The 44493-nt window shown below is 67.3% G+C and carries 38 protein-coding genes, 1 tRNA gene and 1 pseudogene; 17 read left to right on the top strand and 23 right to left on the bottom strand.

Annotated features, from left to right (window positions below):
* Positions 1 to 370 precede the first annotated feature (370 nt).
* A complete protein-coding gene (locus AB0M65_RS20335) occupies positions 371 to 1189 on the top strand; it encodes a transposase family protein (RefSeq protein WP_364029428.1) in 819 nt (272 codons plus the stop codon).
* A gap of 270 nt (positions 1190 to 1459) precedes the next feature.
* Here the strand turns inward: AB0M65_RS20335 and AB0M65_RS20330 are convergent, their stop codons facing one another.
* The gene (locus AB0M65_RS20330; RefSeq protein WP_364029430.1) at positions 1460 to 1615 is read right to left on the bottom strand and encodes an AbiV family abortive infection protein; all 156 of its coding nucleotides are present in this window, start codon (positions 1613 to 1615) and stop codon (positions 1460 to 1462) included.
* A 1362-nt stretch (positions 1616 to 2977) separates the two neighbouring features.
* Between AB0M65_RS20330 and AB0M65_RS20325 the strand changes: the two genes are divergently transcribed.
* The 5 genes from AB0M65_RS20325 to AB0M65_RS20305 all read left to right on the top strand — a co-directional run bounded on the left by AB0M65_RS20325 (position 2978) and on the right by AB0M65_RS20305 (position 8765).
* Complete coding sequence (locus AB0M65_RS20325; RefSeq protein ID WP_364029426.1) at positions 2978 to 3133, top strand: anacyclamide/piricyclamide family prenylated cyclic peptide; 156 nt, start codon at positions 2978 to 2980, stop codon at positions 3131 to 3133.
* Between the two features lie 36 nt (positions 3134 to 3169).
* Positions 3170 to 5509, top strand: a complete 2340-nt coding sequence (locus AB0M65_RS20320) for a S8 family serine peptidase (RefSeq protein ID WP_364029424.1) — start codon at positions 3170 to 3172, stop codon at positions 5507 to 5509.
* A 20-nt stretch (positions 5510 to 5529) separates the two neighbouring features.
* On the top strand, positions 5530 to 5757 hold the full coding sequence (locus AB0M65_RS20315; protein ID WP_364029422.1) for a hypothetical protein: 228 nt from the start codon (positions 5530 to 5532) through the stop codon (positions 5755 to 5757).
* Positions 5754 to 7436: a S8 family serine peptidase gene (locus AB0M65_RS20310; protein WP_364029420.1), complete on the top strand. Its 1683-nt coding sequence runs from the start codon at positions 5754 to 5756 to the stop codon at positions 7434 to 7436. Before AB0M65_RS20315 ends, AB0M65_RS20310 begins: the two co-directional genes overlap by 4 nt.
* Before the next feature lie 456 nt (positions 7437 to 7892).
* Positions 7893 to 8765 carry a hypothetical protein gene (locus AB0M65_RS20305; RefSeq protein ID WP_364029418.1) on the top strand — a complete coding sequence of 291 codons (873 nt, stop codon included), beginning with the start codon at positions 7893 to 7895 and terminating at the stop codon, positions 8763 to 8765.
* Positions 8766 to 9008: 243 nt separating this feature from the next.
* On the opposite strand, the gene AB0M65_RS20300 is transcribed toward AB0M65_RS20305, so the two are convergent.
* Positions 9009 to 10241 carry an amidohydrolase family protein gene (locus AB0M65_RS20300; protein ID WP_364029416.1) on the bottom strand — a complete coding sequence of 411 codons (1233 nt, stop codon included), beginning with the start codon at positions 10239 to 10241 and terminating at the stop codon, positions 9009 to 9011.
* A gap of 26 nt (positions 10242 to 10267) precedes the next feature.
* On the opposite strand from AB0M65_RS20300, the gene AB0M65_RS20295 reads away from it, so the two are divergent.
* A complete protein-coding gene (locus tag AB0M65_RS20295) occupies positions 10268 to 10879 on the top strand; it encodes a TetR/AcrR family transcriptional regulator (RefSeq protein WP_364029414.1) in 612 nt (203 codons plus the stop codon).
* A 423-nt stretch (positions 10880 to 11302) separates the two neighbouring features.
* Here the strand turns inward: AB0M65_RS20295 and AB0M65_RS20290 are convergent, their stop codons facing one another.
* From AB0M65_RS20290 to AB0M65_RS20280, 3 genes are all read right to left on the bottom strand, one after another.
* A complete protein-coding gene (locus tag AB0M65_RS20290; protein ID WP_364029412.1) occupies positions 11303 to 11854 on the bottom strand; it encodes a dihydrofolate reductase family protein in 552 nt (183 codons plus the stop codon).
* Positions 11855 to 12262: 408 nt separating this feature from the next.
* Positions 12263 to 12550 (bottom strand): RHS repeat-associated core domain-containing protein, encoded by a 288-nt coding sequence (locus tag AB0M65_RS20285; RefSeq protein WP_364029410.1) that lies wholly within the window; start codon positions 12548 to 12550, stop codon positions 12263 to 12265.
* 78 nt (positions 12551 to 12628) lie between these two features.
* Positions 12629 to 13084, bottom strand: a complete 456-nt coding sequence (locus AB0M65_RS20280) for a hypothetical protein (protein WP_364029408.1) — start codon at positions 13082 to 13084, stop codon at positions 12629 to 12631.
* Between the two features lie 416 nt (positions 13085 to 13500).
* On the opposite strand from AB0M65_RS20280, the gene AB0M65_RS20275 reads away from it, so the two are divergent.
* From AB0M65_RS20275 to AB0M65_RS20260, 4 genes are all read left to right on the top strand, one after another.
* Positions 13501 to 14028 carry a PadR family transcriptional regulator gene (locus tag AB0M65_RS20275; protein WP_364029406.1) on the top strand — a complete coding sequence of 176 codons (528 nt, stop codon included), beginning with the start codon at positions 13501 to 13503 and terminating at the stop codon, positions 14026 to 14028.
* Positions 14025 to 14771, top strand: a complete 747-nt coding sequence (locus AB0M65_RS20270; RefSeq protein ID WP_364029404.1) for an ABC transporter ATP-binding protein — start codon at positions 14025 to 14027, stop codon at positions 14769 to 14771. Before AB0M65_RS20275 ends, AB0M65_RS20270 begins: the two co-directional genes overlap by 4 nt.
* A 5-nt stretch (positions 14772 to 14776) precedes the next feature.
* Positions 14777 to 16606, top strand: coding sequence for an FtsX-like permease family protein (locus tag AB0M65_RS20265; RefSeq protein WP_364029402.1), 1830 nt, complete (start codon positions 14777 to 14779; stop codon positions 16604 to 16606).
* A 503-nt stretch (positions 16607 to 17109) separates the two neighbouring features.
* Positions 17110 to 18675, top strand: a complete 1566-nt coding sequence (locus AB0M65_RS20260) for an FAD-binding protein (protein WP_364029400.1) — start codon at positions 17110 to 17112, stop codon at positions 18673 to 18675.
* Positions 18676 to 18769: 94 nt separating this feature from the next.
* On the opposite strand, the gene AB0M65_RS20255 is transcribed toward AB0M65_RS20260, so the two are convergent.
* Both AB0M65_RS20255 and AB0M65_RS20250 read right to left on the bottom strand, forming a co-directional pair.
* Entirely contained in the window at positions 18770 to 19447 is a 678-nt protein-coding gene (locus tag AB0M65_RS20255; protein WP_364029398.1) for a response regulator transcription factor, read from the bottom strand.
* On the bottom strand, positions 19444 to 20664 hold the full coding sequence (locus AB0M65_RS20250; protein WP_364029396.1) for a histidine kinase: 1221 nt from the start codon (positions 20662 to 20664) through the stop codon (positions 19444 to 19446). Before AB0M65_RS20250 ends, AB0M65_RS20255 begins: the two co-directional genes overlap by 4 nt.
* A gap of 165 nt (positions 20665 to 20829) precedes the next feature.
* Between AB0M65_RS20250 and AB0M65_RS20245 the strand changes: the two genes are divergently transcribed.
* Positions 20830 to 21957 carry a UDP-N-acetylglucosamine 2-epimerase gene (locus tag AB0M65_RS20245; RefSeq protein WP_364029394.1) on the top strand — a complete coding sequence of 376 codons (1128 nt, stop codon included), beginning with the start codon at positions 20830 to 20832 and terminating at the stop codon, positions 21955 to 21957.
* Positions 21958 to 22450: 493 nt separating this feature from the next.
* Here the strand turns inward: AB0M65_RS20245 and AB0M65_RS20240 are convergent, their stop codons facing one another.
* The 4 genes from AB0M65_RS20240 to AB0M65_RS20225 are packed head-to-tail and all read right to left on the bottom strand — an operon-like array spanning position 22451 to position 24789.
* Positions 22451 to 22726 carry a PRC-barrel domain containing protein gene (locus AB0M65_RS20240; protein ID WP_364029392.1) on the bottom strand — a complete coding sequence of 92 codons (276 nt, stop codon included), beginning with the start codon at positions 22724 to 22726 and terminating at the stop codon, positions 22451 to 22453.
* Positions 22713 to 23117, bottom strand: coding sequence for a hypothetical protein (locus AB0M65_RS20235; RefSeq protein ID WP_364029390.1), 405 nt, complete (start codon positions 23115 to 23117; stop codon positions 22713 to 22715). The genes AB0M65_RS20240 and AB0M65_RS20235 overlap by 14 nt, the downstream gene beginning before the upstream one ends.
* Positions 23114 to 24340, bottom strand: a complete 1227-nt coding sequence (locus AB0M65_RS20230) for a divalent metal cation transporter (RefSeq protein ID WP_364029388.1) — start codon at positions 24338 to 24340, stop codon at positions 23114 to 23116. Before AB0M65_RS20230 ends, AB0M65_RS20235 begins: the two co-directional genes overlap by 4 nt.
* Entirely contained in the window at positions 24337 to 24789 is a 453-nt protein-coding gene (locus AB0M65_RS20225) for a hypothetical protein (RefSeq protein ID WP_364029386.1), read from the bottom strand. The genes AB0M65_RS20230 and AB0M65_RS20225 overlap by 4 nt, the downstream gene beginning before the upstream one ends.
* 570 nt (positions 24790 to 25359) lie before the next feature.
* On the opposite strand from AB0M65_RS20225, the gene AB0M65_RS20220 reads away from it, so the two are divergent.
* Complete coding sequence (locus AB0M65_RS20220; protein WP_364029385.1) at positions 25360 to 25548, top strand: DUF2795 domain-containing protein; 189 nt, start codon at positions 25360 to 25362, stop codon at positions 25546 to 25548.
* Positions 25549 to 25776: 228 nt separating this feature from the next.
* Positions 25777 to 25907: pseudogene (locus AB0M65_RS20215) on the top strand (fasciclin domain-containing protein); the annotation flags it as partial.
* Between the two features lie 300 nt (positions 25908 to 26207).
* On the opposite strand, the gene AB0M65_RS20210 reads toward AB0M65_RS20215, so the two are convergent.
* The 10 genes from AB0M65_RS20210 to AB0M65_RS20165 all read right to left on the bottom strand — a co-directional run bounded on the left by AB0M65_RS20210 (position 26208) and on the right by AB0M65_RS20165 (position 37887).
* Positions 26208 to 26336, bottom strand: a complete 129-nt coding sequence (locus AB0M65_RS20210) for a DUF6480 family protein (RefSeq protein WP_364029383.1) — start codon at positions 26334 to 26336, stop codon at positions 26208 to 26210.
* Positions 26333 to 26692, bottom strand: a complete 360-nt coding sequence (locus AB0M65_RS20205; RefSeq protein ID WP_364029381.1) for a hypothetical protein — start codon at positions 26690 to 26692, stop codon at positions 26333 to 26335. Before AB0M65_RS20205 ends, AB0M65_RS20210 begins: the two co-directional genes overlap by 4 nt.
* A gap of 228 nt (positions 26693 to 26920) precedes the next feature.
* Entirely contained in the window at positions 26921 to 27328 is a 408-nt protein-coding gene (locus tag AB0M65_RS20200; protein ID WP_364029379.1) for an SRPBCC family protein, read from the bottom strand.
* A 303-nt stretch (positions 27329 to 27631) separates the two neighbouring features.
* Positions 27632 to 28102 carry a hypothetical protein gene (locus tag AB0M65_RS20195; RefSeq protein ID WP_364029377.1) on the bottom strand — a complete coding sequence of 157 codons (471 nt, stop codon included), beginning with the start codon at positions 28100 to 28102 and terminating at the stop codon, positions 27632 to 27634.
* Positions 28103 to 28242: 140 nt separating this feature from the next.
* Positions 28243 to 28326, bottom strand: a tRNA-Leu gene (locus tag AB0M65_RS20190).
* Positions 28327 to 28545: 219 nt separating this feature from the next.
* Positions 28546 to 31863, bottom strand: coding sequence for a hypothetical protein (locus tag AB0M65_RS20185; protein WP_364029375.1), 3318 nt, complete (start codon positions 31861 to 31863; stop codon positions 28546 to 28548).
* A gap of 53 nt (positions 31864 to 31916) precedes the next feature.
* Positions 31917 to 35009 (bottom strand): DUF87 domain-containing protein, encoded by a 3093-nt coding sequence (locus tag AB0M65_RS20180; RefSeq protein WP_364029373.1) that lies wholly within the window; start codon positions 35007 to 35009, stop codon positions 31917 to 31919.
* Positions 35009 to 35635, bottom strand: a complete 627-nt coding sequence (locus AB0M65_RS20175) for a hypothetical protein (RefSeq protein WP_364029371.1) — start codon at positions 35633 to 35635, stop codon at positions 35009 to 35011. Before AB0M65_RS20175 ends, AB0M65_RS20180 begins: the two co-directional genes overlap by 1 nt.
* Positions 35636 to 35667: 32 nt before the next feature.
* Positions 35668 to 37299, bottom strand: coding sequence for a hypothetical protein (locus AB0M65_RS20170; protein WP_364029369.1), 1632 nt, complete (start codon positions 37297 to 37299; stop codon positions 35668 to 35670).
* Positions 37300 to 37302: 3 nt separating this feature from the next.
* Complete coding sequence (locus AB0M65_RS20165; RefSeq protein ID WP_364029367.1) at positions 37303 to 37887, bottom strand: TIR domain-containing protein; 585 nt, start codon at positions 37885 to 37887, stop codon at positions 37303 to 37305.
* 252 nt (positions 37888 to 38139) lie between these two features.
* On the opposite strand from AB0M65_RS20165, the gene AB0M65_RS20160 reads away from it, so the two are divergent.
* Entirely contained in the window at positions 38140 to 39075 is a 936-nt protein-coding gene (locus tag AB0M65_RS20160) for an SEFIR domain-containing protein (protein ID WP_364029365.1), read from the top strand.
* Between the two features lie 114 nt (positions 39076 to 39189).
* On the opposite strand, the gene shbA is transcribed toward AB0M65_RS20160, so the two are convergent.
* A complete protein-coding gene (gene shbA / locus AB0M65_RS20155) occupies positions 39190 to 39864 on the bottom strand; it encodes an RNA polymerase sigma factor ShbA (RefSeq protein WP_364029363.1) in 675 nt (224 codons plus the stop codon).
* Between the two features lie 290 nt (positions 39865 to 40154).
* On the opposite strand from shbA, the gene AB0M65_RS20150 reads away from it, so the two are divergent.
* Entirely contained in the window at positions 40155 to 42977 is a 2823-nt protein-coding gene (locus AB0M65_RS20150) for a toll/interleukin-1 receptor domain-containing protein (protein WP_364029361.1), read from the top strand.
* On the opposite strand, the gene AB0M65_RS20145 is transcribed toward AB0M65_RS20150, so the two are convergent.
* Entirely contained in the window at positions 42876 to 43865 is a 990-nt protein-coding gene (locus AB0M65_RS20145) for a hypothetical protein (protein ID WP_364029359.1), read from the bottom strand. The two genes, AB0M65_RS20150 and AB0M65_RS20145, sit on opposite strands and share 102 nt — an antisense overlap.
* A 263-nt stretch (positions 43866 to 44128) precedes the next feature.
* Between AB0M65_RS20145 and AB0M65_RS20140 the strand changes: the two genes are divergently transcribed.
* Positions 44129 to 44287 carry a hypothetical protein gene (locus tag AB0M65_RS20140; protein WP_364029357.1) on the top strand — a complete coding sequence of 53 codons (159 nt, stop codon included), beginning with the start codon at positions 44129 to 44131 and terminating at the stop codon, positions 44285 to 44287.
* Positions 44288 to 44493: the final 206 nt, after the last annotated feature.

The following is a 44493-nucleotide window of genomic DNA, read 5'->3' as shown; positions in this document are numbered from 1 at the left end:
GTTGCCGATCCACTCCACCAGCGCGGCGACCAGCAGCCGTGGCAGATAGCCGGCTGGACACTTTTCGTCCTATGGGGACCCCTCATGACGTTTCCCTGGTGCTTGGGCTCGCTCGGCCTGGGCGCTGTGCCGCGGTGGAGTGCCGCTGCCCCCAATGGGGACTTTTCATCCTGTTGTTGCTGGTGGGGAGGGGTTGCGGGTGCCGGGAGTGGTTGTGGTGGCGGGGAAACTGTGGCGCGGTGTGCCCGTAACCCCCGAATGCGAGGTGTGGCGTGAGCGGGCATAAGCGAAGCCCTCGGCAGGATTTGCAGATGTGAGTCAACAAACAACCGAGGGCTCCGAGGCCCTTGTCTACCAGAGCACCCTTCCCGTGTCGAAACAGACCGTCGTGATGGCCGGTGACCTCATCCGTAAACACCGCGAACAGGTCGGGTCCCGATGGCGCAAAGCGTCACCGGGCAAGCAAGCCCTGCTGGTACTGGTGGTACTGCGCCACGATCAGCGCTTGGAGGATCTGGCCGCCGGCAACGGGATATCCGCCTCAACACTGCGCCGGTGGGTACTGGAACTCATCGCGTTGCTTGCAGCCCGCGCACCCAGACTCAACCGGGTCCTTACCCAGGTACGTGCCATCGGCGCCACTCTGCTCCTCGTCGACGGCACCTTGATCCGCACCCGCCGGCGCACCGGGAAAGCCAACCGCCGCCACTACAGCGGCAAACACAAACGCCACGGCCTCAACGTCCAAGCCATCACCGACACCGGCGGCAACCTGCTCTGGCTCTCCTGCGCACTGCCCGGCAAAACCGCCGACATCACCGCCGCCCGCCGACACAAACTTCTCGACCACCTCCACACGGCAGACCTCGCCCTCGGCGGCGACAAGGGCTACCACGGACTACACAAAGACCTCCGCGAACTCGCCAAAAAACCTGCCACCGCAAACCGGGACCACACTGTCATCACCCCCATCAAAGCCGAGGTCAACCGCCCTCTCACCGACGCCGAAAAGGCCTCCAACTCCATCTTCAACGGACTACGCTGCGCCGTCGAACGAGCCTTCGCCGCCCTCAAAACCTGGCGGATCCTCGACAAACTCCGCCTCAACCCCCGCCATGCCACCACCCTGCTCCGAGCACTACTCGTCCTCGTTCAACACCAACAAAAAACACACCACCCAACACCCTGACCAGCACAAACCAAGATGAAAAGTCCTCAATGTGGCATTGGGGACGATCAGCGTCCCCAATGCCACATTGGGGGCAGCGCACGCGACCGGACAGGGCCGCAGGACCCGAAGCTTTTTTGCGATGCTGGCCTCAGAGGCGGCTTGTTCGGCTTCTTTCTGCCGTTGCTCGTATGCCTCCTCAAACGAGTCGAGGTTCGCCACCTGTTCTCGGATGCGGCTGTAATCCCCCCAGAACTCGGCAAGCTCGTCGCCGAACACGACGGCTTCAAGCTACTTCGCGGTGTGACTGCGTCCATGCTGAGCAAGCTTGCCGAGTTCTTCCTGTGCCAGGACGCGCAACGAGCGAGCACGCCCATACGAGCCCGCGGCCAGCAAAGTATGGGCATCAGCGACCAGAGCGGATGCGTTGTCCATCAACGCCTTCAGAACTCGCGCGCAGCGGACGGGCTCATCTCGACCATGACCTCAGCCTGCCGCATCGACCAACCAGCCTCAACTTGGAGCAACGCGAGGCTCGCTGGGGTCTTTCCTGCCGATCACTGCTGGTCAGGGAGCAATTCGTTGACTGTCGCGACCGGCCGACGCGGCAGCGGCCGAGCAAGGTGAGCTTGCGACGCACGACAGGTGAAGAAACGATCCACAGGCCACGGTGGTCGTCGGAGCAGAGACTGGTTAGTGCTAACAGAGATGCCACGCCCTCCAGCTCCAGGAAGTTCACCCGGTCAGATCAACCACGATCGTCGACGGCACCGTGTACGTCACCTTGCCGAACGCCGTGGTCAGCGCGGCTGCCGCGGCCTCGTCGAGTTTACCGATCATGCGCCCGGTGATACTTCCTCGGCCGGGCCGGGCCGGACACCGTCACCGACCCGGACAACCGACTCCGATGCCGAGACGACGTCCGCAGAGTCGAATGGATCGGCGGACCCGGTCATCGCAGAATTCCGGTACCGGAGGCCACTACCCTGCCTTAGTGGTCGGTTTCGGAAGTCCTTCGGGGTCTCGACCGCCCAGCTTCCCGCTGGACGTACGACCGAAAGGCCCGAGTACAACCCCACTGAGTAACTACACGGCTTTGATACCGGTATCTCCGACGCTGGTGCAGCATCGTGTCGGCGGCGGTTTCTGCCTCATGAGAATGAGAGTTTCTTGCTGGCCTCATATGGTGAGATGCTGTCAGCCATTCGCCACACATGCCTCAGCGTTCTTGACAATTGGTGTCCAATACCAGGTCGATATAGCCGCGAGGGTGACGCGGGTCGTTCGATCGGCGACTGCCGGCGGTTGCCGCGTGTGGTTTGAGCTTATGCCTCGGATACGCTGCGTCCACTAGCGGGTGTGGCGGGAGCCAGGACCATGCCTGCTCTCTCGGGTTGTCGCCGAGTCGCACTCGCTAATTTGACAAACATTGAGAAACAAACGCTCTCGACCAGCGCGTCAGGCCGGCCGTCAGTTGACAGATATCGATTTACTCATGAAACGCGGAGTGAACGCTGCACCCGGTCTGAATTCTCGATCGAAGGACACTCCAGAAGGCGACTGACTCCAGGAAGTCGCTGCCCACAAGTCCGGGCCATCTGTCAAATGAAATCTAGTCTCGCTCTTCATCTCAGCTTCTTGACTATGGCTAGGTCGGTGAACTCGCAACTGTTCCAGAGGGTGGTACATGAAGGGATTTTGGGTAGCTGGCACCGCCCGGTCGTGTAATTGACTCCTTTTTCAGAGATTAATAGCGTGGTCTCTCGTCCGGTTTCCGCCGGAATTTCCGTCGAATATAAGGAGAGTCGCATGTTCGAGCACGAGAACGCTCTCGCGCCGCAGATCGTCGAGCCGGTCAGCCGTCCGGCAGCGGGCACGGCGGCCACCGAGGAGGGTGTCGACCAGTCCATCTGGGGCGGCATCCAGTTCAAGAACATCCCGTTCGCGGGTGACGACGCCCGATGATCCGGTGCCCACGTCGCGGTACCGAGCGGGGGAACCGTGGCTGAGCTTTCCGCGATCCCCGGCCTGGCCGCGTTGTGGGCACGCACCACCGGAGACGACCGGATCCGGGTGGCTGTTGTCGACGGAGCGGTCGACAACAGCCACCCGGCGCTGGCCGGTGTCGCCCTGACGACAGCAAGATCGCTTTGGCCCGCCGACGCGACGCCCGGTGCGCGGGGTGCGCACGGGACGGCCGTCGCCGGCGTGCTCGCCGGGCGGCACGGCGGTCCGGCACCCGGCGTCGCACCTGGTTGCCGGATCATCTCGGTGCCGGTGTTTTCCGACCGGCGGCCGCGTACCACGCAACTCGATCTCGCCCGGGGTATCGAGGCCGCGGTGGAAGCGGGCGCCCATGTGGTCAACGTCAGCGCGGGCCGGTTGTCCGCCGCCGGCGGTGCCGACGACCTGCTGGCACGGGCGGTGCGCCGGTGCGCCGAGCGCGGCGTGCTCGTCGTCGCGGCGGCGGGCAACGACGGGTGCTTCTGCGCGCACGTGCCCGCCGCGTTGCCGTCCGTGCTCGCGGTCGGCGCGCTCGCGGACTCCGGAAAGCCGCTGGCCGTGAGCAATTGGGGCGCGGAGTACCAGCGGCGCGGCCTGCTCGCACCGGGCGAGAACCTGCTGTGCCCGCTGCCCGGCGGCGGAGTCGCCCGCCGCACCGGGACGAGCCTCGCGACCCCGCTCGTCGCCGGGGTCGCGGCCCTGTTGCTCAGCCTGCAAGTCGCCGCGGGCCGCAGGCCGGATCCGCGGAGGATCGCCGACGCTTTGCTCACCACCGCGACACCGTGCGGCTCGGACGATCCGGTCGCCTGCCTACGCCTCCTCACCGGAACACTCGACATCGAAAGGGCGGTAAACCTAGTGACAACCCAGATCGAAGAAGAGCAAGTGCCTGCCGAGCCCGAGGTCGCCCAGTCGTGCGCATGCTCGGACGTCACCCCGGCGCCCGAACCCGTGGTGACGCAACAGGTCGTGCACCGCTACGAGCCGGCACCCGACCGAGAGGAGGTCGTCCCGTCGGCCGTCGAGCCGGAGCCCGAACCGAGTTCCCTGGTGTATGCGATCGGCGCGCTGGGCTACGACTTCGGCACGGAGGCGCGGCGCGACTCGTTCAAGCAGGCCCTCGCCGCGTACCAGAACTCGCAGCCGATGCCCGCGGACGCGCAGCCGAAGCCACCGCCGAACCCGTACGACGCCAAACAGCTCGTCACCTACCTCCGGAAGAAGCCGTCCGAGTCGAACCGGCTGATCTGGACGCTCAACCTGGAGCTGACCCCGGTCTACGCGATCGAGGGTGTCGGTGGCTTCGGTCCCGAGGTCTACCAGCGTCTGGTCGATCTGCTGGATGGCCAGGTGGCCGCGACGACGACCACCGAGTCGGAAGTCGACGACGCGGCCGAGGCCGACCGGCGCCTGAAGCGGGTGCGGAAGTTCCAGAAAGACCCGCGCGATCTGGCGAACCTGAAGAAACTCATCCAGGACGCTGGGGAATCTGAGTTCAAGAACATCGCCGAAGACGCGTTCCACCAGGCGGACAACGCGCTGCACCACGCGAAATGGATGTGTATTACGGCACGCAAGTACGCCAAGCCGGACGATCCACGGCTCAAGACAGCGTTGGACGCGAAGAAGGCCGCGGACGAGGCGTGGAAGAAGGCGCCGGAGTTCGGCAAGCCCACCAAGGACAAGAACAAGCTGATCGAGCAGGCGGAGTCGCTGGCGGAGTCGGCGAAGAAAGCCCTGGAATGCGCCGAGGCGGCCCACCCGATCATCAGTGGTGAGCGCACCAAGCGGTTCATCGAGCGCGTCGCGCTTCCAGGCCGGGTCACCGGCCGCACCGTCCGGCTGTTCTCCGGACAGGTCGTCCCGGTGATCGAGCTGGAGCAGACAGAGGGCCTGGTCGGCTGGGACGTCAAGCAACTCGCGGCTGCTGCCGTGGACGCTGATGACGACGTCGATCTCCGCCATGAGCAAGACGACAACCGGCCCCAGTCAGAAGAGGTCCGCGAAGCCTTGCGGGACTTCCTCAACCGCATCTACTTCGAGCTGCGCAATCTGGGCAAAGCCGCGGCGGACCGGGCGCTCAACTACGCGGCGACCAACGCGTTCCAAGCAGGCCAGACGTTCGCCCAGGCAACGAAACAGAAGCTCGTGCTCGACGAGTTCGGCGTCGAGAAGAGCCCCTACGCGCGACCGGACAGCGACTCCTGGGACATCAAGCTGAGCTTCTTCAACCCGCTCGACACCCGGCGGGCCCGGCTCGTGTTCCGCTACACCGTTGACGTGAGCGATGTCTTCCCGGTCACGGTCGGCGCCGTCCGCAGCTGGCGCGAGTCCTGAGCCCGGAACGGAGACCAGTCATGTCGTACTTCCCGGAACAGACGCCCCCGGTGCGACGCCCGGAACTCGTGCGAACCGAGGACCTCTACGTGGTCCGCGAAGCACAGCGGCGGTACTCACCGACGTCGGCGGAGCGGTGGAACCACCTCTACGTTCAGCTCGTGCACGGCTACAACCTCAACGACCCGCAGTCGTTCGACCTGCCCGCGTTCCACCGGCTCGCCCAGTCGGGATCGTCGGACGGATGACCGCACTGCGCGACATCCCCGGCGTTTCGGAGCTGTGGCGGGAGTCGCCCGGGCACCCGGACGTCGTGGTCGGCGTCCTCGACGGCAGGCCCGACCTCGGGCACCCGGCTCTGCGGGGCGCGGACATCGAGGTGCTCGAACCGCGCTGGCTCGGATCGGCAAGGGACGCCGGACCTCCGGTCGAGCACGGCACGTTCATCACGGCCGTGCTGTTCGGGCGACATGACAGCGCGACACCGGGGTTCGTGCCCCGGTGCCGCGGTGTCGTGGTCCCCGCCGTGCGGGTCGAATCCGACGGCCTCGACCCGCTCAACCTGGCCCGCTCGATCGAGGCACTCGTCGCGGCGGGCGTGCACCTGATCCACTGCTCGGTCGCGCTGCCGACACTGTCGGGCGATGCGGACCCGCTGTTCAAGCGGGCGGTCGCGGCGGCCGTCGAGGCGGGCGTACTGATCGTCACGCCGACCGGCAACGAGGGCGGCCGGTCGCTGGCCGCGCCGGGCATCCTGCCCGGCGTGCTGGCCGTGGGCGCGTACGCCGACGACGGCACGATGTTCCGCTACAGCAACTGGGGCAGCGCCTACCTGCCGCACGCCGTGGTCGCGCCGGGCGAGTTCGAGCACGCCGTCCCCGGCGGTACCCGGCGCCGCAAGGGCACCAGCGTCGCCGCGCCGGTCGTGACGGGCATGGCGGCGCTGCTGGCGAGCGCGCGGGTCGGCAGAGGACTGCCGGCCGACCCGCTCGGCGTGCGCGACGCCCTCGTGACGACGGCGAACCCCTGCGGCCTCACCGACAGCGTCGGGGAACCAGGACGGTGCCTCGCCGGCAGGGTGGACCTGCGGGCCGCGGCCAGGGTCGCCGTGGCCGACGACGTGCTGCCCAGCCTGCTACCGCTACCGGTGACACCGGTGTTCGCGCTGGGGCGCCTGGGTTTCGGGTTCACATCGCGCCAGATCCGCGACCGCTTCACCCATCCGGAAGACCCGTGCTGGATGGCGGAGTACCTGGCCGCACACCCAGACACCGCCGTCGATCTCGTGTGGACGGTGGAAGTCGACGGCTCTCCACAGCACGCCGTCACGCCGGCCGGCCCATATCGCAGCGAGATCTTCGCGAAGCTCATCGCAGTGCTGGCCGCGCAAGAACGCCCCGGGCCCACCGTCGACCTCGTGTCCGTGGCCGGCACCGCCGGCGGGACGCACGTGCGCCTCATCGACGGCGGGGTCGTGCCGGTGGCCTCGCTGTCCGCGCCGGTCCGCCTATCGGCGTGGTCGGTCACCGACCGGGTCCGCATGACGATCTCGGCCATCGCGCCACCACCGCACCTCGTGCGCCGGATCGAGGCGGCCCTGCGCGACTTCGTGGACGCGGTGACCGGTGCTCTGCGCAACCCCGGCCGCCACGCGCCCCAGCGTGCGCTCAACCACGCGGCCGTCGACCTGATCCCACCCGCCCGCGCTCTGGCCGCCGCCTCCGCGCGCGATCTCGTGCTGCGCGACCTCGCCGTCGCCCGCAGCCCGTACGGCCGCCCCGACAGCGACAGCTGGGACATCTGCCTGGAGTTCACCAACCCCGACGACGAGTACAGCGCCACCACCGAGTGGCGATTCACCGTAGACGTGGCCGACGTGGACCCGGTGTCCTTCGGCGAACCCCGCACGTGGACAAGACGCACCTAACCTTTGTCCGACGACGCTCAGATCGCCGAAGGAACGGCTGGGCCACGATGTATTCGACAGACTTATCGAAATCTGCAAACAAATGGCGGGCCAGTTTCGAGCCGTGACCGGCCCGCGGCATAAGGCGAGCGTGGCGGCCCGGCAACGCTGAACCCACGCCACACGGGCTCTGCCCGTGGCAGTTCTCCCCTGTTCCGGCGGCCCCTTCAAGGCTGGTTGCCGGTGGCGTGGCCGACGAATCGGACGGCCAGGTCGCGGAGCTTTCTGTTTTCTCGCGGTCCGGGCATGGCGCGGACGGTTCTGCGGCACGACCCGGCCTCTCGCCGAGGCGAACCCGGCGATTGCCTCGCCTGGCCCCGCGACACGTTCCGCTCGCGAGGCCATTCGGGTATTCTCCAGGCAGGAGCGCCGGGAAGTCTGGTCGGCACGTCATTCGTCGACCCAGAGGGAGTTCTCGTGGCCACGCAGCCTTCAGTTCCGATGCTTCTGGACCGGCGACGGATGTTCTACCTGGCAACCATGGTCGTGGTCGTGCTTTTCCTTGCCTCCGCCGTCATGCTTTGCCTCGGTCTGACTGGGGACGGCGGCACCGCCTTCGTGGGAAGCGTCGAATTCGTGACCAACGTCGTGATCATCTCGGTCGCGCTCCTCGCTGCCGGGATCTCATGCGTCGTCGCTCTCCACTACGGTCGTAAGGTACGCGGGGCTCCGGTCGTCACCTGGCTTCCCACGGAAACAGGCGTCGCGCAGGAGCCCGGGCTCGAGGCTCAGCCCCAGCGCTTTCACACCATGGGCCACCTCGCTATCTTGCCCTCCGGTTTCTGCGTCACGGCATTCGGTCTTATGGTGTGGCTCTCGTTGGCGATGCGTTCACCCGGACTCGCGATTCTCTTCGGCATTCCACTGGCCCTCGGGAGCATGGTCAGCTTGACCGCCTGGGCCGGATGGCACAGAAGAGCCAAGTCGGTGCGGAGGACAGGCTGGCACACCGCGACAGTCGTCGACATCGAAGTCTTCACAGGGCGTCTGGCCCCACGACCGGTGATCACGATCGGCTTCGAAGACGGCAGCACGATCCGGCTCCGTTCGATCATGTCGACATACGGAGCTACTTATCAAGCAGGACGCCGCGCTTTCGAGGCATGGGTCGGCGGCGAAGACACCGCCATGGTCGTCTTGTTCGAACACGGCAGCTTCCGAAAAGGCCTCTATCCGGTACCTGTGAAGGCCATCGGTCCACGTACACCTTCGCAGAGTTCGACGCCCCTTCGAGATCAAACCGGCGGTCCGAGCTGGGCCAAGCGGGTCGCGACTGGCAGAGACGGTTAAGGCGCCTTCGTTCCCGGTCTTCGAACTGAATCCGCACCACCGTAGCCAGCTACCTCGCTGCTGCCTCAGCCGTCATTGTCATTGAGAAAGTGTCATCGATCCTGAGACCCTACAACGCGGTCGCCAATTGTAGGTTCTCAACCTACGGAACAGTCTTGGCCTTTCTTCAGCTCTTCACCTTGCCTGGGATATTGATGCCTTCGCGGCGACTCGAGTCAATCGTTGTCGCGTTCACCGTTGTGGTCACGACCGTGCCTTCTGAAGGTGGGTGGCGCGTGGGATGCGTTGACCGTTTCGCCAGATGGCGGTGATGTCGCGGGTGTTGGTGATGTTGCTGGTGGGGTCGCCGTCGACGAGGAGGAGGTCCGCGCGGAGTCCGGGTGCGATGCGGCCGCGGTCGGTGAGTGTGAATCGGTCGGCTGGTGCGCTGGTGGCGGCGGTGAGGGCTTCGATGGGGGTGAGGCCGGCGTGGACGAGGAGTTCGAGTTCCAGATGGAGGGTGGCGCCGTGGGCGGTGTCGGGGTTGGAGGCGTCGCTGCCGGCGAGGATCGTGACACCGGCGTCGCGGAGTTGGCTGAGGGTGTGGCGGGGAACATCGAGGTTGTAGCGTGCTTCGGGGTTCAGGGGGATCGGGCCGAAGCCGAGCATCTGGCGGGATGTGGTGTCGAGGTAGGGCTCGATGCGGTGGTCGGCGAGCAGTTCGGCTCCGTGTGGTCGGCCGAACAGTCCGTCGAGGACGGCAAGGGTCGGGATCACCGCGGTGCCCTGTTCGGCGAGTAGGTGCGGCAGGTCCGGGTCGACGCGGTCGAGGAACAGGTGGCCGAGAACGTCGATGCCGGCGCGGGTGGCCGTGGCGGCATCGACGGCGTTGAGAGTGTGGGCGATGGTGAGCCGGTTGCTGGCGTGGGCGTGGTCGATGAGCGCGGTGATCGTGTCCTCGCCCAGCTTGGGCAGGGGTGTTCCGGTGGTTGATCCATCGTCGATGAGGATCTTGATGTAGTCGGAGCCTTCCGTCAGCCGGGCGTCGATGAACGCTTCGGCGTGGGCGGGTCCGGTCAGGGTGGGGAACGGCGGTAGGTACCCCATCTCGACCAGGTACCAGCCGTAGCCGCCTGGCACGGTGGCCGCTGTGCCGGCGGTTCTGACGTCGGCCATGGTCGGCGTGGTGCCGGCTTGCCGACGAAGGGCGGTGATCGCCGCCGGGTCAGCCATCAGGTCCAGCACGGTGGTGACCCCGAAGGCCAGGGCCTGTTCCAGGTTTCCCGGGAAGACGTGCGCATGGGCGTCAATGAGGCCGGGCAGCAGGGTCTGGCCCCGGCCGTCAACGATCTCGGTGCCGTTCGCGATTGGCGCCGGCTGGGTCGTGATCGTGGTGATCAGCCCGTTGTCGACGGTCACGTGGGCGCGGGTCAGAACGGTGTCGCCGGTGAACACCCTCACATCGCGGATCGACACGCTCGTTTTCGAATCATACATGCGTGTATGTATACCACAATGGTGAGATGCGACGATCACCTGAAGAAGCGGCCCAGACGCGCCGGGCTCTGCTCACGGCCGCGTTGGAGGTGTTCGCCGAACGGGGCTATGCCTCGGCGACGCTGGCCGGCATCGCGGAACGAGCCGGGTTGACCCGTGGCGCGGTGTATCACCACTTCACCGACAAGGCCGCGCTGTACCTCGCCACGATCGCCGAGAACTGGGGTGAGGCCGCCGGCCCGGTCTGGGCGCATCTCGAGCACCCTCACCTCGAGCCTTGGGAGCGGATTCGCCGGTTCCTCGTGGCGTTCTTCACCGCCTTTGAGCACAACGCCACCCTGCGCACCACGTTCGCGATGTCGATGCAGGGAGGTGAGTTCCCTGAGCTTCACGTCGGTCTTGAGGACAAGCGGCGGGTCATGGATGCCTGGGCCAACCAGCTCACGGAATTGCTGACGGCGGCCGGCGAGAGCGGCCAGGGCGCCGCGGTGGCGCCGGAGTCCGGCGCGATCGCGATCATCGCCGCGGTCAACGGTGTCGCCGCCACCTGGCTGGCATGCCCCGATCTGTTCTCACCCGCCGCCCAGGCAGACGCCCTCGCCCACGCGATCCTGCACGGAGTCCTCTCCGCGCGATAACTCACGTCGACAGCTTGGGTGCGGGTGGTGACGAGGAGAGTGCCCCGCTTGAACCGGTCAGCGTGGGAATGGGGTCTCCCGTACCAGATCCAGTACAACGGCAGGGACTACCGCAACACCCTGACGTGCGATGGCGCGCAATGTTTCCGATGGATCCTGAAGCGGGTCGCCAAGGTCGCCGCGGGCGAGAAAAAAGGGTTCGAGGAACATCGGAACGATGGACGGCAATAAGCCCCTGACGGTGCTGGTCAGTGCGGTGCACGAGCCAACGCCCAGGTCGATCTTGAGTCCTTCCGCAGAAAGTCGATGATTATCTGCGATAGACCTCGGAGGGCTCCTTAAGCACCGTCCACCGTCTCGACACTGGCCGCCGCCTGGGCGAATCGTGTCGGCCGTTCCGATAGTGCAGGTGGGTCACGCCGGTCAGCGGCGGACGCGGTAGCGGATGTGGGTGGCTTGCGGGGTGTCGATGACGCGAATGATGTCCAGGGTGACGAGCGAGGGCAGCAGGTCGAAGAGTCGGCGGCCGGCACCGAGTAGCACCGGGATGTGATGGATCTGCACCTCGTCGAGCACCCCTGCCTCGATTGCACGCTGCGCGACGTATCCGCCGCGCACCTGGACGTCCCGGTCCCCGGCGGCGGCCTTCGCCTGTGCCATGGCGCTTTCGATTCCGTCGGTCACGTAGGTCACCAACGGGTAGTTCCACCGGGCGGCCGGGCCGGGTGGCCGGTGACTGGGTACGAAGATCGGGGCGCCGTTGTGGTCACCGCCCCAGTGATCCATGAGCTCGGCGGTCCGCCGCCCTGCGAGGACGGCACCGGCGGCGTTCCACTCGGCTTCGAATTGTCCGGCAGGCCCGCCGGCAGCAAACCAGTCGTGGAGCAACTCGCCGTTCTCCCCGCCGAGGAAGTCGTTGGGATCGGCGATGTACCCGTCGAGTGACATCGACATGTCGAGGATGGATGTAGACACTTCGACCTCCTGCGGTCTTAAGTCAACTGGGCCCCTGTGGGCGCCATCTGTCTAGGCGTCGAACGGCCGATGCCGGATTCGACACGGGATCCAAGGAATCTCGGACCGGAGCCAACACGGGATCCAAGCCGACTGGTTGAGCATTCGCACCGGACTATTGGCCGCTTCTATGATCGGGCGCGCCACGGGTCCACCTCACGAAGAACAGGCCACAACAGTTCTCGAAGCACGACCAACCACCGATCTGCAGACTTCGGGGTCAGTTCATCGGCGCCGAGCAACCCGGCCGGTTCGGCGGTGAGCCCGCCACACGGGTGAACAGGGCGATCGCGTCGGCGCGGCGCAGGGAATCCAGCATGACCGGCTTGACCTATTCCAACCGGTGAGATGGCGACGGACGGCTGGTGATCAGTGCCAGGCAGCCAAGGATGGCAGGCTGACCGGCGAGTTGTTGGCATAGTTGTAGCCGTTGGTCTGCTGTGAGTCGGCCGGGCGCGTGATCGGGTCCAGCGATACGAACCGGCCCAGATCCGCGTCATAGTCACGAGCACCGAGGTGCAGCAGCCCAGTTGAGGCGTCGTTGATGCCGCCGACGAAACCATGCAGGACACCGCCCGTGCGCATCGCGACGGCCAGTCCACCGTGGGTGTAATACCGGGTCGTGGTCGCGTCGCCGCTTGCCTTGTCGAGCCGCACCTCTGCTGCCCGAGATCGTCGCCGAGCTACCGGCCAACGGCATGACGGACGTCCGTTGGCCAGGTGGTCCGGTCGAACCTACCGGCCGGAGCGAATCTCGCGTCGAAGGCGCTTGTTGAAAGTATGAAGGGCCTTAACGACATCCTCCTGGTCCGACACCTTCGTGGTGCCTTCTTTCCGCCACACCAAGCCAGCGAACTTGTCGGCGGATTCGCGTGTCTCATCGCGACACAGCAGATGTATCTGCGACCTACCGGTCTGTAGCTTGTCCTGCCACGCAACGCGATCCTCTGTCTTGAGTCGGCGCTGGTCACTGCCATCGAGCTGGGACTCATAGAGATGCAGGCCAGCTGTGATGAAGTCCGCGGCGCTCTTCAGCTTCTGTTCCCGCAGCCAACGCCGATCTTGATTGCGGCTTGTTACCCACGCACCAAGCAAAACCCCAGCTAACCCGATGAGGGCCCCAACCGCGCCTGGCAAGGAATTCCCCACGCAAACCACCACCTTCGAGACTCGAATGGCCTCGATCTTCATACCTCACCCTGGGTGCCGCTCACACGGTGATCGGCATATGCGGACTTCGACAAGCGCAAGAGTGAACTCGGCAACTGTGGCTGGCCGTACGGGACGAGTTGTCAGCATGAGCACACTTGGCTGCGGTGCGCACAATCGCATGTGAACCCGAAACGCTGCCCCGCCTCGACGAATCGGGGTCCGATTTAGAGGACCGAGCGCGGCGACGCACTGCGGCTCCCCGGCTGAGTCGTGCCGGGACCGACCCGCTTGAGAGCGGGCGAAGCGCCCTCAAGGGCACAAGCGGGGATTCCACCGTGTCAACTGTTTGCGTCGGCTTCGCTGGTCGCGGTCCCTGCACGTGGTACTGCGCGGACTTGACGGCGAGGGGGGATAACCGTTAGATACTGTGGCTAACGGTTATATAGGGAGGGTCGGTGCAACAAGAAGTGGTGCTGGCGATGCTGGCGAAGGAGCCGTCGCACGGCTACGAGCTGCGCGCGCGGCTGCGTGACGCGCTCGGCCCGCTCGGCGAGGCGATGAACGCTGGGCACGTCTACGTCACGTTGACCCGATTGGAGAAGGCCGGCCTGGTCGCGGTCGACCGGGCCGCGGATGACGCCGCCCGGTCGGATCGCAAGGTGTACGTGCTCACCCCCGACGGCCAACAGCGGGTCGCCGAGTGGATCGCCGAGGTGAGCTGGCCGAAACCCGACCTCGCGGAGTTCCATCTCAAGCTGATCGCGGCCGCGTCGGCCCGGTTGGCCGACCCGCTCACCATCGTCGACACCCAGCGCCGCGAGCTGTTGCGCCGGTTGCGGGACGTCCAGCGCGCCGTCATGGCCGAGCCGGAGCACTCGGACTCGGCGTTGCTGTTGGAGGGCATCGTGCTCCGGCTTCAGGCGGATCTGCGCTGGCTCGAGGCATGTGAGCAGAACTGGACTTACCGAAGGAGTGGTTCGTGAGCAACGTCGTCGAGACTCCCGTACTGTGCGCCCGCGGGTTGCGCAAGGAGTACGGCAAGGGGGAAGGGCTGGTGCGTGCCGTCGACGGAGTCGATCTCGACGTCCACGCGGGAGAGACGGTGGCGCTGATGGGGCCCAGCGGCTGTGGGAAGTCCACGCTGCTGCACCTGCTCGGGGGGCTGGACCGGCCCTCGGGTGGAGAGGTAGTGCTGAACGGCCGGCGCATCGACAACATCGGCGAGAAGTCCCTGGCCCGGATGCGACGGACTGACGTCGGCTATGTCTTCCAGTCCTTCCACCTGATGGAGGAGCTCACCGCCGTGGAGAACGTCGAGCTGTCGGCACTGATGGCTGGACACTCGCTGCGGGCCGCCCGGCGGCGTGCGGAGGAGCTGCTGGATCAGCTCGGGCTCGCCGGCAGGTCCCGCTTCCTGCCTTCCGCGCTGTCCGGCGGTCAGCGGCAGCGGGTCGCGGTGGCCCGGGCGTTGAGCAACGACCCGCTGGTGGTTCTCGCCGACGAGCCGACCGGAAACCTGGACAGCGCCGCCACCCTGGACGTCCTGCAGCTCTTCAAGCAACTGCACGAGTCCGGGCAGACGTTGGTCATCGTCACCCACGACGCGCGGATCGCGGCCACCGCGGACCGGATGTTCTCCATGCGCGACGGCGCGCTCGTGGACCAGACCCGGCTGACCGGTGGCAGCACCGGGAATCTCGGCGTGCTACTCGGATTGGAGGGCTGACCGGAATGGGTCGCATCCTCCTCGTGGTCCGCCTGGCCCTGCGGGACCTCCGACGGCGTCGCACCGAGGCCGTGCTTCTGCTGCTCGCCATCCTGGCAGCCACCACCACGCTGACGCTCGGACTGGTTCTGCGTGACGCGGCCAGCGACCCGTACGAGAGCACCCGAGCGGCGACCAAGGGATCCGACGTGGTCGCCAGTGTTCTCAAGTCCGCTGACCTAGCGGCCCTTGAGAAACTGGCCACCGCTTCCGGGGTCACCGAGCACAGTGGACCGTATCCCGTCATCGCGGGGAAGCTCGAGGCGTCCGATCGCACGTCGGATGTGCAGATCGAGGGGCGCGACGCCACCAGCGCGGCGGTCGATCAGCCCGAGGTGACACGGGGCAGTTGGGTCAGCGACGACGGCGTGGTGCTCGAAGCCGCCTTCGCCAACTCGCTCGATGTGAGCGTTGGTGATTCGGTCACCCTGGGCGGCAAGTCGTTCAAGGTCGTCGGTGTCGCCGTCACGGCAGCCATGCCGCCCTATCCGGGGGCGTCCTGCATCACAGCCTCCGGTTGCATTAACGGCGCCATTCCGGCGGACCAGAAGCTGCCCGAAGGGTTGCTGCACAATCCCGGGTTGGTGTGGCTCACCCGGGCGGACGTGCGGGGCCTCGCCCCGTCGGAGGACTCGATGTCCTATGTGATGAACCTGAAGCTGGCCGACCCGGACGAGGCCCAGGCCTTCGTCGACTCGAACGGCGCCGAGCATGGCGGCGCCATGATGCCCATGCAGACCTGGCAGAGCATCCTCGCCGACGCCACCGGCCTGGCCAAAGACTCCCAGATCCTGCTGCTGATCGGAGCCTGGCTCCTCGGTCTGCTCGCGGTGGCGAGTCTTTCGGTGCTGGTCGGCGGCCGGATGGCCGATCAGACCCGACGCGTCGGGCTCCTCAAGGCAGTCGGCGGCACACCGGGTCTGGTCGCTGCCGTGCTGCTCGCGGAGTATCTCCTGATGGCCATCGTCGCGGCGGCGGCCGGGCTGACGATCGGGGCGCTGACCGCTCCGTTGCTCACTGAGTCGAGCGCCGGCCTTGTCGGCAGCGCAGGGACCGCGTCGGTGACCATGTCCACAGTCGTTGTGGTAACCATGGTGGCCCTCGGGGTCGCGGTGGCGGCGACCGCCGTCCCGGCCGTGCGCGGCGCCCGCACCAGCACCGTCAGCGCGCTGGTCGACGCAGCACGCCCACCGCGGCGCACCGGTTGGCTGATCGCACTCTCCGCGCGACTGCCCGTCCCGCTGCTGCTCGCCCTGCGGATCGCGGCCCGCCGGCCGCGACGGGCCATCCTGGGTGTGGTCAGCATCGCGGTCACGGTCAGCGGGATCTTCGTTCTCCTGGCGCTCAACACCTACCTCGGCGACCAGCCAGGCACCGGCGCGTACAGCGAAGCTCAGGTGACGGTGCTGCAGCGCGTGCTCGGAGTCTGGACGGTCATCCTGCTGTCCCTGGCGGCGGTCAACGCCATCGTGATCACTTGGGCGACGGTGCTCGACAACCGACATGCCTCAGCGCTGGCACGTGCTCTCGGCGCCACCCCGCGGGACGTAACCGTCGCCCTGGCGACCGCGCAAGTGCTGCCCGCACTCCTCGGCGCCGTCCTGGGTGTCTTCCCAGGAGGCTTCCTGCTGTTCGCCGCCATTACCACCATCACCGGCGGCGACAGTGAGAAGACCACGCTTCCCATGCCCTGGCAGCTGATCGCCCTCGTGCTGGCCACGGTGCTGGCAGTGGCGGCGCTCACCGCTGTTCCCGCCCGCCTCGGCGGCCGCCGACCCGTGACCGACACCCTCTGAGCCGGGGTCGCATGATGCCCTTGTCAGCGTCGCGGCGGCGGTGTTCATGATGGTCTGGTCGTCGGCTGAAGGACCTGGTGGACCTGACTTAAACAGGATGGACGCACCGCCGGCGACAATGAAACCCCCGCGCACAGTAGGGCCAGAAACCACTTCCTGCCCGACGACCTACTGACGGATATAACCGGCAGGAGCCTTGCCGACGACCGGGCTCCTGATCGGTTGTCAGATCCGTTGGCCTGCCGCGACTTTCACAGAACCGGGGGTTTCTGACCTCAGGTCACGAGAGCCCGGGTTTTCGTCGACCGATCGCTGATCGCCGACTGCTATCGCATCCTTCGGCGTCGTGTCGCAGGAAAGGTTGCGGTGATACCCGTCGGCGCGCCGAACTTCGACGACTGCGGCGTTGATCGCCGTTCCGGCAGCGGAGGGTGAGCGTGGATCGCCCGTCCTCGCCGCGGTTTCACCCTCGTGTGCGGGCCGTCCCGATGTTGGATGGGAACATGTCCGTACCGAAGATCGACAGAGACGATGTGCGCTACCCGGACTTGGTGCAGGGCAACAACTTGCGCTGGGTCGGCACGCCCGACAAGGTGTACCTGCCCCGCGACGCCGCCGAGGTCGCCGCCTGTGTGCGGAAGCTGACCGGCAAAGGACAGCACTTCACCGTGCGCAGCGGCGGGCACTGCTACGAGGACCACGTGTTCAACTCCTCGGTCCGCGCCGTGGTCGACCTGGGCCTGCTGCGCGTGGTCGAGCACGACCAGGAGACCGGCTGTGTCGCCGTCGGCCCCGGCCAGAGCCTGTGGGAGGTCTATCTCAGGCTGCACCGACGCTGGGGCACCACCATCCCCGGCGGAGAGTGCGCCACCGTCGGGGCGGGCGGGCACATCGTCGGCGGCGGTTACGGCCTGCTGTCGCGCCGCGACGGGCTGACCGTCGACTACCTGCACGGCGTGGAGGTAGTCACCGCCGACGGTGAGATTCGCCTGGTCACCCGCGACAGCACCGGCGCCGACCACGACCTGTGGTGGGCCCACACCGGCGGCGGAGGCGGCAACTTCGGCGTGATCACCCGCTATCTGCTGCGCGACCCGGCCGCCGGCGACCGCACTCCCCCGCACGAGTTGCTGCCCCGCGCCCCGCGGCAGGTGCTGCTGCACGAGCTCACCATCGGCTGGGACCAGGTCGGCTCCGACGGCGCGGAACTGGCCACGATGCTGCGCCGCTTCAGCCGATGGTGCGAGCACCACTGCGCGCACGACGCGGACGCGGACAACCAGCTGTTCGCCCTGTTCGAGGTCCTCCCGCAGTTGACCTCGAAAGCGCCTGCGATCACCCTGACCACCCAGGTCGCCATCGACGACAACACCCCCGACAGCCTGACCCGTGCCCGCGCCACGCTCAAGGACTTCCTCGGCGCGGTTCTCACCGTCGGCTCCGCCGCCACCCATCCCCGCAACCTTGACCGCTGGGCACCCCGCCCATGGCTCAACGCCACCCAGAGACTTGGCCAGGGCAGCTGGAAATGGCGCGCCGACTACAAGTCCGCCTACCACCGCCGCCTCACCGACCACCAGATCGACACCCTGGCCGCGACGTTCGCCGCCGCAGGACAGGGTGCCGAAGGCGCCCGAGTCTCACTCGACACCTACGGCGGCAAGGTCAACGCCGTCGACAAAGGCGCCACCGCCACCCCGCACCGCGACTCGGCGATCAAACTCCAGTACATGACCTTCTGGACCGAACCCGCCCAGGACGACGACCACGTCCAATGGCTGCGCGACACCTACACCGCGATTTACGCCGAGACCGGTGGCGTCCCCGCCGCCGCGAACGACGACCCCGACGGCACCGCCACCGACGGCTGCTTCGTCAACTACCTCGACGCCGACCTGCCCGCACAACCCACCACCGACGTGGCCAGCTGGTGGCAGCTTTATTACGGCGACACCACCTTCACCAAACTGGTACGCACCAAACACGCCATCGACCCCGACAACGTGTTCCACCACGCCCAATCCATCCCACCGACCCCGCCACGGCCCAAGGAACGTGGCTTGATTTAGCGGCACTGTCGGTGGCACAAAAGGTATCTGTCCAGTTCGTCGACGACATCGACGGCGAAGCCACCCAGACCGTGCCCTGCGCCCTCGTCCCGCGTCACCGTGGGGGCTGATCGCCGGGCGTTAACCGCAGCTGGCTGGCGAGCAGCGCGGCTTGCACCCGGTTGCTCAACTGGAGCTTGGTCAGGGTGCGGGACACGTAGGTCTTGACCGTGGACACGCTCATGTACAGATGTTCGGCGATCTCGGCGTTGTTCAGGCCGAGGCCGACCTGGCCCAGCACTTCGCGCTCCCGCTCGCTGAGCAGGTCGAGCCGTTCGGCGGCGTCCGGAAACGCGGTCGGCGCGGCAGGGGCGGGGCCCGAGAGGCGCCGCAGGATCCGGCGGCCGATCTCGGCGTTGAGCACCGACGCGCCGCCGTGCACCGCGCGGATCGCGTTGATCAGGTCCTTCGGCGTGAGCTGCTTGAGCAGGAATCCGTCCGCGCCGCCGGTGAGCGCGTCGATCATCAGCTGGTCGTCGTTAAAAGTGGTCAGCGCCAGAACGAGGGGCGGATCCGGGTCTTTCTTCAACTGGGCGGTGGCGATCACGCCGTCCACCTTGGGCATCCGCAAATCCATCAGCACCACGTCGGGTCGTTGCTCGCGGCAGACCGCGACCGCCTCGGCGCCGTCGCCAGCCTCGCCGACCACCTCGATGTCCGGCGCGGATTCCAGAATCGCCATCGTCCCGGCGCGGATCAGGGCCTGGTCGTCGACGACGAGCACCTTGATCATGACGCCGATCGTCGCACAGGGTTGTCGCCATCGCGCGGCGGCAGGTGGGCGCATAACACGAAGCGGTTCTCGTCCACCGCCGGCTCGGCGGTGAGGCTGCCGCTCACCAGCGCCGCTTCCTCGGCGAGCAGGCGCAGGCCGCGGCCCGTGCCGGGCAGGGAGGGCCGGTTCCGCGGAGCGAGCGGGCTCGTCACGGTAAGTCGCGCACCCCCGTTCGCGCAGGTGAGCCGGACGTCGGCGCGCGGCTCACCGGCGTGGCGCAGCACATTGCTCAACGCTTCGCGGACAATGCGGTAACACAGATCCCCGGTGGCCGGGTCGCACTCGTCGGCGGACTCGTCGACCTCGCAGGACACATCCACGCCGAGCGACCGGTAGTCCCGCACCAGGCTGTCGACGTCGGCGGTGCCGAACCTCGCCTCGTCGCCGACCACGTCCGGGGTGGACAGCACATCGAGCACCTCGCCGAGCTGCACAATGGCTTCCCTGCCGACCTCGACGATCAGCTCGCAGCGCTGTCTGATCGACTCGGTGGCGGCGGCGTCGACGCTGATCGCGCCCGCCGTGGTCGCCATCACGCTGACGTGGTGACCGACGCCGTCGTGCATCAACGACGCCAGCCGCGCCCGCTCGATCAGACCGCGTTCCCGCAGCGTGCTCTCCCGCAGCCGCTGCTGCCGCTCCGCGGACTGCACGGCGTGCCGCTCGCGCTCGGCCAACGCCTCCTCCAGGCTGTTCTTGGCCAGTCCCATGACGAACGGCGCGACCGCGGCGAGCGCCCAGTAGACCAGGCCGTTGAGGCCGTTCGCGGGCAGGCTGGGCTCGAACCCGAACTGGCTTCCGGCGCCGAGAGCCTGTTCGAACAGCGCTTGATGGGCGGACCAGACCAACAGCAGTGCCATACCCGCGGCGGCGAGCGGCCACCTGCGTCGTCTGGTGAGCGAGTAGGTCATCACGTAGATCGCGTAAGGCAGGTCGGTCAAGGCGAACGTGGCGCACGCGGCTGCCGTGGCCACCCAGTCGAACTCCCGTCGCCACACTGCCACCACGACCGCGCACAGCGCCGAGATGGCTGCGAAGGCGGCCGGTGTCGGCGTGGGTGCCACGCGGTGCAGGCCAGTGGACAACCCGACCGCAGCCGGACCGGCGATCACCAGCGCCACCATCACGTCACGTGACCGGCGTGAGCGGAACAACTGCTGCCAACGTTGCACCACTCACACAATGCAAGCAACACGGCCGTTGCCCGGCGACTCGCGCGGCCACGATCGGATGACGCGTCAACCTCGGTCCACAAAACGGCGCGGACCGTCACCGCGAGACGACGCGCCCGGCCCGTCGGAGGAAGTTACCTGCAGAGGACCGATTCTTTGGAGGCAACGATGACCACAATCCTGCAACACACGGAGCGCCCCGCCCGCCGGACCGCCACCCCTCACCGGCGGGCTCCGATCCCGGCGCCGCGTCCCGGCGGCGTCGCCGTGGTCCTTGGCGACCGGGCGGAGGTCTTTGAACTCGCCCCGGTGCTCGCCGGGCTGGACCAAGCGGCCCGGGTGATGCGCGCGGACCGGCGGCCACCATCAGCACCACACGACCGCAACTGCTCGATCGCGGTGGCAATGGAGCACTTGGCCCGGATGTTCGCCGCCGACTGCCCGGACGCCGTGGTCGTGCACGGCGCGTCCGACGCCGCGCTCGCCGGCGCACTGGCCGCCAACGCCAACGGCATTCCTCTGGTGCGGCTGGGCGCCGGAGTGCGCAGCCACGAGTTCGACTCGACCGACGAGCAGAACCGGGTGCTGCTCGACCACGCTTCCCAGGTGCTGTGCGCGCCGACCGCGGCCAACGTCGACAACCTGCGGGCCGAAAAGCTCGGCGGGCGAGACGTCCGGCTGACCGGCAGCACCGCGGTCGAGGCCGTGCACCACCGGCTCATGACGGAGGCGGACCGGCTCGCCGTCGTGCGCCGGTGGGGCTTGGAGCCAGACCGGTACGTACTGGCCACGATCGGCCACCCGGAGAACGTCGACGACGAGGAGGCGTTGTTCGAGATCATGAACCAGCTGGCCGGCCTGGTCGACGCCGGTCACCCGGTCGTGGTGCCTGCGGACCCGCGGACGGCGGTAACGATCGAGCGCGTCGGCGTGCTGTCGTCAGACATGGGCCTGCGGGTGGTGGACCGGCTGTGGCACTCGGACTTCCTGGCACTGGCCGCCCACGCCGGGCTGCTGGTCACCGACTCAGGCGCGGTGCAAGAGGAGGCGACGGTCCTGAAGCGGCCGGCTCTGGTCGTGCGACGGTCGACGGAGCAGCCGGAGGCGTTGAAGGATTTCGGCCGAGCGGTCGCCCGGCACGACATCACCGCGATCGGCCTGGACTGGGTGGCCGACAACGACCGCCGCGCCCGCCTGGCCGACCTGCCCTCGCCGTTCGGTGATGGGAAAGCCGGTGCACGCATCGCGGACGTGATCCGCGCCCTGGTCCGGCCCGCGGTTCGCCTCGCCGGGTGACAACAGGGAGCCGCGCACTTGTGAAGGACGGCAGGTGGCCGGGTTCGTGGTCGAGGCCAGCGCGGGGCGCACCGAAGGTTCTGCTGGCGGCACAGATGATGAGTTGCTTCGCAGACGGTTGTCGCTGCGCCCCACCGCCGGTGTCGCCGTCGGTGGCGAGTGGCATCCAGGTGCTGGGGCGGGCAGGGGTGAACCCGGGCGGCGGGCGGGTCCTGCGCCGCGGCGGCGGGTCGACGTGGAGTTGTGCGAGTGCGGTGTCGGTACGGTCGCGCCACACCGGGTCCGGGGTGGAGCGCAGGTCGAAGGGCACGATCCAGGCGTCGGAGCCGGTCCCGGCGGTGGAGCCGATGAGCCAGCCGCCGGGTCACTCGGGTGTGGGTGTGGTGACCTGCAGGCCGAGCAGCTCGATCTCACGTTCGCGTTCCTGGATCACAGCACCGAGCCGGGTGGCCTCGCGGTGCTCACGTCCGCAGGCAAGTGTCCGGTGCGTTCGTCACTGTTCTGACGGGGAGTCGAGGCGGATGTCGGCCCAGGGAATTTCTCGGGCTCCGCGATGCAGGACGGCGGCGAGACGATTGATGAGCCAGGGCGCGTTGATGCCGGGTCGTTCGTAGCCAAGGAGCCGGCCGCGGTGGCCTGGTGTGACGAGGGCGGCGACGAGTTGGTGGGTACCGTCCGGGCCCGCCTCGGTGAGGAGATCGGCGATCTTGCCGAGACGATGCCCCTCCTGGTCGTAGGCCACCCGGCCGAGCAGTTCACTTGCGCGCATCGCGGGCTCCGGGGATCCGGCCGATGATCCGGTCGCGCAACCAGCGTTCCAAGGGCGGGGTGTCGAAGAGTTCACGGCGGAGGCCGATAGTGATCTCACTGTCCACTTCGATCACGTCGTCGAAGGGGATGCGGAGCGGGCCTGGGTCGCTATCGGAGCGCATGCGGTGGGCGAGGGCCGAGATCCACTGCCCGAGCCGTCCTCCGATCCGCTCGCCGAGTGGCTGTTGGCCGATGAGCAAAGCGGTGATGGTGGTCCGGCCGTGCTCGTCAACGTCGAATTCGACGTCGTCGACCTTGCCCATCTTCTGTCCCGCCGGATCGATGATCTGACGGTCGAGGAGGTGGAAGTCGACTCGCAGTGGATCGGGTCGGTGCCGGTGTGGCGTCATTGGCCTGCTCCGGTGATGATCATCAGAGGGATAGCGGCGATGGCGACGATCAGGATGACGACCAAATAAGTGACTCCGAGGAGGTTGCGTATCGGCCCGTTGACCTGGTCGCCGAGGTAGTCGCGGTCATTGGCCACAATCAAGATCGGCAGGTAGGTCAGCGGAAGGACGACCGCGGAGAACACCAGTGAGTACTCGGTGAGTTCGACCGGGTCCACTGTCGTCAGCAGCAGGGCGGCACCCAGGACGACGCTGGTGAGCACCACGGTGTGAAAACGCGCCGCCTGCCGCGGTGCGACCCGCTTGCCCCATTCCCAGCCGAAGTACTGCGCGATGGTGTAACCGTTGGACAGTCCGGTCTCCAATGCCGCACCGAAGGTTGCCGCGAACACCCCGATGATCACGATCGCCAGCCCGACCTTGCCCAGCGCCATGGCCACGGGAAGAGTCGTCTGCCCGATACTGTCCACGGAGACCGACAGGGGTTCGAACACCACCGCGGCACACGCCATGACGCCCAGCGACAGAAGACCACCCAAAGGGAAGCCGACGAAGACGTTGACCCGGGCGGTGACCAGGTCCTTGCGGGTCCAGTTCTCCTCGACGCCGCCGGAGGAGAGGAAAAACACCTCGTAGGGTGTCATCGCGGCCGCGAACAACGCGATCGCGAAATACCCATAGGTGGCCCAGTTCTCCGTGTCCGGTGGGCCGCTGGTGAGTTCCGATCCCAACCGGGCCCAGTCGGTGTTCAGCGTGAACAACGCGACCACGAACACGACCAGGGTAAGCCCGAGTAACCCGAAGAATCGTTCCAGGTTCTCGAACTTCACCCGCCACAGCACCACCCACACCGCGGCCGCGGCGAGCGGAACCCACAGCAGGTAGTGCACGCTGCTCGCCAGGTGCAGGGCCAGCGCGACACCGCCGATCTCCGCGCCCAGCGTCAGCAACGTGATCAGATAAGAGCCGACGAGATTCGCCAACGCGATCCTGGCGCCCAGCCGCTCCCGGATCAGGTCGAACACCGGGCGGCGGCTGACCGCGGCGACACGGCTCGCCATCTCCGCGTACACGCAGATCCCGACGACGCCGACGACCACCACCCACGCCAATCGCAGTCCGAACCGCGCTCCTGCTTCGGAGTTGGCGACCAGATCGCCGATGTCGACGAATCCGCCGATCGCGGTGAGAATCCCAAGGGTGATCGCGAAGAGGCGTTTCATCGGTACCGGCCCACGAAAACAGCCAGCTGATCACCCAGATCAGTAAGCTCCCGCACCGCGGTCCCGGCGGCGGTCACATCATCGTCCAGCGTGATCTCGGCCGCGTTCACTTGCCGGATCGACGCGGCCAACAGCGGGACGATCTGCGCTTCGACACTTTTGGCCCGCGCGTCCGGTACTTCCTCCGCGGCCATCTCTTTTTGCGCCGTGCCCAGTGCTTCTCTCGACTGCCAGAAAACCTGCGAAACGTAAGGTTTCAGCGTCCGTCCATCACGGGCGGCCTCCACGACCAAGGCGACGGTGCGAACCTGGCCAAGCGCGTCTTGTGCCGCTTGGACGGCTGTCTTGCGGTAGTCGTCGAATGAAGTGGGTATGACCACCGGGGCAACGAAAGCCGCAAAGGCCACTACAGCACCCGACAGTGCGATCCAGCCCGGTCGACCGATCATGGGGCAAAACTACGCCCAGAGCCCCTTACCTGCTGGCCGGTCGACCATTCTCCGGCTCCGAAGCGGGCAATCGCCCCGAAACCGGTCTCACGCCGGCGTGGTCTCCGAAGGAACGATGGCGCGCTTCTCCGACCCGCGATTCAGAAGACGGCGAGAGGATTGACCGGAATTCCGGTCAGGCCGTGGATACGCGGGGCGCGTGATCGATCATTAACACGGTGCGGTGCGGGTCGCCTGTCTCAGAAAGCTGGCCGAGTAGGGCAGCACTGTGTGACTCTGCCGTGGCGCTGGGCGAAGGCCACAATTCAGGTGCTCGGCGAAGCGGTGCAGGTTGGCGGCGTGGTGTCCGTCGATGTGATCCGCGAATTGACTGCAGGGCTCACGCCTGGGACGCGGTGATCCAGTCGACGACGGTGCGCAAATCGCCGACGCACACCGGCGGCGATCGTCTGGGTCACGCTGCGGTTCCGCTGCGAGCTCGGCAAAGCATGGGTGGTTTTGAGCCGCGACCCGGTGTTTGGGGGCCGCGAATCCGGGTAGCCGATGGTTTCAGCCTGGAAGGAGCCTCACGTGAGCGATACGAATCCGATTGAACTCCAGAAACACTTGGCAGGGGTCGACTATCCGGCGAACCGCGACGACTTGATTCGCGCCGCCGAGCAGAATGGTGCCGATGAGGACACGTTGGAAGTAGTTCGCAATCTTCCGGATCGGACCTACGACGGACCAAGTGGTGTGAGCAAGGAGGTCGGGGGCTGACCTGTAACGGTCCCGGACCCGGCATGCTTACCACGGATCACTTCGCGGCTGGAACCGAGATCGCACGCGACTGGACTCGGCGCGACACGCTGGTGATGGTTTGCCGTAGGCAGACTTGCGCGCTCGCGTCCAGTGGCACTTGGAAAAGGTGCAGGTGGTCAAAAATACTGCTGGGCTTTCACCGTCGAGGTAGTGAATGGCGCGCGGATGGTTCTGGCGACCGGCCGCGACACCGCCGGTGGCCCGCTCAAAATCGAAGGCTCCGGCGAGAACATGACCGTCAACGGCGCCAAGATCCTGTGCGGCAACGTCCCACCAAGAACGCCACCGTCTTCGTCATCGACAAGGTCCTGACCCCGGCACCAACAAGAACTAGTACCGGCTGGGTCACACGAATCACCCGGCGTGTGACCTGGATTCAGCGGCCGCCGCGGTCACCTTTCCTCGACCGCGGCGGATTCGGACGATCCGCCGCTGGAGGACGCCGAGGGCAGCGGCGTCCCGCCGGTCGTCGCCGTCGCTGATTCACTCCATGGCAACGGCGGCGACCGGCCCTCTTTGGTACAACATCGTAGAACGTCAAAGAGGGTCCAGCCCGCGGAAGATAGAGAAGCCAGCGATGCCGGCCACCACAAACCCGATCACGATAAGCGTGATGATCAGGCCGGTCCGCGAGGGATCGGCTGCGGGTGTGACAGGCCGGGAGTCTGCCTTGCGTCGGGCGGTGTGTCGCCGGGAGCGACGGAGCCACCGGCCTCAAGACCGGGTACGTCCTCAGGTGCGGTCATCGCCGTAGCCCGGACAAGGCGCACAGGACTGCCCAGCCGGCGGCGAACCCGCCGATCTTCGCTCGCGCGGACTTGTCCGCGAGCGACAGGCCGAAGATTGCGGCGTCGGCCGCATCGGCTGTCACCCGCGCTGCCAGTGCCACCCGCAACGGCCTGCCTTCCGGCGCGAGCATCATGGCTACGCCGATCGCGGTGTCCCGGGCACCGATGGCCGCGATGAGGGTTCGGACCGGAGCCGGGACCTCGCCAGTCGGGCTTGTCAGCCCACTCGGTTTCGCCAGCAGTTTGGGCGCGACGATCAGTGCGGCGCTGTAGGCGGCCGTGACCCCGCCGAGCACACGGGTGAGAGCTGGCATAGCGAAGATCTCCTAAACTGATTGCCGGTTTAGCGAACCCTTGGTCAGCTCGGTATCTGTCCCGCCGGTCTTGGACATGCTGTGCTATCGCGTCCCGACGGCGATGAAACCTACGCTGGTCTGCTCGCAGATCACCATCCCTGGATCAAACTCTATGGCCCGGGGAAATCCTTAAGGTAGGCCGATACCGCGTCAGGAACAGCTGAAACCGGGTGCGGGCACACGTCTTCAGCCGTGTTCTGCGGCTCGTTTAATGCCGGAAAGGGTTTCTTCCAACGCCTGGTTGATTTGTTCCCCTTCGGCGTGCTCAGTGTGCAGTTCGACGGCGAGCGTGGCGGCATTCTCCGTGTCGCCGGGCCCGATGTGGAGGCGGCCGTGGTAGTCGTGAGGGCCCGGAGCGCCCCATTCCAGGGATTTCCCCTCCTCAAGGACATGGATCCAGGCTTCGCCTTCGACGTCCTGTTCAGGGCCGTCGGCCGGGTCGATGTGGGCGGTGACTTCGACCTTGTCCCCTTCGAGTGGTTTGGCGGAGGTCAGGCGAGGCATGTAGTTCGGTAGATTCCGCACGTCAGACAGATAGGTGAACAAGCGCGCCGGTGGCGCATCAACGGTGATCGATTTCCGGTAGTCACCCATATCTGCCTCGGCCTCCTGAATCGGTTTTGGAGCGATCTTTCCAGGCGGGTACCCTCCGGCTCGGGATCCACACATCGCCGGCCTCGCCTGTCGGCCTTGGCCCAGTAGGACCCGTGGGAACGGGCCGTACTGGGCGAGACCAGAGCCGCGACGACGGGACTCCATTCGCGGATTGTCGGCATAGGGCGCCGCGCCGACTCGGGTGCAGGCCGGTGCCGCAGCGGCGACAAAATCGGCGGGGTCGACACCGAGGCGACAGCAGCAGTCGTGCCGCATCGAAGTCCTGCCGGGTAGCGGGCGTGGTCATGATGCCTCCTCGGCGGCGGCAAGAGTGGTGTGGAAGGCGCGCAGCATCGTCTGCACGGCGGCTTCGGGATGGACGACGAGAGCGTCGTGGGCAGCGTCGGCGACCAGGAGCATGCGGCTGCCCGCGTGAGCACCGCACACCTTGCGAACCGGGGCCGACAGGGCGACATAAGGCTTGCGGGGCATGACGAATACGCCGTCCGGGCGCCGGTGGATCACCGCCGACGTGCCGACCAAAGTGATGAGGAGCCTGTCCCCCGCGTTCCAGCCAAGCGCCGCAACGGCGCCACGCTTCTGCAGGCGACCACCGGCGTCCATCACCGCGATCGACAGCCGCGGCCCGCCACTCGTGCCGAGCACGCGCAACGACGGCAAACCGAGCGGAACCGGGGCCGACGGCGACGCCTGGGCCAGTACAGGTGCGGCTACCCGGGTGGGAAGTGACAGAGGCACGACAAGACGGCTCATGACATACCTCCCCTGCGTGCTGCACGCGGGGAGGGCGCGACCAAGATCAGCCTAACTGAACCGGCAGTCCTGCGAACGCAAGAAAGACCCGCCGTAGCGGGCCGATTACTCTGTGCTCTGGGAGATCTACCAGGAATATGTGTCCGAGGGGGGACTTGAACCCCCACGTCCGTTAAGGACACTAGCACCTCAAGCTAGCGCGTCTGCCATTCCGCCACTCGGACTTGCTGATGAAGAGAGTATACGTCGCCTGATAGGCTCCAATCAGGGGGGTACGTATCGTCACAAGGGCTCACGTTGAGACGATGATCGGTTACCGTCGGGCAGCCTGACGGCCTCGAAGCGCCGCCTAAACCAGCAGGTCAAGCGGCAATAAGTGCTGAGAGCGACAGGATAACTACAGTACGGAGGGGCCGAGTGGGCGGCTCGGCCCCTCCGCAGTGTTACCGCCGGACGGTCAGGTCGTCGGCGTGCGAGCGCAGGAGTGCGGCGACCCTCGGCCAGCCGACGTTGATCCGCCGCGCCCAGCGGGCGAGGTCTTGCGGGTCGCCGTTCTGGGCGGTCATGCCGAGGGCGAACCCTTCACGGAGGTGCCCGCCGTCGGCGACGTCCAGGACGTCCCGGATCGGTTCGGGCGGCCAGCCATCCGGGTGGACGGAGGTGCCCGCCAGTACGGTGCCGATCGCTCGGTCGCCGGACTCGGCCCGGCCGCGTTCTGCGAACTCGGCTCGGGCGCGCGCGACCCAGGCTTTCAGGGCGGAGGCGTCGGAGTCACCTGGCACGGTGCGCAGTTCGAAGATCGCGAACCACGCATCGACCAGTTCGACGCGTGGGGAGGCGTCGTCCGCGGGGTGGATCCGGGTGTAGAGATCGACGAACGCGACCGGGTTCTCGGCGAGGATCCGCTGGAGGCTCTGTGGGGTCCGGCGGTGCTTGAGCGCCGAGTGGTACCGCAGTTCCAGGCGCGCGACCGCGACGTCCGATCCCCCGGCCTCCACCAGGTGGTCCAGCAGCGGACCCACCTGTGCGACGGCGTTGCGGTCGGGCCTCTCGACACCGTCCGCGGACGCCTGGAGCAGGATGTCTTCCAGCAGGGACGCCGGCGGGGACAGTGGCTCGGGGGCGCACACGCCGAGCGCGAGGGCCTTGACCGCCGCCCACGGGCGCCGCCGCGCGAGTTGCGTGACGAACGCCAGTTCGTGCCCCTCGGGAAGCGGCCAAGGGGCGACGCGGGCCCAATAGTCCTCGTGGACCGCGTCATCGACGGAATCGAGGAGGGCCGACGCGGGCACTGCCAGGAGGAAGTCGACAAGACTGTCCTGGCCCTTGAGCTGCGTCGCGACCTCTTGCCACCATTCTTCGCCTTGGGATCGCGCCATCTCGGCGGCCCAGCCGGACGCCCATTCGTCCCTGCCCAGAACGGCGAGTGCGTCTTCCTGGACGTCTTCGCCCGCCGCCTGTGCCGCGGTGACGCCGACCAGCCGGGGTTGTGCGCTCTCGGCGGCGAGGACGGCGAGTCCCGCGACGCCGTGTTCACGCAGCACCCCACCGACGGCTTCGCGGCGGAGGCGGTCGATCTCGGCCTTGAGTGCTTCGGGATCGAGAGAGTCGCCGTCCTCCAGATACGGGTGACGGCCGAACAGCAGGACGTGCCGCCTCGGGTTGACCGCGGGCTCGATCATTTCGGCGCAGGAGTCCAGCCACTGCAACAAATCTTCCGGCAGTGCCCATTCGGCACCGGCGTAGTGGCGGTGCTCGGCGGTCAACCCGGTCAGGCGGCCCCACAGGCGGAACCGAGCATCCGCCGAGAGCCGGTCGGTGTCCAGTCGCGTGAGGTCCTCCACGACCCGGTCCCATTGCGAGGTGGTCAACTCCGGCCGCTGCTCGAAGAATTCGCACCATCGTTCGGGGCGTTCTTCCAGCGCGGCCAGCGCCGCGGTGACGAGTTCGTCCTGGAACTCGCCGGGACCGGTGGCTGCCGGCGCCGGGACCGTCCATTCCAGACGGACCTGGGGCCGCTGCGGGCTCGTGAGCAGATGTCCTTCCGGGCCACCGAGCAACGCGAGCACCAGCCGCCAGCCGACCTCCGGGGTCCGGCGGCCGATCGCCTTGACGAAGGCCGTCCGCTGCCCGTCCGGCAGCTCCAGATACGGATGCCACGGCTGCACGAGCGTGACCAGGGCTTCGAGCGGCCGCTCCCCCGTTCCTCGCGCCAGCTCGGCCAGGATGGAGACGACCATCGGCAGGGCTTCGTCCAGCCAGCACACCGACTCCAACGCCGCGATCAAGCCGCGCGACGTGCTCAGCAGCGGAGAAGGATCACTGGTCAGCGCACGGTCGACGGCGCCGAGGAACTCGTGAGGAGCCGCTTCGGCCAGCAGGGGCAAGACATCGTCGAGCGACTGCCAGTCGGCCCGCCCCAGCAACTCCCGCACGAAACGGGCGGCGTGGTCGGCGCAGGTGACACCGTCGGCGAGCGTCGTCTCGCCTTCCGACGCCAGCAGCGCCGCGCTCTGCGCCAGCCCCCGCCGCAGTTCCGGCGACCACGTCCGCTCCGGCTCCGAGAGCACCTTGACGGCTTCCTCGTGCCAGCGCCTCAGGTCCTGCGCGCTCAGCCGCCCATGGAGGAGCGACCAGGCGTCGTGCGGATCCGCCAGCCGCGATCGGCCGCCGGACCGGACCAGCAGCGGGTCGTCACCGAGCTCGGAGCTGGCGAAGAACCGGTCGAGCTCGTCGACCTCCCGGCCGGCGATCACCGCGATCTCGTCCCGGTCCTGCGGCGAATCCGCCGTCCACCGGCCGATCAGCAGAAGAGGCGCGGCGAGATCGCGCTCCAGCGGATTCACCCATTTCGGGAGATCGTCGGCCACGCTGAGCCGACGGCGCAGGCTGCCGAAACTCCGCCGGACCTGATCCGCATACGAGACCGCGTCCGCGAGCGGGACACCGGCCGCGGCGAACGTCTCGGCCGCCTTGTCGCGGGGAATTCCGGGCAGCACCAGCAGATCGCCGCCGGTGCGGTCCGGCGTGGTCCGCACCACGACGACGTGGCCGGCGGTGACGTCCCCCGGCTCGACGGCGGGGCCGTCCACCACGGCGACGAAGGGAGCGTTCAGGCCGCGGCAATGCCGCCAGCCCTCCTCACTCGATACGCGCACGGCCCGCGTTCCGGGCCGGTGCGCCGCCAGCGCGGTCGCCACGAAGGCCGCGGCCTCGGTGCGGCTGCCGGCGTACACGGGCAGGACCGACGGCTCGGCGTCCAGCCAAGCGCACAAGCGGTCCACCTCACGCTCGCGGCCCAGCACCGGCAACTGTGCGGGCAGCACCGGATTCGTCGCGTGCCGCCAGGAATCGAGCCACTCCGTCAGGTCTTCGAGGCCTTTGACGACACCGATCCCGAGCTCCGGCGCGACCCGGATCAGTTCGGTGATCAGGCTCGCGATGTCCTGTTCCGCGGTCCGTTTGCCGAGCCTGCGGAACCGCAGGCCGGCGAGCCCGGCGAGGTCGGACGGCAAGTCGCTCTCGGACGGCATGGCGGCGCCGTCGGTGAGCACCGGGACGACCGTCGTCCCGAGCCGCAGTGCTTCGGCGATCCGCTGCCGGACGCCGTCGTCAAGATCAGCCGTCCAGCCTGCTCCGATCGGCACCACCATGACGGTGGCGTCGGCTTCCTTGCCGAAGACATGACTCAAACTCCGGTCGAGACCGCAGGTGCGGTCCTGTCCGTCATCGACCCGGGCGTTGATGAAGATCCCTGCCATGGTGTGAAATCCTTCCCAGCGAGCACAGTTGATGAGGTGTACGGCTTGCGGTTTCACTCGGCTTCTCCACGCGCGCGAGCGAGCACCTCCTCGATGCGGAGCGGGCTGGCCGGATGATGGGTGAGACACAACGGCGTGGTCACCTGCTGGAATCCGAACTCCTCCCCCGCCACGTAGAACTGGGCGCGTTCCAGCCGGGAGATGTCGTCGACGGGGCTGCCCTTGGCCCTGGCGAGTTCGTTGGCCGCGGCGATCTGGGCGGGACTGTTGAGCCTGCCGAAGAACTGCGTCATGGCGTTGCCGACGACCTGGTTGTGCAGCCCCTTCGGTGCCTGCGTGGCGAACAGCAGGCCCAGACCGTACTTCCGCGCCTGCGACGCGAGCACAATGGTGCTGCGGGTACTGGCCGTGAGGGTGCCAGACGCCGCGAGAGTCTGTGCTTCGTCCATCACGAACAGTGCGCCGAGCGGCCGCTCCCCCGCCGGATTCCGTTTGACCCAGGCGAAAAGTTCCATCTGGAGCTGGTTGACGAAGTTCTGCCGCTGCCCCTCCGACGGCAGGCCGACGAAACTGATGACCGAAACCCTCGCTCGCTTCCCTTCCCCTGGGGCGAGCAGGAGACCCGGATCGACCGGTTTACCGCCGCCTGCCAGAAGAGGATCGTTGACCATGGCGGCTTTCAGCCACTCGGCCAAGGCGGCCGCCACTCTTCTCCCGTCGTTCAAAGTGCTGACGCCGTCAGGCAGATCTTCGAGGACTTCGATGAGTTCCGGGAGACTCCGTGACCCGGTGCGGGCGTGGTGCACGACCGCCTGCCGCAGTACCGCCAGCCCGATGTCGGTCTTCGCCGTGCTGCCGGTCAGCCGGACCTGCGGGGCGAGCGTGGCCACGGCGACTTCGACGGCCGCGTTGAACTCGTCCTCGTCATCGAGCACACCCGCGAAATCGGGCAGTGGCTGGAACGCGAGCGGCCTGCCGGTGGCGCGCCCCGGGGTCCAGACGACGACGTCCGTCTCCGCCAGGTATCGCTTGGCGAGCTGGGCGTCTTCCGGCGCCCACGCCGATGGCGGCTCCGGCCAGGCGTCACCGAGCCGGGCGAGGTCGTTGTTCGGATCCAGCACGATCGCCGAGACCCCTTGCAACGCGCACTCTTCCACGATCCGTCTCAGCAGAACGGTTTTCCCGGAACCGGATCCCGCGAAGATCGCGGCGTGTTTACGCAACGCCGCCAGGTCGATCCGGACCGGTTTCCCGGTGTCGACCGCGGTGCCGAGGGTGATCTCCCCGTCCGCGGGCAGCGGAGGGGCCCCGCCGGGGCCTTGCTTCGTGACAGAGTGCGGAAGGGGCTCGGGGAGAACGGCGGACAGGAGGTCCGACCGGCCGGCGGGGCGCCGGTCGACGAGCCACTCGTGGAGTTCGCGGCTCCCTTCGGTGAACATGTTGTCGAGCGCCCAGAACGTCCGGGTGTCCGAATCGGACAGTGGCAGATGCCGCCCACCCGCGGCCAGGAACTCTCCGAGTTCCTTCTGGGTCGTCGGACCCGGCGACCACGACGAGTTCCGGAGGAGGATGAGATGGCGGTTGTCCACGCCTTTCCGCAGTCCGGCCGCGGACCGCGCCTTCCGGAAGCGATGCAGTACCGCGAGGTGATGTGGTGCCGCGATCGCACGGAAGGCCCAGTGCTCTTCGAGGTCGGACGCCTCGTCGACGGTACGGGTGAGCCTGGCGTGCAGCTCGTTCCGATCGTTCTTGGCTTCGCAGCCCCATTCCATTCCGTCGTTGCCGTTCTCGGTGATCCACGCCCGGAGCGCCGCGTGCAGCAAAGCCGGCATGGCCTTGTCCTCGGTGTTCTTGTCACGCAACGCGGACGGATCGGCGGTGGACCGCAGTTCCTCGAACCTTTTGTCCAGTTCCGCGAACCGATCGGCGGCCATCGCCGGACGCGCTACCGCCGCCGGGCGCGCCCTCTGCTCGTCGAACGCGGTCAGCTCGGTGATCCGGCCGGTCCGCAGGCAGGTCTCGATATGCGCGCCGATCCGTTTCAAGATCTCTCGCGGGGTCAGCTCGTCCCAACCGCCTTCGAAGGCCGAAGGCGCCACCGGCCAGGTGGGGTGCGGCGGCGCGAACTTCATCGCGGAGTAGGCGACTCCGAGGCGCTTCGCGACCAGTGCCCTGCCCACCTCGGCGTCGGTGACCCGGCCGAGGATCAGGGCCTCGCGGAACCGATCGGGGACGGTGTCCGCGGCCTTCTCCTTGAGCAGGGCCCAAGTACCGGGCAAGCAGGCGAGGACCGTCATGGTCCGGCTGGTCACTTCCCGCAGCCCCATCAGGCCATCGGCGATCTGTGCGACCAGCAGCACCTCCTCGTGACTGTCCTGGATTCGCTGTGTCGCCACCGTGGACCGGGCCACCAGGGTGTCCAGCTGGTCGACGGCGACCACGATCGGCCCGGTGAGCGCGAGCAGCCTCGTGATGTTCTTCACCTGCGTCAACGCGGACTTGGGCTCCGACCGGATCCCCCACTTCTTCCGGTCGCCGGTCTTCGATTCCGGGAAAACGCCGAGGTAGTCGTCTCCGACGTAGTTCTTCTTCGAGTCCTCGCTCGCGTACAACACGAGGGCCCGCGCCGTGTCGGCACAGTCCCTCGCGACTTGTCGATCGAGGGTTTTCACCCCTTCGACGAAGGCGTCGAGATCGTTTCTCGAAACGCCGCGCCCGTTCAAGATCTTCGAGGTGACCTGTGCGTCGACACGGGCGCGAAGACAGACCCTTCGAAGAAAACTCGTGAGCTGCGGCACGCCAGCCTCGTCCAGCCTGGACAATCCCCGGCGTAGAGCCTCCGCCGTGTTCTCCCAGAACGCGTCACCCGCCGTGAGGTCGTTGAGGAAGAAGTAACCACGGGCCTGATGGGCTTGCTTCCGGACGAGACCGAGCAAATGTGTCTTGCCGACCCCCTTCTGTCCTTGCAGGACAAGGCCGATCGGGCTCGGTCCGTCACTGGCGGCGGCGGCCCGGATACCCGCGTTCGCCGAGGCCAGCACCTCGGCGTGCAGACCGTCCACGTGGTACGGCGAATCGCGCCACACATGGTCGGGTGTGTCGGCCCAGTCGAACCGCAGGGCCGCGAGTGCCGTTTGCGGGTCCATCACGGCGCCTCGATCGAGAGCAGATGGTTGTCCTCACCGCCGATACGGACGGCCGCGGCGTGATCGGCGGCGGAGAGGGTCTTGCGGTTCGATTCCGGGACCAGATGCACCTGTCCCGAACGACTGAGCTCTTTCAGCACCGCGTCGACGTCCACAGTGGACGCTTCGCCGAGCATCGGCCGCAGGTCCACCAGCCCGACCCAGTCGCGGGGACTGCGCGACAGTTTGCGGTAGGCGATGCGGATCCGGCTCTCGATCTCGTCGGTGGTCAGCTCGACCTGCGGCATGAAGAGGTCGGCCAACCGAAGCTTCTCCCGCCGGAGATGCCTGCCGAGCCCGCCGAGCAGGACGTAGAGCGCGCTGCCAAGACTCCCCCGGGGCGGCGGCGCCTCCCCCTCGCTCAGCTCTTCTTCACACCAAGCCCAGCCGCGTTCGGTCAGCTCGTGGAAGTAGGGACGTCCGCGTTGCTCGCTGGCGACCAGATCGAGGTCGTTGAGCTCACGCCGTTCCTTGCCGTCGAGCGCGAAGCCGACGATCCCCCGCAACTCCGGGTTGGAGATCTCACGCGCGATCACCATCAGCACGAGCATCGCCGCGGTTTGCTTCTGTCCCAATCGATCCGTCATCCGAGATCCTTCCACAGCTGGTTTTCCTGGCATTACTGATCGAGAAATCCACTGAATCCGTGCCGCTCCGCTCGGGCTTCGACGATCCGCACGGTCCAGTCGATCGCCGCGCGGGTGCCGAGCGGCGCGACCACCCGCGCGTTCGGCTCCGCGTCGGACGACCGGACCCGGACCGCGAGCAGGAGGTCCTCGGCGAGTTCCTGGACGCGCCCGCTCTCGCCGGCGCCGATCACGATCTGGAGCTCGGCGACGATCTCGTCCACCAGTCCCCACATGAGCGGACGCAGCCGGGCTCGTGCCGCCTGCCGGAGCGCGCCGGCGACGTCGTACTCTCCCGGTTCGACCAGCGCGGTGGTCCCGCTGAGCTGATCCACCAGGCTCCTGGCGACCTCCACCGGGCCGCGGGTCTGGCCGAAGTGCAGATACCGCAGGTTGCCGACATAGCCCGGCAGCGCGTTCGGATCCGTGTCCTCGGTGAGCACCGGGATGACCCGGCGGTCCTGGCCGAGGGTCCGGTGCAGGAACAGCTCGACCTCGGCGGACTGCCACCGGCTGACCTCCCCGTCGACGATCAGGCAGAGATGCCTGGCATCGTCCTCGGTCCTTTCCAGCAGTGATCGTTCCCCGGACAACGACAACACGGACCGGACACCCAGTTCTCCCAGGTATTTCCTGAGTTCGTCGGCGAGCGGCCGGGTCGGCCTCGGGGTGCTGACCCGGACGTCATGGATGAACGTGCGCTTCTCGGTACGGACCGCGGCGACGTAGGCGTCCCGGTTCTCGGCCAGCAGTTCCGTCCGGTCGAAGTCGTGCGCGATCACCGCCGCCACCGTTTCCAGTGCGAAACTGATCTGATCCGCCGTCGGGCTCTGTTCTTCCATGACCGGGAGCTCTTCGCCGAAGGTCCAGTAGGACACGTAGGGCAGCGTCAGGTGACGCGACATCAGTTCGGGTGGGACCTCGCGGTCGAGCCAGTTGCCGAAGAGCGCCTTGGTCTCCTCGAGGCAGACACGCCGCCACTCCACCGACCGCGCGTACTCTTCGCGGGCGTCGAATCGGGACAGCACGGGCAGGACGGTCAGCTGCGGCCGGTCGTAGGGCAGGAGATCGCGGGCCACATCGGCTCGTTCGGCGATGTCGACCGCGCCTCTCATACTCTGCACGTTCGCCGTGAACAGGACGACGAGCCGGTCCGGGAGGTGCGCGGTGCAGATGCCTCCGATGTCAGAGATACCCGTCCGGCTGTCGAGGAGGACGTAGTCGTACTCCGCCGTCCATTGTTCCCGGCAGCGCTCGAGGTAGTCGCCGAATCCTTGCAGGTAGAGGGATTCCCAGTCGATCGCCTGGATCCGGCCAGCGTACTCGGCGTCGGCGCGGCCCGCGGCGATGACGTCGAGCTGCCGGACGCCGGTCAGCCTGGTCGTATGCGCGCGGGGGCGGAACCTGTTCGCCCGGAAGTCGTCGACCAGATCCACCACCCCGCCGACGGGATCCGCGCTCATCATCGGCCGGAAGTAGGCGTCCAGGCCGGGTGCCTCGAGATCCCAGTCCAGGCACAGCACCCGATGTCCCCACCGCGCGAGGAGGACGGCGACGTTGGCCAGCGCGAAGCTCCGCCCGACGCCGCCCTTGTAGGAGTAGAAGGTGACCACGGTTCCCGGCATGGGTCAGAACCTCGGCAGCTTCGACGGTTTCGGCAGGACGGGGGCGGCTTCCTCCACCGGCCACTCCGAACACCACTCGGGCACCTGCGAGATGATCTCGACGAGCTCCTCCACCACCCGCTCCATCTCACGGTGGAAATCGATGTACTCGGCCGTGTTCTGGTAGTGCGGATAAGGCAGGTTCCAGGTCTTCAAGCTCCGCATCCTCCGCTGATGAGCGAATTCGGGGAAGTTCTTCGAGTCACTGAAGATCACGGGATAGATCAGCCGCCCCGGCCACTCCCGCGTCCCGGTCCCGACGAGCGCCTCCCGCTTCTCCATCGAACGCCACTCCGCCATGCACCATTCATCGTTGAAGTATTTCGGTGAGCACACCGGGATCAGGATCCGTGCGCGCCGCAGTGCTTCCCGCGCCAATTCCGGCCATTCACCGCCAACGGGAACCTGATCGTCAAGAAATATCTTCACGTCATAGTCGACCAGGTCGTCCATCAGTTCCCGGAGCCGCGGGTAGAAGTGGTTGCGTACCCAGACCGGAACGGTCGGGCTGCTGCGCTGATAGCTGATGAACACGTGGTACTCGTACACGAGCGCCCTTGACCCTTCACCCGCCGACCTTCCGGACAAAGCGATCGTAGGGTCGACGACCCCCTCGAAAAAGGTACAGAAACACGACAAAAACTGGACACGCCTTCGACGGCGAAGATGTCATGGACATCCGGGAAGCCGAAAAAGACAGAAAGGTGACAAGCGAGCGGCAAAGGGTGCACACTTCCGGCCGGTGGTCAAGAATGCCTCTCACCCGAGTAGCCGGGAACCCCTATTTCCCAAGGAGTGCCGATGACCGACAACGAAGCACCGAAGGTGTTTGTGACATACGCACATGATTCGCCGGAGCACAAGGATCGGGTCCGCCGGTTCGCCGAATTCCTGCACGGCCAGATCGGCCTGGAGGTGCACCTTGATCAATGGGACGACGACAGTCGTCGCGACTGGTCTTTATGGGCGTTGGAACACCTCGATACCGCGAATTTCGTAGTCGTCATCGCTTCGCCGGAATACAAGCGCCGGGCCGAGGGAAGGGTGGCCGCGGACGATGGGCGGGGGTCGCAGTTCGAGGCGGCGCGGATCCGGGACCGGTTGACCGAGAACCTGGGCCGGGAGATCAAGCGGATCCTCCCGGTCGTGTTCCCGCGACAGTCCGTTGAGGACATCCCGAATTTCCTCAACCCGTACTCCACCACGAGGTACCCGATCGACACCTTCACCGAGGAGGGTGTGGCGGATCTGCTGACCGCGATCACCGGCCGGGCCCGGCACCAGCGGCCCGAACGGGGAGAGTGGCGCGGAGGCGCGGCCAGTGCTCCCAAGCCTCATCGGACACTGCTGGCGACCGGCATGGACTGGAGGGCATGCAGCACGCGGATCCGGACCGGGGGCGCGCGGATCGGCGATGTGCACTACGCGGACAGCGTCGTCTTGAGGGCGCCGGAACGGCTCGGCTTCGTCGAGGTGGACCTCGGAATGGCCTACCGGCGGCTGACCGCGGTCGCCGGCGTGCTCGACGACGCCGTCGAGACCTTTCAGGTCGGCTACTTCCGGTTTCTCCTCGACGGGGAACCTTCGCCGGAAACCAAGGTGGCGGTGGGAAAGCCGGCCAGGATCGAAGTCGACGTCAGCGGCGTGCTGAAGCTCCGCCTGGAGATGTACCGCCCCGGCACCACCGAGCACCGGTGGTTCCCCGAGCTCGCCTGGGGCGACCCCGCGGTGGAGTAGCGGACCGCGTTCACCCGGACGACGTCAGCTCGGCGAGCCGCTCGGCCAGCGAAGTCATTCCCGCTGGGCGGCCGCTCGTGCTCCCGCCGGAGTCGGGGCCGAGCTGACAGCGCCTCAGAAGTCGTCCTCCGCCCGCGCCAGTTCGCGAAGCTTCATCAGCGCCCGATGCTGTTTGACCCGGACGTTGCCCGGCGTGAGCCCGAGCGCCGCCGCGGTCTCGCCTGCCGTCAAGCCGACGACGATCCGCAGCGTGAGTACTTCCTGCTGTTTCCGCGGCAAGGTGGCCATCAGCCTGCCGAGCCGCGCACCGAGATCGACACCGAGCATATGGCTCTCCGGTTCGTTCGTGACCGGACCGCGTTCCGGGAGCTCGGGCACCGGCTCGGACCGGTCACGGGACACCGCGCGAAAGGCGTCGGCGACCTTGTTGGCCGCGATCGCCCGGACCAGGTAAAGGAACGAGCCGCCGCGATCTTCATAGGCGGGCAGCATCTTGAAGACGGCGAGGCACACTTCCTGCGCGACGTCGTCGGCCGACAGGTAGGAAAGATCGCGGCCCCCCATCCGGGCGCGGCAATAGCGCACGAGAATAGGTTTGACGACGGCCAGTAACGCGTCGACCGCGGCCGGGTCGCCGGTTTTCGCCGCGACGACCAGCGGGTCGAGCAGCTCTCTCGTCATCCGGCCCGCGGGACGCGGTGCCGTCTCCACCGTGTGGTACCCCTGGACATCCGCGTCCCTCGGCGGGGGGTCGAGGGTGGTCATCGCGGTGGCAGTGGCGATTCCCATGTTTTCTCCCGGGCGTTCATGGTTCGAATGCCAGGTAATCGAGGAACGGGGACTCCGCGTTGCGGTCCGTATGTTCTTGTCCAGGTTTTGTCCGTTGACAAAATACCTTTCGCCCTGGCATTCCGGCTGATTCCTTCGACGGGTGGGTCAGATCAAGGACAGTTCCCCGCATCCTCGCTGCCACCGGTAGCGAAACGACCCCGATCACCGATCCTTGCGCTGGCGAACCGATCCACTCGGGACGCGGAACCGATTTCACCCAGCGAACGCCACCCGGGGAGAGCGCGCAGATGACTGATCCGGACCCTGGCCTGTCCGATGCTCACACCACGAATCGTTTCGACGTCTTCCTGTGTTTCACCCGAGCCGATCCGGAAGGCACGGCACGGGTCGCCGAGCTAGGGGAAGCGCTGCGCGCGGCGGGACTTCGGGTCTTCCACGACACTGTCGCCGACGAAGACGCACCGGTCACCGGAGAACTCGCCGACGCGGTCGCCGGCTCACGGGTCGTGCTCGCCTACTACTCCCGTACCCTCCCGGCGGACCACAAGTGCCGATGGCAAGTGACCGCGGCCTTCGTGGCGGCCCGCCGTCACGGCCTCGCGGCGGATCGGGTGCTCGTCGTCAATCCGGAGCCTGACAGCGGGCACATCGCACTCTCGGAACTGGCGGGAGCGAACTTCTTCTCGGGGCCGGTGACCGCGGGGACGATGCCGGACCTGGTCGAACGCGTCCGGCGCAAGGTCGCCGAAGCCGGACATCCACTCGGCGCCGGGAATCGCACGCCCGGACAAGGCGTCGCCGGGAGGCACCGGGAACTCTGGGCCATCCACAATGGACTCCAAGCCGCCCGTTCCCCGCGCAGGACAACGCATTCGCGGCGCGCGTTGATGTTGCGTGGCCTGCCGGGGATGGGCAAGACCGTGCTGGCGGAACAGTACGCCCACCTCTTCCGCGGCGACTTCGGCGGCGGCGTGCTCAGGCTCGGTCCCTTCGGCCATCACGCGCCGGAGGAGGTTCTTTCCCAGTTTCACCTGGCGTTGGCGAGGGTCGCCGGTGACCGGCTGGGCATCGACGTCTCGGGCCTGGACCTCGACCGGCTGCGCGAGCACGTCGCCGACCGGATCAGCGCCGCCGGGGAGAAGGTCCTCGTACTCGTCGACGACGTCCCGCCCGGTCTTCCCCCGAATGTGCTCGATCGGCTGCTGCTGCCCTCGCCGGAGGTGTCCACCCTGCTCACCGGCCGGACCGGACGCTCATCTTGGGACGTCGCCACCGTCGAACTGGCCGGGTTGCCCGCGGACGAAGGGCTCCAGCTGTTCCGCGAGTATCACGAGGACACCGAGGACACCGAACGGGAGGCGGCCCTGCGCCTTGTGGACCGTTGCGACGGGCATCCGGTCACGGTGCGCGCCAACGCCGTGACCAGTCCGCGTTCGCCCGGCGCGGTGGACGATCCCAGCCGCCCGGAAACCGCGCCACAGGCGATCCGTGAGCTGTTCACGCGGCTCGGCCCGCTCGCCACCACGGTGGTCCGGCTGGGCAGCCTGCTGGCCCCGGTTCCCTTTCCACTCGGGTTCGCCGGTGAAGTTCTCGGCTTCGACGGCGAACGTGAGATCGCGGAAGCCATCGACGAGCCGGTCGCGCGTTGCGTCGTCTCGCGGGTGGACGGCGGGCTGCGGCTGGAGCCACTCGTGGCGGAAGTGGCCAGAGCCGAGCTCGAGCCGGACGACCTGCACGCGCGTGCGGCGGCGGTACTGCCCCGGTACCTCTCCGACGAGCGCGCCCGCTATCGGGATTTCCTCCTCCAACATGCCCGCACCCTGGCCGAACGCGCGTCCGCGGCGCACCGGATACGCCTGCTGCGCCCGATCGCGACCGCCCACGAAAAGCAGCGGGATCCACAGGCGGCAGGCGAAATCCACGCCATGATCCTGGCGACGGAGGGAGCGGCGAACTCGGACTTCACGGCCGCCGCACGGGTCGAAGTCGCTTGCGGGCTCTACGGAGAGGCCCTTGACCACGCGCGGCACGGCCTGCTGCTGGCGGGCACCGAGGACGAGCGGTACGCCGCGAGACTCATCGCCGCACAGGCGCTCGACTGCCGAGGAGACTACGACGCCGCCGATCGGATGTTCTGGCGGGCTTTCGACGACCTGCCCCCGAGTCGTCGCGAAGATCGGCCCGCCGCGGTCGTGGCGGCCGCACAGGCGTTTCGCCTGCGCGGGCTCCCCCGGGAGTCCATCGCGTTGCTCGACGTGATCTTGCCGGGACTGCGAGACACCGCGTCCGATCTTCTGCCGTCCGCCATGCTCGAATACGTCCGGGCCCTGCTGCTCGACGACCGGACACAGCGCGCACGCCAAGTCGCGGCGGAGGTGGTCGCGGCGTTTCGCGCCACGGGCAGAGAGCGCCATCCTCGATGTACCGAAGCCGAGCTGCTGCGGGCCGAGGCGACGGTCACCCTCGCTTTGCGGGACCTCCGGCCGGAGGAGCGGCGATCCGCGACGGAACTGCGTGAACTCGAAGGCATCTGCCGGAAGCGCCACGGCTCGGAGAACCCGCTGACCCTGACCGTCGCGGCCATGGCCGCTCGCGCACTTCTGGGGCTGGGCAAGCCGGAACAGGCGTTGTCCGAGCTGAGCACGATCGAACAGACCGTCCTGCGTGTCTTCGGAAGAGAGCACGGGCTGCGTTACCGGATCAGGCATGGCATGGCGCTGGCGCATGGCCAGCTTGGCGAGTTCGGCCGTCAGGCGGACCTGATGGAGGACCTCCTCCCTGCCCAGATCCGGCTGCTGGGTTCACGGCATCCGGAAACCCTCGAAAGCAGGCTCGACCTCGCAATCGCGCTCGTCTTCGGCGGCCGCGGCGACTATCGGCGTGCCACGGAACTCCTCGACGACGCCGCGGACGACATCGTCGCGACACTGGGCACCGATGCCGGACTGTCGGCGAGGGCGATCGCCGCCAAACGAGCGATCCGGCTTCCCCTGCCCCTCGTCGAGACGTCAGCTCACCGAACCGGGCAGGGTGGGGTCCGAGTGTTTCCAGCGCACTCCATAGGCGAAGCCCGGCTCAAGCCGCCGGAACTGGACGTGGATCTCCCCTGACGCGTCCGGCGACAGGGAGAGCCCTTGTGTCGTGTCGTCACTCGCGTCGTCCTGGAATACCCGCTCCATTTGCACGACTTCCTCGGGCATCGGCCAGGGGAACCGGATGTGCAAGTCGAACAGGTCGACCGGATGCCGGGGCACACAGACGAAATGCGGTTGAGTGAAGTCCGCTCTGAACCGCAACGCGATTTCGTGGCGGCCCCGCCGGTTCAGCGGCGTCGGCAAGCGCAAGGCGAGACCGACCCGGTCGCTGGATTCCATCACGCGTTCGGTGAGGAGTCCACCGTGGAAGATGTCGACCCGAAGACCGTCGTCACCGATGGATTCCCCGCGGTAGGCCGAGTTCGTCACCGTCAAAGCCAGGTCCAGTTCGGCGATGTCGTCGGCGTCCGCGACGATCCGTCGGAACTCGAAGCCCTCCGGCACGGGCTGATCGAGCGCGAGGGCCACCCGTAACTCTTCGGTGTGCCAGCTCCTGCTGGGATAGGCGGGCTCACCTGCCCCGGATTCGCTTGTGGACGCTATCGCGGCCTCGGCGAGCCGCTCGATTCCTTCGTCTATCCGGCGTCGCGCCGTCCGATCGTCCCGTTCGAGCTGCTTCGCCAGCCAGCCGACCCTGTCCTGATAGAACGGGTTCCGCGCCAGTTCGTGCAGCGCGAACGCGGCCAGCACGGCGATGCGCAGATCATCGGGCAGCGACGCGGCCCACTGAGCCAAGCACTCGGTCGTCTTTCTCCTGATCTCCGCGTTTTCGTCGTCCTCGTCGATACGGCAGACCGCGCGCAAGGCGGGCCCGGCTCGTTCGGCGAGCTGAGGTGCCGGAACTCCCCTGCCCCGCCGGAGCAGCTTCAATTCGGCGACCAGCTCCGCAGCGCTGATGTTCACAGTCCTCCCCTGATGGTTCAAGCAGGTGGTCAATAGTCGTCAGCGCGGCGGCCCGTGTCCAGCAGGTCACGACGGTATATCGACGATCGTTATTCACGGTTTTCCTTTCCCGCCCATACAGGAAACAGGAAACTCCTTGTCGCGCCTCGCCGGTGCGTCGCATTCTTGTTGAGCCGCAACGATTTCGCGGCGAATACCACCCGAACCAGCGGTTTTCCCGTGTTGTCGAGTGCTGCCCAAGCACGCCAACCCAAGGAGTCGGAATGAAGGTCATGTGCTCGTTTTCGCTGCTCCTGCGGCTGGCCTTCTGGCTTGGGATGGTCGCGCTCTTCACCGGGCTGTTGCTCGGCAGCACGCAGGGAACCGCTCCCGCGATCCCGGTCAGCCCCGCGGTCGCGACGCACGGAGAGGAGGTGTGCTGACCATGCAGACTCACGCCATCGGCCTGATCCTGGCCCTGCTCGGCTACGTTTTCGGTTGAGGACGACGATGATCGGCAACGGGCTGTACGCGCAGCCGCCGGCCGGGTCCGCGGACCCGGCCGGCGCCCCCCGGGGGACGGGGGGGGGTGCAGGACCCCCCCCGCACACTAGCCCCCCCCCGCGGGCGGGGGGGTGTGGACACGCCG

The organism is Amycolatopsis sp. NPDC051071 (assembly GCF_040682875.1).
Taxonomy (GTDB): Bacteria; Actinomycetota; Actinomycetes; order Mycobacteriales; family Pseudonocardiaceae; genus Amycolatopsis.
Note: the sequence above shows the minus strand (reverse complement) of the source record. Positions and strands in the feature narration are given on the sequence as shown.

What these genes read in the sequence shown, in the direction of transcription:
- AB0M65_RS20195 (WP_364029377.1), bottom strand. Translation starts at nt 28,102, where the DNA reads ATGAGCCGTCTTGTCGTGCCTCTGTCACTTCCCACCCGGGTAGCCGCA.
- AB0M65_RS20200 (WP_364029379.1), bottom strand. Translation starts at nt 27,328, where the DNA reads ATGGGTGACTACCGGAAATCGATCACCGTTGATGCGCCACCGGCGCGC.
- AB0M65_RS20240 (WP_364029392.1), bottom strand. Translation starts at nt 22,726, where the DNA reads ATGCGCGCAAGTGAACTGCTCGGCCGGGTGGCCTACGACCAGGAGGGG.
- AB0M65_RS20265 (WP_364029402.1), top strand. Translation starts at nt 14,777, where the DNA reads ATGGGTCGCATCCTCCTCGTGGTCCGCCTGGCCCTGCGGGACCTCCGA.
- AB0M65_RS20325 (WP_364029426.1), top strand. Translation starts at nt 2,978, where the DNA reads ATGTTCGAGCACGAGAACGCTCTCGCGCCGCAGATCGTCGAGCCGGTC.
- AB0M65_RS20315 (WP_364029422.1), top strand. Translation starts at nt 5,530, where the DNA reads ATGTCGTACTTCCCGGAACAGACGCCCCCGGTGCGACGCCCGGAACTC.
- AB0M65_RS20225 (WP_364029386.1), bottom strand. Translation starts at nt 24,789, where the DNA reads ATGATCGGTCGACCGGGCTGGATCGCACTGTCGGGTGCTGTAGTGGCC.
- AB0M65_RS20185 (WP_364029375.1), bottom strand. Translation starts at nt 31,863, where the DNA reads ATGGCAGGGATCTTCATCAACGCCCGGGTCGATGACGGACAGGACCGC.
- AB0M65_RS20235 (WP_364029390.1), bottom strand. Translation starts at nt 23,117, where the DNA reads ATGACGCCACACCGGCACCGACCCGATCCACTGCGAGTCGACTTCCAC.
- AB0M65_RS20310 (WP_364029420.1), top strand. Translation starts at nt 5,754, where the DNA reads ATGACCGCACTGCGCGACATCCCCGGCGTTTCGGAGCTGTGGCGGGAG.
- AB0M65_RS20170 (WP_364029369.1), bottom strand. Translation starts at nt 37,299, where the DNA reads ATGCCGGGAACCGTGGTCACCTTCTACTCCTACAAGGGCGGCGTCGGG.
- AB0M65_RS20280 (WP_364029408.1), bottom strand. Translation starts at nt 13,084, where the DNA reads ATGAAGATCGAGGCCATTCGAGTCTCGAAGGTGGTGGTTTGCGTGGGG.
- AB0M65_RS20260 (WP_364029400.1), top strand. Translation starts at nt 17,110, where the DNA reads ATGTCCGTACCGAAGATCGACAGAGACGATGTGCGCTACCCGGACTTG.
- AB0M65_RS20295 (WP_364029414.1), top strand. Translation starts at nt 10,268, where the DNA reads ATGCGACGATCACCTGAAGAAGCGGCCCAGACGCGCCGGGCTCTGCTC.
- AB0M65_RS20180 (WP_364029373.1), bottom strand. Translation starts at nt 35,009, where the DNA reads ATGGACCCGCAAACGGCACTCGCGGCCCTGCGGTTCGACTGGGCCGAC.
- AB0M65_RS20230 (WP_364029388.1), bottom strand. Translation starts at nt 24,340, where the DNA reads ATGAAACGCCTCTTCGCGATCACCCTTGGGATTCTCACCGCGATCGGC.
- AB0M65_RS20160 (WP_364029365.1), top strand. Translation starts at nt 38,140, where the DNA reads ATGACCGACAACGAAGCACCGAAGGTGTTTGTGACATACGCACATGAT.
- AB0M65_RS20255 (WP_364029398.1), bottom strand. Translation starts at nt 19,447, where the DNA reads ATGATCAAGGTGCTCGTCGTCGACGACCAGGCCCTGATCCGCGCCGGG.
- AB0M65_RS20300 (WP_364029416.1), bottom strand. Translation starts at nt 10,241, where the DNA reads ATGTATGATTCGAAAACGAGCGTGTCGATCCGCGATGTGAGGGTGTTC.
- AB0M65_RS20210 (WP_364029383.1), bottom strand. Translation starts at nt 26,336, where the DNA reads ATGACCGCACCTGAGGACGTACCCGGTCTTGAGGCCGGTGGCTCCGTC.
- AB0M65_RS20175 (WP_364029371.1), bottom strand. Translation starts at nt 35,635, where the DNA reads ATGACGGATCGATTGGGACAGAAGCAAACCGCGGCGATGCTCGTGCTG.
- AB0M65_RS20140 (WP_364029357.1), top strand. Translation starts at nt 44,129, where the DNA reads ATGAAGGTCATGTGCTCGTTTTCGCTGCTCCTGCGGCTGGCCTTCTGG.
- shbA (WP_364029363.1), bottom strand. Translation starts at nt 39,864, where the DNA reads ATGGGAATCGCCACTGCCACCGCGATGACCACCCTCGACCCCCCGCCG.
- AB0M65_RS20205 (WP_364029381.1), bottom strand. Translation starts at nt 26,692, where the DNA reads ATGCCAGCTCTCACCCGTGTGCTCGGCGGGGTCACGGCCGCCTACAGC.
- AB0M65_RS20150 (WP_364029361.1), top strand. Translation starts at nt 40,155, where the DNA reads ATGACTGATCCGGACCCTGGCCTGTCCGATGCTCACACCACGAATCGT.
- AB0M65_RS20245 (WP_364029394.1), top strand. Translation starts at nt 20,830, where the DNA reads ATGACCACAATCCTGCAACACACGGAGCGCCCCGCCCGCCGGACCGCC.